Origin of the sequence: Citrobacter freundii complex sp. CFNIH2 (assembly GCF_002880615.1) — a bacterium.
GTDB lineage: Bacteria > Pseudomonadota > Gammaproteobacteria > Enterobacterales > Enterobacteriaceae > Citrobacter_A > Citrobacter_A amalonaticus_F.
Window position 1 is genome coordinate 966,024 of the sequence record NZ_CP025757.1, and the last position, 56,697, is coordinate 1,022,720.

Annotated in this window: 56 protein-coding genes and 1 tRNA gene (1 of these 57 cut by a window edge); 33 read left to right on the top strand and 24 right to left on the bottom strand. The window is 53.1% G+C overall.

The genetic code is table 11. The features are described 5' to 3' along the window. Window positions 1-80: 80 nt before the first annotated feature. Window positions 81-659 carry a CoA pyrophosphatase gene (locus WM46_RS04985; RefSeq protein WP_102601610.1) on the bottom strand — a complete coding sequence of 193 codons (579 nt, stop codon included), beginning with the start codon at window positions 657-659 and terminating at the stop codon, window positions 81-83. Window positions 660-662: 3 nt separating this feature from the next. Next, a complete protein-coding gene (gene pabB / locus WM46_RS04990) occupies window positions 663-2,024 on the bottom strand; it encodes an aminodeoxychorismate synthase component 1 (RefSeq protein ID WP_102601611.1) in 1,362 nt (453 codons plus the stop codon). 73 nt (window positions 2,025-2,097) lie between these two features. Between pabB and WM46_RS04995 the strand changes: the two genes are divergently transcribed. Then, entirely contained in the window at window positions 2,098-2,277 is a 180-nt protein-coding gene (locus WM46_RS04995; RefSeq protein WP_061077782.1) for a YoaH family protein, read from the top strand. 7 nt (window positions 2,278-2,284) lie between these two features. Here WM46_RS04995 and WM46_RS05000 read toward each other — a convergent pair whose 3' ends face one another. Continuing rightward, the gene (locus WM46_RS05000; RefSeq protein ID WP_043000414.1) at window positions 2,285-2,629 is read right to left on the bottom strand and encodes a RidA family protein; all 345 of its coding nucleotides are present in this window, start codon (window positions 2,627-2,629) and stop codon (window positions 2,285-2,287) included. A 129-nt stretch (window positions 2,630-2,758) separates the two neighbouring features. Between WM46_RS05000 and WM46_RS05005 the strand changes: the two genes are divergently transcribed. The 5 genes from WM46_RS05005 to rnd all read left to right on the top strand — a co-directional run bounded on the left by WM46_RS05005 (window position 2,759) and on the right by rnd (window position 9,312). Continuing rightward, window positions 2,759-4,669, top strand: coding sequence for an ATP-dependent DNA helicase (locus WM46_RS05005; RefSeq protein ID WP_061077781.1), 1,911 nt, complete (start codon window positions 2,759-2,761; stop codon window positions 4,667-4,669). 57 nt (window positions 4,670-4,726) lie between these two features. After that, window positions 4,727-5,422: a tRNA (adenosine(37)-N6)-threonylcarbamoyltransferase complex dimerization subunit type 1 TsaB gene (tsaB, locus tag WM46_RS05010; protein WP_044257648.1), complete on the top strand. Its 696-nt coding sequence runs from the start codon at window positions 4,727-4,729 to the stop codon at window positions 5,420-5,422. A 59-nt stretch (window positions 5,423-5,481) separates the two neighbouring features. Next, the gene (locus WM46_RS05015) at window positions 5,482-6,063 is read left to right on the top strand and encodes a Slp family lipoprotein (RefSeq protein ID WP_061077779.1); all 582 of its coding nucleotides are present in this window, start codon (window positions 5,482-5,484) and stop codon (window positions 6,061-6,063) included. A 204-nt stretch (window positions 6,064-6,267) separates the two neighbouring features. After that, a complete protein-coding gene (gene fadD, locus WM46_RS05020) occupies window positions 6,268-7,953 on the top strand; it encodes a long-chain-fatty-acid--CoA ligase FadD (RefSeq protein WP_187394447.1) in 1,686 nt (561 codons plus the stop codon). 231 nt (window positions 7,954-8,184) lie between these two features. Beyond that, window positions 8,185-9,312, top strand: coding sequence for a ribonuclease D (rnd, locus tag WM46_RS05025; protein WP_081093705.1), 1,128 nt, complete (start codon window positions 8,185-8,187; stop codon window positions 9,310-9,312). Window positions 9,313-9,356: 44 nt separating this feature from the next. Here the strand turns inward: rnd and WM46_RS05030 are convergent, their stop codons facing one another. After that, window positions 9,357-10,442 (bottom strand): tartrate dehydrogenase, encoded by a 1,086-nt coding sequence (locus WM46_RS05030; protein WP_102601613.1) that lies wholly within the window; start codon window positions 10,440-10,442, stop codon window positions 9,357-9,359. A 103-nt stretch (window positions 10,443-10,545) separates the two neighbouring features. Between WM46_RS05030 and WM46_RS05035 the strand changes: the two genes are divergently transcribed. The 7 genes from WM46_RS05035 to WM46_RS05065 all read left to right on the top strand — a co-directional run bounded on the left by WM46_RS05035 (window position 10,546) and on the right by WM46_RS05065 (window position 17,350). Beyond that, window positions 10,546-11,463: a LysR family transcriptional regulator gene (locus WM46_RS05035; RefSeq protein ID WP_102601614.1), complete on the top strand. Its 918-nt coding sequence runs from the start codon at window positions 10,546-10,548 to the stop codon at window positions 11,461-11,463. A 96-nt stretch (window positions 11,464-11,559) separates the two neighbouring features. Continuing rightward, on the top strand, window positions 11,560-12,198 hold the full coding sequence (gene leuE, locus WM46_RS05040; RefSeq protein ID WP_102601615.1) for a leucine efflux protein LeuE: 639 nt from the start codon (window positions 11,560-11,562) through the stop codon (window positions 12,196-12,198). Window positions 12,199-12,327: 129 nt separating this feature from the next. Then, a complete protein-coding gene (locus WM46_RS05045) occupies window positions 12,328-14,304 on the top strand; it encodes an acyltransferase family protein (protein WP_102601616.1) in 1,977 nt (658 codons plus the stop codon). 167 nt (window positions 14,305-14,471) lie between these two features. After that, complete coding sequence (gene yeaR / locus WM46_RS05050; RefSeq protein WP_043000424.1) at window positions 14,472-14,834, top strand: DUF1971 domain-containing protein YeaR; 363 nt, start codon at window positions 14,472-14,474, stop codon at window positions 14,832-14,834. Between the two features lie 2 nt (window positions 14,835-14,836). Beyond that, window positions 14,837-15,019, top strand: coding sequence for a DUF1869 domain-containing protein (locus WM46_RS05055; protein WP_012132688.1), 183 nt, complete (start codon window positions 14,837-14,839; stop codon window positions 15,017-15,019). 253 nt (window positions 15,020-15,272) lie between these two features. After that, window positions 15,273-15,692: a translesion error-prone DNA polymerase V autoproteolytic subunit gene (locus tag WM46_RS05060; RefSeq protein WP_102601617.1), complete on the top strand. Its 420-nt coding sequence runs from the start codon at window positions 15,273-15,275 to the stop codon at window positions 15,690-15,692. Window positions 15,693-16,084: 392 nt separating this feature from the next. Further along, complete coding sequence (locus tag WM46_RS05065; RefSeq protein ID WP_102601618.1) at window positions 16,085-17,350, top strand: Y-family DNA polymerase; 1,266 nt, start codon at window positions 16,085-16,087, stop codon at window positions 17,348-17,350. Between the two features lie 64 nt (window positions 17,351-17,414). Here WM46_RS05065 and WM46_RS05070 read toward each other — a convergent pair whose 3' ends face one another. After that, on the bottom strand, window positions 17,415-18,251 hold the full coding sequence (locus tag WM46_RS05070; protein ID WP_102601619.1) for an MBL fold metallo-hydrolase: 837 nt from the start codon (window positions 18,249-18,251) through the stop codon (window positions 17,415-17,417). A 228-nt stretch (window positions 18,252-18,479) separates the two neighbouring features. On the opposite strand from WM46_RS05070, the gene WM46_RS05075 reads away from it, so the two are divergent. The 4 genes from WM46_RS05075 to WM46_RS05090 all read left to right on the top strand — a co-directional run bounded on the left by WM46_RS05075 (window position 18,480) and on the right by WM46_RS05090 (window position 20,814). Next, on the top strand, window positions 18,480-18,869 hold the full coding sequence (locus WM46_RS05075) for a RidA family protein (protein WP_102601620.1): 390 nt from the start codon (window positions 18,480-18,482) through the stop codon (window positions 18,867-18,869). A gap of 32 nt (window positions 18,870-18,901) precedes the next feature. Beyond that, window positions 18,902-19,882, top strand: coding sequence for a threo-3-hydroxy-L-aspartate ammonia-lyase (locus WM46_RS05080; protein WP_102601621.1), 981 nt, complete (start codon window positions 18,902-18,904; stop codon window positions 19,880-19,882). 52 nt (window positions 19,883-19,934) lie between these two features. Further along, entirely contained in the window at window positions 19,935-20,564 is a 630-nt protein-coding gene (locus tag WM46_RS05085; protein ID WP_061077768.1) for a transcriptional regulator, read from the top strand. 175 nt (window positions 20,565-20,739) lie between these two features. After that, a tRNA-OTHER gene (locus tag WM46_RS05090) sits at window positions 20,740-20,814 on the top strand. Between the two features lie 59 nt (window positions 20,815-20,873). On the opposite strand, the gene blaSED is transcribed toward WM46_RS05090, so the two are convergent. Beyond that, window positions 20,874-21,758 (bottom strand): SED family class A beta-lactamase, encoded by an 885-nt coding sequence (gene blaSED / locus WM46_RS05095; RefSeq protein WP_102601622.1) that lies wholly within the window; start codon window positions 21,756-21,758, stop codon window positions 20,874-20,876. 192 nt (window positions 21,759-21,950) lie between these two features. Here blaSED and WM46_RS05100 point away from each other — a divergent pair, with 192 nt between their 5' ends. Beyond that, window positions 21,951-22,811 carry a LysR family transcriptional regulator gene (locus WM46_RS05100; RefSeq protein ID WP_102601623.1) on the top strand — a complete coding sequence of 287 codons (861 nt, stop codon included), beginning with the start codon at window positions 21,951-21,953 and terminating at the stop codon, window positions 22,809-22,811. A 29-nt stretch (window positions 22,812-22,840) separates the two neighbouring features. On the opposite strand, the gene uspF is transcribed toward WM46_RS05100, so the two are convergent. After that, complete coding sequence (uspF, locus tag WM46_RS05105; protein WP_061077765.1) at window positions 22,841-23,269, bottom strand: universal stress protein UspF; 429 nt, start codon at window positions 23,267-23,269, stop codon at window positions 22,841-22,843. Window positions 23,270-23,434: 165 nt separating this feature from the next. On the opposite strand from uspF, the gene zinT reads away from it, so the two are divergent. Both zinT and WM46_RS05115 read left to right on the top strand, forming a co-directional pair. Beyond that, window positions 23,435-24,085, top strand: a complete 651-nt coding sequence (gene zinT / locus WM46_RS05110) for a metal-binding protein ZinT (protein ID WP_102601624.1) — start codon at window positions 23,435-23,437, stop codon at window positions 24,083-24,085. 86 nt (window positions 24,086-24,171) lie between these two features. Beyond that, window positions 24,172-24,972 carry an aminoglycoside adenylyltransferase family protein gene (locus WM46_RS05115; protein ID WP_102601625.1) on the top strand — a complete coding sequence of 267 codons (801 nt, stop codon included), beginning with the start codon at window positions 24,172-24,174 and terminating at the stop codon, window positions 24,970-24,972. 104 nt (window positions 24,973-25,076) lie between these two features. On the opposite strand, the gene minE is transcribed toward WM46_RS05115, so the two are convergent. The 3 genes from minE to minC are packed head-to-tail and all read right to left on the bottom strand — an operon-like array spanning window position 25,077 to window position 26,890. After that, window positions 25,077-25,343, bottom strand: a complete 267-nt coding sequence (minE, locus tag WM46_RS05120; RefSeq protein WP_043000436.1) for a cell division topological specificity factor MinE — start codon at window positions 25,341-25,343, stop codon at window positions 25,077-25,079. Between the two features lie 3 nt (window positions 25,344-25,346). Then, window positions 25,347-26,159 carry a septum site-determining protein MinD gene (gene minD, locus WM46_RS05125; RefSeq protein WP_043000437.1) on the bottom strand — a complete coding sequence of 271 codons (813 nt, stop codon included), beginning with the start codon at window positions 26,157-26,159 and terminating at the stop codon, window positions 25,347-25,349. A gap of 23 nt (window positions 26,160-26,182) precedes the next feature. After that, complete coding sequence (gene minC / locus WM46_RS05130) at window positions 26,183-26,890, bottom strand: septum site-determining protein MinC (protein WP_102601626.1); 708 nt, start codon at window positions 26,888-26,890, stop codon at window positions 26,183-26,185. A 126-nt stretch (window positions 26,891-27,016) separates the two neighbouring features. Between minC and WM46_RS05135 the strand changes: the two genes are divergently transcribed. The 3 genes from WM46_RS05135 (at window position 27,017) to WM46_RS05145 (ending at window position 28,577) form a co-directional block, all read left to right on the top strand. Next, window positions 27,017-27,310, top strand: coding sequence for a YcgL domain-containing protein (locus WM46_RS05135; RefSeq protein WP_043000439.1), 294 nt, complete (start codon window positions 27,017-27,019; stop codon window positions 27,308-27,310). Window positions 27,311-27,378: 68 nt separating this feature from the next. Continuing rightward, window positions 27,379-28,038 carry a fumarylacetoacetate hydrolase family protein gene (locus tag WM46_RS05140; RefSeq protein WP_102601627.1) on the top strand — a complete coding sequence of 220 codons (660 nt, stop codon included), beginning with the start codon at window positions 27,379-27,381 and terminating at the stop codon, window positions 28,036-28,038. Window positions 28,039-28,130: 92 nt separating this feature from the next. Then, window positions 28,131-28,577: a YcgN family cysteine cluster protein gene (locus tag WM46_RS05145; RefSeq protein WP_222859963.1), complete on the top strand. Its 447-nt coding sequence runs from the start codon at window positions 28,131-28,133 to the stop codon at window positions 28,575-28,577. 23 nt (window positions 28,578-28,600) lie between these two features. Here the strand turns inward: WM46_RS05145 and WM46_RS05150 are convergent, their stop codons facing one another. The 3 genes from WM46_RS05150 to nhaB all read right to left on the bottom strand — a co-directional run bounded on the left by WM46_RS05150 (window position 28,601) and on the right by nhaB (window position 31,271). After that, complete coding sequence (locus WM46_RS05150) at window positions 28,601-28,942, bottom strand: DUF1971 domain-containing protein (RefSeq protein WP_102601629.1); 342 nt, start codon at window positions 28,940-28,942, stop codon at window positions 28,601-28,603. Window positions 28,943-29,054: 112 nt separating this feature from the next. After that, entirely contained in the window at window positions 29,055-29,585 is a 531-nt protein-coding gene (dsbB, locus tag WM46_RS05155) for a disulfide bond formation protein DsbB (RefSeq protein WP_061077760.1), read from the bottom strand. Window positions 29,586-29,726: 141 nt separating this feature from the next. Then, window positions 29,727-31,271 (bottom strand): Na(+)/H(+) antiporter NhaB, encoded by a 1,545-nt coding sequence (gene nhaB, locus WM46_RS05160; protein ID WP_102601630.1) that lies wholly within the window; start codon window positions 31,269-31,271, stop codon window positions 29,727-29,729. A gap of 222 nt (window positions 31,272-31,493) precedes the next feature. Here nhaB and fadR point away from each other — a divergent pair, with 222 nt between their 5' ends. Then, window positions 31,494-32,213, top strand: coding sequence for a fatty acid metabolism transcriptional regulator FadR (gene fadR, locus WM46_RS05165; protein WP_042318544.1), 720 nt, complete (start codon window positions 31,494-31,496; stop codon window positions 32,211-32,213). Window positions 32,214-32,248: 35 nt separating this feature from the next. Here the strand turns inward: fadR and WM46_RS05170 are convergent, their stop codons facing one another. Beyond that, the gene (locus WM46_RS05170; protein WP_061077757.1) at window positions 32,249-33,781 is read right to left on the bottom strand and encodes a SpoVR family protein; all 1,533 of its coding nucleotides are present in this window, start codon (window positions 33,779-33,781) and stop codon (window positions 32,249-32,251) included. 328 nt (window positions 33,782-34,109) lie between these two features. Here WM46_RS05170 and WM46_RS05175 point away from each other — a divergent pair, with 328 nt between their 5' ends. Continuing rightward, window positions 34,110-35,408 (top strand): D-amino acid dehydrogenase, encoded by a 1,299-nt coding sequence (locus WM46_RS05175; RefSeq protein WP_044257663.1) that lies wholly within the window; start codon window positions 34,110-34,112, stop codon window positions 35,406-35,408. A gap of 12 nt (window positions 35,409-35,420) precedes the next feature. After that, complete coding sequence (gene dadX / locus WM46_RS05180; protein ID WP_102601631.1) at window positions 35,421-36,491, top strand: catabolic alanine racemase DadX; 1,071 nt, start codon at window positions 35,421-35,423, stop codon at window positions 36,489-36,491. A 106-nt stretch (window positions 36,492-36,597) separates the two neighbouring features. Here dadX and WM46_RS05185 read toward each other — a convergent pair whose 3' ends face one another. Together WM46_RS05185 and ldcA are read right to left on the bottom strand one after the other, a co-directional pair. Beyond that, the gene (locus tag WM46_RS05185) at window positions 36,598-38,331 is read right to left on the bottom strand and encodes a potassium/proton antiporter (RefSeq protein WP_061077755.1); all 1,734 of its coding nucleotides are present in this window, start codon (window positions 38,329-38,331) and stop codon (window positions 36,598-36,600) included. Between the two features lie 98 nt (window positions 38,332-38,429). Beyond that, window positions 38,430-39,344, bottom strand: coding sequence for a muramoyltetrapeptide carboxypeptidase (gene ldcA / locus WM46_RS05190; protein ID WP_102601632.1), 915 nt, complete (start codon window positions 39,342-39,344; stop codon window positions 38,430-38,432). Window positions 39,345-39,482: 138 nt separating this feature from the next. On the opposite strand from ldcA, the gene emtA reads away from it, so the two are divergent. Continuing rightward, window positions 39,483-40,094: a membrane-bound lytic murein transglycosylase EmtA gene (gene emtA, locus WM46_RS05195; RefSeq protein ID WP_061077753.1), complete on the top strand. Its 612-nt coding sequence runs from the start codon at window positions 39,483-39,485 to the stop codon at window positions 40,092-40,094. Here the strand turns inward: emtA and WM46_RS05200 are convergent, their stop codons facing one another. Then, a complete protein-coding gene (locus tag WM46_RS05200) occupies window positions 40,095-40,829 on the bottom strand; it encodes a flagellar brake protein (protein WP_102601633.1) in 735 nt (244 codons plus the stop codon). Window positions 40,830-41,032: 203 nt separating this feature from the next. Here WM46_RS05200 and WM46_RS05205 point away from each other — a divergent pair, with 203 nt between their 5' ends. Both WM46_RS05205 and WM46_RS05210 read left to right on the top strand, forming a co-directional pair. Continuing rightward, window positions 41,033-41,287 carry a GlsB/YeaQ/YmgE family stress response membrane protein gene (locus WM46_RS05205; RefSeq protein ID WP_061077751.1) on the top strand — a complete coding sequence of 85 codons (255 nt, stop codon included), beginning with the start codon at window positions 41,033-41,035 and terminating at the stop codon, window positions 41,285-41,287. A 119-nt stretch (window positions 41,288-41,406) separates the two neighbouring features. After that, window positions 41,407-43,518, top strand: a complete 2,112-nt coding sequence (locus WM46_RS05210) for a TonB-dependent siderophore receptor (RefSeq protein ID WP_102601634.1) — start codon at window positions 41,407-41,409, stop codon at window positions 43,516-43,518. Window positions 43,519-43,571: 53 nt separating this feature from the next. Here the strand turns inward: WM46_RS05210 and WM46_RS05215 are convergent, their stop codons facing one another. The 4 genes from WM46_RS05215 to dhaK form a co-directional block, all read right to left on the bottom strand. Next, complete coding sequence (locus WM46_RS05215; RefSeq protein ID WP_102601635.1) at window positions 43,572-45,278, bottom strand: alpha,alpha-trehalase; 1,707 nt, start codon at window positions 45,276-45,278, stop codon at window positions 43,572-43,574. A gap of 102 nt (window positions 45,279-45,380) precedes the next feature. Further along, the gene (gene dhaM / locus WM46_RS05220; protein WP_102601636.1) at window positions 45,381-46,814 is read right to left on the bottom strand and encodes a dihydroxyacetone kinase phosphoryl donor subunit DhaM; all 1,434 of its coding nucleotides are present in this window, start codon (window positions 46,812-46,814) and stop codon (window positions 45,381-45,383) included. 10 nt (window positions 46,815-46,824) lie between these two features. Next, window positions 46,825-47,457, bottom strand: a complete 633-nt coding sequence (gene dhaL / locus WM46_RS05225) for a dihydroxyacetone kinase subunit DhaL (protein ID WP_102601637.1) — start codon at window positions 47,455-47,457, stop codon at window positions 46,825-46,827. A 10-nt stretch (window positions 47,458-47,467) separates the two neighbouring features. After that, window positions 47,468-48,538, bottom strand: coding sequence for a dihydroxyacetone kinase subunit DhaK (gene dhaK / locus WM46_RS05230; RefSeq protein ID WP_061077747.1), 1,071 nt, complete (start codon window positions 48,536-48,538; stop codon window positions 47,468-47,470). Between the two features lie 240 nt (window positions 48,539-48,778). Here dhaK and dhaR point away from each other — a divergent pair, with 240 nt between their 5' ends. Then, entirely contained in the window at window positions 48,779-50,683 is a 1,905-nt protein-coding gene (dhaR, locus tag WM46_RS05235) for a dihydroxyacetone kinase operon transcriptional regulator DhaR (protein ID WP_102603775.1), read from the top strand. 49 nt (window positions 50,684-50,732) lie between these two features. Here dhaR and WM46_RS05240 read toward each other — a convergent pair whose 3' ends face one another. Continuing rightward, entirely contained in the window at window positions 50,733-52,202 is a 1,470-nt protein-coding gene (locus WM46_RS05240) for a hypothetical protein (RefSeq protein ID WP_102601638.1), read from the bottom strand. 210 nt (window positions 52,203-52,412) lie between these two features. Here WM46_RS05240 and WM46_RS05245 point away from each other — a divergent pair, with 210 nt between their 5' ends. Next, window positions 52,413-52,637, top strand: coding sequence for a hypothetical protein (locus tag WM46_RS05245; protein ID WP_061077745.1), 225 nt, complete (start codon window positions 52,413-52,415; stop codon window positions 52,635-52,637). Window positions 52,638-52,904: 267 nt separating this feature from the next. Here WM46_RS05245 and WM46_RS05250 read toward each other — a convergent pair whose 3' ends face one another. Continuing rightward, on the bottom strand, window positions 52,905-53,621 hold the full coding sequence (locus tag WM46_RS05250; protein ID WP_102601639.1) for a YebC/PmpR family DNA-binding transcriptional regulator: 717 nt from the start codon (window positions 53,619-53,621) through the stop codon (window positions 52,905-52,907). 488 nt (window positions 53,622-54,109) lie between these two features. Further along, window positions 54,110-54,763, bottom strand: a complete 654-nt coding sequence (locus WM46_RS05255) for a LysE family translocator (RefSeq protein WP_102601640.1) — start codon at window positions 54,761-54,763, stop codon at window positions 54,110-54,112. 142 nt (window positions 54,764-54,905) lie between these two features. On the opposite strand from WM46_RS05255, the gene WM46_RS05260 reads away from it, so the two are divergent. After that, on the top strand, window positions 54,906-56,075 hold the full coding sequence (locus WM46_RS05260; RefSeq protein WP_102601641.1) for an IS30-like element ISCfr4 family transposase: 1,170 nt from the start codon (window positions 54,906-54,908) through the stop codon (window positions 56,073-56,075). A gap of 22 nt (window positions 56,076-56,097) precedes the next feature. Beyond that, a protein-coding gene (locus WM46_RS05265; protein WP_102601642.1) for an IS3 family transposase occupies window positions 56,098-56,697 on the top strand; the annotation gives its coding sequence in 2 pieces (ribosomal slippage) (window positions 56,098-56,335 and window positions 56,335-56,697; 1,149 coding nt in all) (it continues 548 nt past the right edge of the window).

The window sequence follows — 56,697 nt, forward strand, 5'->3', positions numbered from 1 at the left end:
AACTAATGAGTAACCGCGTTTTTACTAATGTTGTGACGGGAGTTTCAGGTTGTGTCTTCTGCGCGTAAAGATAAGTATAGTCAGGGCTTCACACCAATTTGTAGCGCCAGTTCACGAATAATTCCGGCGGTCATGCCCCAGACGAAATAATGCTCATACCAGGAAAGCCATACGCGATGCGAATCACCGCGACGCCAGACATCCAGCGGGTGATAGCGGCCTAACTGCAATGCCTGCGCCAGCGGCATTTCAAAGACAGCGGAAACCTCGTCTTCGCTGGCGCGGTAAGGCAGATTGGGCGGAATAATGCCAACCACCGGCGTGACCTGGAAGCCGGTCACGCTGTCAACCGGCGGCAGAACGCCGATCACGTCAACAGCTTCTGGCGGGATCGCCACTTCTTCTTCGGCTTCACGCAACGCGGCGGCGATCAGCGAGGCGTCGGTGCTGTCAACCGCGCCGCCGGGGAAAGCCACCTGCCCGGCGTGTTTGCGTAAATGCACTGAGCGCTGGGTCAACAGCAGCCCTGGCTGGGGGCGGCGAACCACGGGAATGAGCACGGCGGCCTGGCGCAGGTTCAGCGACTCGCGATTAATCTGTGGGCGCAAAAGTTGGAAGCGCGATAAAAAATCATCCAGCGTCAGGCTCTTGTTCTCCACGTCTCAGTTCTCCAGTTGTTGCAGGATACGATTCACTTTATCAAAGGTTTCCTGATATTCCGCCTGCTCCTCGCTATCGGCGACAATACCGCCGCCAGCGGAACAGTACAGTTGACCGTCCACGGCGGTCAGGGTGCGGATAGTAATGCTGGTATCCATATTGCCGCAGACGCTCAGGTAACCGATGCTGCCGCACCAGGCGTTACGGCGATGAGGCTCCAGTTCATCAATAATTTCCATCGCGCGCACTTTCGGTGCCCCGGTAATTGAGCCGCCAGGAAACGCGGCGCGGAGCAGGTCGCTGGCATGCCGCGTGGGAGGTAACCGCGCGGTCACGGTGCTGACCAGATGATGCACCGCCGGGAAGGGCTCGACCACGAACAGCTCCGGCACTTTCACCGAGCCCGGTACCGCCACGCGACCAATGTCGTTGCGCATCAGATCGACAATCATTAAATTTTCCGCCCGATCCTTCGCAGAGTTCGCCAGTTTCTGCGCCTGCTCCCGGTCTGCCTCTTCTTGCGGCAATCGCGGCAAGGTGCCTTTAATGGGACGGGTCTGAATGTCGCCGTCAGCCAGAAGAATGAACCGTTCTGGCGACAGGCTCAGAATGACACCGTCATCCAGGCGTAAAAACGCGCTGAACGGGGCGCGGTTCGCCTGATTGAGCCGCTCGAAGGCCAGCCACTCATCGCCCTGATAAGACGCCTGAAAACGCTGGGCCAGATTGACCTGATAGCAGTCGCCGCTGTGCAGATACGCCTGTACCTGGCGGAATTTCTCGCCATATTGCTCACGCGTCATATTCGAGCGCCAGCCGGCGGTTAACCTGAATGGCACACGCGCAGGGGGCTGCTGACTTTCCAGCCAGGCGAGCCTGGCCCGGGCGTCCGTGTGGCTGAGCAGGCTCACGGTCTGGCGCTGGTGGTCGACAATCAGCGCCCAGTCGTAGAGGCCTATCGCCATGTCCGCCAGCGCGATATCCTGCCGGGCATGGCTGGGCAAGGATTCGAAGCGGCGTCCCAGATCGTAGCCAAATAACCCCAGTGCGCCACCCTGAAACGGTAAATCGGCGTTCACAGGCGGCTGGAGATTCAGCGCGGTCAGCGCGCTTTGTAGCACGGCCAGCGGATCGTCATGAGTAAGACGACAGCCCTGCGCATCGCAAATCTGCGTGGTTTCACCGTGCGTTTTCACGGTGCAAAGCGGGTCGGCGACCACGATGTCAAAGCGGCTATGCGGGTGATCCGCGTGACCGGAATGCAGCAGCATCGCCCATGGCTGATGGCTTATTGGCGCGAAATACTGTTCGGCGGCGTCCTGACGCCAGGGGAGCGTGATAATAGCGGGAGATAACGTCTTCATTGATCCTGACTGTACTGGCTATGTTCCGGGTTGCATGAAATAATTAGCGCAGACAATTTAGCAGGAGTTAACGATGTTTGCAGGTTTACCTTCACTCAGTCACGAGCAGCAACAGAAAGCGGTTGAGCGTATTCAGGAACTGATGTCACAGGGAATGAGCAGCGGTCAGGCGATTACGCTGGTAGCTGAAGAGCTGCGCGCCACCCATACCGGCGAGCGGATTGTGGCGCGTTTTGAAGACGAAGACGAGTAGCCCCGGCTTACACCGCGGCGACGATTTTAATCTCAACTTTGTATTTCGGGTTCATTAATCCAGCCTGAACCGTGCAGCGTACCGGTGCGTGACCGGCCACAACCCAGGCGTCCCAGGCTTTGTTCATCGCCGCGAAATCATGCTTATCGGCAAGGAAAATGGTGGCATCAAGAATGCGTGACTTGTTGCTGCCTTGCTGTTCCAGCGCGGCGTCAATCTGTGCCAGTGTGTTGGCGGTCTGCTCGAAGGCATCGGCATCAAGGTTTGCCGGTACGCCAGTGTAGTAGAGCGTATTGTTGTGGATCACCACGTCAGACCAACGATCTTCGGCATCGATACGGATGATAGTCATAAAGCCTTCCTCTTTTACGTTCTGCATAAAATGGCAAGACTGCCATATTGTCAGGGCGGCGTCACCTCTTCAACTGGCGTAAGCCGCTGCGGCCTGACATAATCCCTGTTCAAATCAACAGGGGGTAGTGTGACGGACGATTTTGCACCAGAAGGTCAACTGGCTAAAGCGATACCGGGTTTCAAACCGCGCGAGCCACAGCGGCAGATGGCGATGGCCGTCGCTCAGTCCATCCAAAAATCACAGCCTCTGGTGGTAGAAGCCGGAACGGGGACGGGGAAAACCTACGCCTATCTGGCACCGGCGCTGCGCGCAAAAAAGAAAGTGATTATCTCGACCGGTTCGAAGGCATTGCAGGATCAGCTCTACAGCCGCGATCTCCCGACGGTCGCTAACGCGCTGAAGTACACCGGAAGGCTGGCTCTGTTGAAAGGACGTTCAAACTATTTATGCCTGGAGCGCCTCGAACAACAGGCGCTGGCAGGCGGCGATCTGCCCGTTCAGACCTTAAGCGATGTGATCCTGCTGCGCTCGTGGTCGAATCAGACCGAAGATGGCGACATCAGTACCTGTGTCAGCGTAGCCGAGGATTCTCAGGCCTGGCCGCTGGTCACCAGCACCAACGACAACTGCCTCGGCAGCGACTGCCCGTTGTATAAAGACTGCTTTGTGGTGAAAGCGCGTAAAAAGGCGATGGACGCGGACGTGGTGGTGGTGAACCATCACCTGTTTCTGGCCGATATGGTGGTCAAAGAGAGCGGTTTCGGTGAGTTGATCCCGGAGGCGGAGGTGATGATTTTCGATGAAGCACATCAGCTACCGGACATCGCCAGCCAGTATTTTGGTCAGTCGCTCTCCAGTCGTCAGCTGATGGATCTGGCGAAGGACATCACCATTGCCTATCGTACCGAGCTGAAAGACACCCAGCAGTTACAGAAATGCGCCGACCGTCTGGCGCAAAGCGCGCAGGATTTCCGCTTGCAACTGGGTGAGCCGGGATATCGCGGCAACCTGCGTGAACTGCTGGCCGACCAGCGGGTGCAGCGCGCGTTTTTACTGCTCGATGATACGCTGGAACTGTGTTACGACGTGGCGAAATTGTCCCTCGGACGTTCGGCGTTGCTTGATGCCGCGTTTGAGCGCGCTACGCTGTATCGCGCACGTCTCAAACGGTTGAAAGAGATCAACCAGCCCGGTTATAGCTACTGGTACGAATGTACCTCGCGCAATTTCACCCTCGCGCTGACCCCGTTGACGGTGGCGGACAAGTTCAAAGAGGTGATGGCGCAGAAGCCAGGAAGCTGGATTTTCACCTCTGCAACGCTGTCGGTAAACGACGACCTGCATCACTTTACGGCGCGTCTGGGGATTGAAGAGGCGGAATCAATGCTGTTGCCGAGTCCGTTTGATTACACTCGCCAGGCCCTGCTCTGCGTGCCGCGCAATCTGCCTCAAACCAATCAGCCGGGCGCGGCGCGACAGCTGGCGGCAATGTTAAGACCGATCATCGAAGCGAACAACGGGCGCTGCTTTATGCTCTGTACCTCGCATGCGATGATGCGCGATCTGGCGGAGCAGTTCCGCGCTACCATGACGCTTCCGGTGCTGTTGCAGGGGGAAACCAGCAAAGGCCAACTGCTGCAACAGTTCGTCAGCGCGGGCAACGCCTTGCTGGTGGCGACCAGCAGTTTCTGGGAAGGGGTGGACGTGCGCGGCGATACGCTGTCGTTGGTGATCATCGACAAACTGCCGTTTACGTCGCCGGACGATCCGCTGCTGAAGGCGCGAATGGAAGACTGCCGTTTACGTGGCGGCGATCCGTTTGATGAGGTGCAACTGCCCGACGCGGTGATTACGCTGAAACAGGGCGTCGGCCGCTTGATCCGTGATGCCGATGACCGTGGTGTGTTGGTGATTTGTGACAACCGACTGGTGATGCGACCTTACGGCGCGACGTTTCTTGCCAGCCTGCCGCCGGCGCCGCGCACCCGGGATATCGCCCGTGCCGTGCGATTCCTCGCAATACCATCCTCCGAGTAATTTGTTACGGAGTATGGTAAGATGCGGGCCATTTTATTGATCTAAGCACGAAGACTCATGCGAATTCTGGCTATCGATACCGCCACAGAAGCCTGTTCTGTGGCGCTGTGGAACGACGGTACTCACTCTGCTCATTTTGAGCTTTGCCCACGAGAACATACTCAACGCATCCTGCCGATGGTGCAGGATATCCTTGCCGCTAACGGCACCTCTCTGACTGAACTCAATGCGTTGGCCTACGGGCGCGGGCCGGGCAGTTTCACCGGTGTGCGCATCGGGATTGGCATTGCCCAGGGGCTGGCGTTAGGTGCCGACCTGCCGATGATCGGCGTCTCCACGCTGGCGACGATGGCACAGGGCGCATGGCGTAAAACCGGCGCGACTCGTGTCCTGGCGGCCATTGATGCGCGAATGGGCGAGGTATACTGGGCCGAGTATCAGCGTGATGAAAAGGGCGTCTGGCACGGTGAAGAAACCGAAGCCGTGTTGAAACCTGAGCAGGTAACCGAGCGCTTACAACAGCTTTCCGGCGAATGGGTGACCGTCGGGACGGGCTGGCCTGCCTGGCCTGAACTTGGCAAAGAGAGCGGACTGGCGCTGCGCGACGGTGACGTCCTGCTGCCCGCGGCGGAAGATATGCTGCCGATCGCCTGCCAGATGTTGGCTGACGGCAAAACCGTGGCGGTCGAGCACGCTGAACCGGTTTATTTACGTAACAACGTGGCCTGGAAGAAACTTCCCGGAAAAGAATGAATCTCAGTAGTATGACCAGTAAAACGCCGGGTCAGTGCGCTGAGAAAAGGAGTCGCAGTATGGCGGTTCAAAAACAAGTTGTAAAAGGCCTGCTCGCGGGGGCCATCGCGCTCATGCTGAGCGGGTGCGTTACGGTTCCGGATGCGATCAAGGGCTCCAGTCCCACGCCGCAGGACGATCTCGTGCGGGTGATGAATGCCCCGCAGTTGTACGTGGGTCAGGAAGCGCGCTTTGGCGGCAAAGTGGTGGATATTCAAAACCAGCAGGGGAAAACCCGTCTGGAAATTGCGACCGTTTCACTCGATAGCGGGGCGCGCCCCATTCTGGGCGAACCATCCCGCGGGCGGATTTACGCTAATGTGAATGGTTTCCTCGATCCGGTTGATTTCCGGGGGCAACTGGTGACCGTCGTTGGGCCGATTACGGGTACCGTCGAAGGCAAAGTGGGTAGCACGCCGTACAAATTCATGACCATGGACGTGACGGGCTACAAACGCTGGCGGCTTGCCCAGCAGGTGGTGATGCCACCACAACCGATCGACCCGTGGTTCTACGGCGGGAGAGGCTGGCCATATGGCTATGGCGGTTGGGGATGGTATAACCCAGGTCCTGCACAGGTTCAAACGATTGTCACAGAGTAACGCGTTGTATTATCAGTAAAAGAAACAGCGGCTGGTCCGCTGTTTCTGTTTTATTAACGTCATAACAAAAATAAATAGTGACGCGCTTCGCAACCTTTCAGTTGAGTGATTAATAAACTGGTACGCTGAGTTAATATTATGTTAACGACTTGTTTATTATCTGGGGTTGAGATGACGACGAACGCTCATTTTAGAGGTGATGCAGTGAAGAAGGTTTGGTTAAACCGTTATCCCGCAGATGTGCCTGCGGAGATCAATCCTGACCGTTATCAATCCCTGGTGGAACTGTTTGAACATGCTGTCGCGCGTTATGCCGATCAGCCCGCGTTTATGAACATGGGGGAGGTGATGACCTTCCGCAAGCTGGAGGAGCGCAGCCGCGCCTTCTCAGCTTACCTGCAACAGGGACTGGGGCTGCAAAAGGGCGATCGCGTCGCGCTGATGATGCCGAATCTGCTGCAATATCCGGTGGCGCTGTTTGGCATTTTGCGTGCCGGGATGATCGTAGTGAACGTCAACCCGCTTTATACCCCGCGTGAACTGGAGCATCAGTTAAACGACAGCGGGGCGGCGGCGATTGTGATTGTCTCCAACTTCGCCCATACCCTGGAAAAAGTGGTTGATAAAACCAGCGTTAAGCACGTTATTCTGACCCGTATGGGCGACCAGCTCTCCACGGCCAAAGGTACGCTGGTGAACTTCGTGGTGAAGTACATCAAACGACTGGTGCCGAAATATCATCTGCCGGATGCGATCTCTTTTCGCAGCGCGCTGCATGCTGGTTACCGTATGCAGTATGTTAAACCGAAAGTGGTTTCTGCGGATCTGGCGTTTTTACAGTACACCGGCGGAACGACCGGGGTGGCGAAAGGGGCGATGCTGACGCACCGCAATATGCTGGCCAACCTGGAGCAGGTGAAGGCCACTTATGGGCCGCTTTTGCATCCGGGTAAAGAACTGGTGGTGACTGCGCTGCCGCTGTACCACATTTTTGCCCTGACCATGAACTGCCTGCTGTTTATCGAGCTGGGCGGGCAGAACCTGCTGATCACCAACCCGCGCGACATTCCGGGGCTGGTAAAAGAGCTGGCGAAGTATCCGTTTACCGCCATGACCGGCGTGAACACCTTGTTTAACGCCTTGCTGAACAATAAAGAGTTCCAGCAGCTGGATTTCTCTTCGTTGCATCTTTCTGCGGGCGGCGGCATGCCAGTACAACAGGCGGTGGCTGAACGATGGGTGAAGCTGACCGGACAGTATCTGCTCGAAGGGTATGGCCTGACCGAATGCGCGCCGCTGGTCAGCGTTAACCCGCACGATATTGATTACCACAGCGGTAGCATCGGCCTGCCGGTGCCATCAACCGAAGCCAAACTGGTGGACGATGACGACAACGAAGTGTCGCCGGATCAGCCGGGTGAACTGTGCGTGAAAGGGCCGCAGGTAATGCTGGGCTACTGGCAGCGTCCTGATGCGACGGATGAGATCATCAAAGACGGCTGGCTGCACACCGGTGATATCGCAATCATGGACGATGAAGGCTTCCTGCGCATTGTCGATCGCAAGAAAGATATGATTCTGGTCTCCGGCTTTAACGTTTATCCGAATGAGATCGAAGATGTGGTGATGCAGCATCCGGGCGTGCTGGAAGTGGCTGCCGTCGGCGTTCCGTCCGGCAGCAGCGGCGAAGCGGTGAAGATTTTTGTGGTGAAAAAAGAGGCTTCGCTCACCGAGGAGGCGCTGGTCACTTTCTGCCGCCGTCAGCTCACGGGCTATAAAGTCCCGAAACTGGTTGAATTCCGCGATGAACTGCCGAAATCAAACGTCGGCAAAATTTTACGTCGAGAATTACGTGACGAAGCCCGTGCCAAAGTGGACAATAAGGGCTGAGCGTTAAGCAACACGTCAAACGCCGGGTGAATCCGGCGTGAGAGTGATCGCAAACCTTATGCCGATACCGGACAAGCAGAGATCACCTCATTAAAAACCAGGAAAATCAATTTATTGATTTTCGGCTGATAACCACAAAGAAGGAAAAACCACGTTTTTTCCCTCTTTGTCAGCAATCTGACGCCGGGTGAATCCGGCGTTTTTTTTGGCGTAAACCGAAGAGAATGCAATTTGAATTACCAAATGATCACCACTGACGACGCGCTGGCGACCCTGTGCGAAGCGGTCCGTGCGTTTCCTGCGATTGCCCTGGATACCGAATTTGTTCGTACCCGTACCTATTATCCGCAACTGGGCCTGATCCAGCTGTTTGACGGCGAACATGTCGCACTGATCGATCCGCATGGCATTAGCGACTGGTCGCCGCTGAAAGCGATTCTGCGCGATACCGCCATCACCAAGTTTTTGCACGCGGGTAGTGAAGATCTGGAAGTCTTTCTGAATGCGTTTGGCGAACTGCCGCAGCCGCTGATTGACACACAAATCCTGGCGGCATTTTGCGGCCGTCCACTGTCGTGGGGTTTTGCATCGATGGTGGAAGAGTACACCGGCGTGGCGCTGGATAAGAGCGAGTCGCGTACCGACTGGCTGGCGCGCCCGCTGACTGAGCGCCAGTGCGAATACGCGGCAGCAGACGTCTGGTATCTGTTACCGATTGCCGGGAAGCTGATGGCGGAAACCGAGGCGGCGGGTTGGTTGCCTGCCGCGCTGGATGAGTGTCGTCTGATGCAAACCCGTCGTCAGGAGATCCTGGCGCCTGAAGACGCCTGGCGTGACATCACCAACGCCTGGCAGCTACGGACGCGCCAACTGGCCTGTCTGCAACTGCTTGCCGACTGGCGTCTGCGTAAAGCGCGTGAGCGCGATCTGGCCGTTAACTTCGTGGTTCGCGAAGAGCACCTGTGGTCCGTGGCGCGCTATATGCCCGGCAGCATGGGCGAACTCGACAGCCTGGGGCTTTCTGGCAGTGAAATTCGCTTCCACGGCAAGACGCTGCTCTCGCTGGTTGCCAAAGCGCAGGCGTTGCCGGAAGAGGCGCTGCCGGAACCGCTGCTGAATCTGATGGATATGCCGGGCTATCGCAAAGCGTTTAAGGCGATTAAGGCGCTGGTGACGGAAGTGAGTACGGAACATCACGTCAGCGCAGAGCTGCTGGCGTCACGTCGTCAGATTAACCAGTTGCTCAACTGGCACTGGAAGTTAAAGCCGCAGAGCACGGAGCCCGAATTGATTTCCGGCTGGCGAGCGGCGTTGATGGCGACGAAGCTCAACGCGCTACTGCAGGAATACCCGCAGTAAGCGGCGGTTGCCGGATGTCATCAGCGGCATCCGGCACGATCGCCTTACGAATCTAACGCGTCACAAATGGCCTCACCGACCTGCTGGGTCGATGCGCTGCCTTTCAGATCCGGCGTTTTAGGGCCAGTGGCAATCACCTGCTCAATCGCGGCCAGAATCCCGTCATGCGCGGCGGTGTACTTCGCCTCTCCTGCACCGAGGAAATCGAGCATCATTGCCCCTGCCCAGATGGTCGCAATTGGATTGGCGATATTCTTGCCGTAAATATCCGGTGCGGAACCATGTACCGGTTCGAACAACGACGGGAAGGTTCGCTCAGGGTTCAGGTTAGCCGAGGGGGCAATGCCGATGGTACCGGTACATGCCGGGCCGAGATCGGAAAGAATATCGCCAAACAGATTCGAGGCGACCACCACATCGAAGCGCTCCGGCTGCATCACAAAACGGGCGCAAAGAATATCAATGTGCTGCTTGTCCCAGCGGATATCGGGATAGTGCTGCGCCATAGCCTCTACGCGTGTATCCCAGAATGGCATACTGATTGCCAGACCATTGGATTTGGTCGCCGACGTCAGCGTCTTACGCGGGCGGCTTTGGGCTAATTCAAACGCATAGCGCAGAATACGATCCACGCCCCGACGGGTGAAAACGGACTCCTGGATGACCACCTCATGCTCAGTGCCCGGGTTAATATGTCCGCCCAGCGAAGAGTATTCCCCTTCAGTGTTTTCACGTACGACGTAGAAATCAATGTCGCCCGGCTTCTTACCGGCCAGCGGGCAGGGCACGCCGGGGAAGAGGCGGACCGGGCGCAGATTCACATACTGATCGAATTCCCGACGGAATTTCAGCAGCGACCCCCACAGGGAAATATGGTCCGGAACCGTCTCCGGCCAGCCGACGGCGCCAAAGTAAATGGCGTCAAAGGAGGATAACTGTTCGCGCCAGTCATCCGGCATCATTTTCCCGTGTTCAAGGTAATAATCGCAGCTGGCCCATTCGAACGTCTCAACGCTGAGCGACAGATCCCAACGTCTGGCGGCAGCCTGTAAAACGCGAATGCCTTCTGGCAGCACTTCCTTACCGATGCCATCACCGGGAATGGCGGCAATACGACAGGTTTTTTTCATACCGGTTCTCACTTGTAGGGTAGCAAAATTGACTTCCTCCTTATCCTATAATTGACTGATCCACAGTTAATCTCTCCAACTGGTGAAACATAAAACACAGATCATGAATAATCCTCCTCTGCTGACTGATTTACGCGTCTTTATTCTGGTCGCCCGTCGGGCGGGATTCGCTGCCGTCGCCCAGGAGCTGGGCGTTTCACCGGCGTATGTCAGTAAACGCATTGCGCTGCTTGAGCAGAACCTGAATGTGGTTTTGCTGCACCGCACCACACGCCGGGTCACCATTACGGAAGAGGGAGAGCGCATCTATGAGTGGGCACAGCGTATTCTGCATGATGTCGATCAGATGATGGATGAACTCTCTGATGTCCGACAGGTTCCGCAAGGGATGCTGAGAATCATCAGTAGCTTTGGTTTTGGCCGACAGGTGGTGGCACCTGCGCTGTCCGCCCTGGCAAGACAATATCCGCAACTGGAGTTGCGCTTTGATGTGGAAGACCGGCTGGTGGATTTGGCCAATGAGGGTGTCGATCTCGATATCCGTATTGGCGATGACATTGCACCAAATTTGATCGCCCGCAAGCTGGGTACGAACTACCGAATCCTTTGTGCATCGCCGTCGTTCCTGGCACAGCACGGTACGCCAAAACAGCTTGCCGATCTCGCTACCTGTTCTTGCCTGGTGATCAAAGAGCGCGATCATCCCTTCGGGATCTGGCAATTGCAGAATAAAGAGGGGGAGCACGCCATTAAGGTGACCGGGCCGCTGTCATCGAATCATGGTGAGATTGTGCATCAATGGTGCCTGGACGGACAGGGGATTGCGCTGCGCTCCTGGTGGGATGTTTGCGATAACATCGCCAGCGGTCATCTGGTGCATGTCCTGCCGGAGTATTACCAACCGGCCAATATCTGGGCGGTGTATGTTTCACGGCTGGCGACATCGGCCAAAGTGCGTATTACGGTGGAATTCTTACGCCACTATTTTGCCGAGCGCTATCCGACGTTCTCACTAAAATAATGAGGCGGGTATAAGCGCTTCCCTTGGACTGGTGCATCCGTTAGCATATTGTTTCGCAGTTAAGCGAAAAAGTGGTTTCAGGAAGAAGAGGTTAACGTGTTTGCAGAGTATGGCGTACTGAATTATTGGACTTATCTGGTCGGGGCTATTTTTATTGTTCTGGTTCCGGGACCGAACACGATATTTGTGCTGAAAAACAGCGTCGGACGTGGAATGAAGGGCGGTTACCTTGCGGCAAGCGGCGTATTTATTGGTGACGCGGTGCTCATGTTTCTGGCGTATGCCGGGGTGGCGACGCTGATTAAAACGACACCAGTGCTGTTTAATATCGTCCGCTATCTCGGTGCCTTTTACCTGCTGTATCTGGGCGCAAAAATCCTCTATGCCACGCTTAAAGCAAAAAGCGGTGAGATGGCTGAAGACGCGGTCCCCTTTGGCGCTATTTTTAAACGTGCGCTGGTATTGAGCCTGACGAACCCAAAAGCCATTCTGTTTTATGTCTCCTTCTTTGTGCAGTTTATTGATGTGAATGCGCCGCACGCGGGACTGTCATTCTTCATTTTAGCGATCACGCTTGAAGTGGTGAGCTTCTGCTACCTGAGCTTCCTGATTATCTCGGGCGCCTTTGTCACGCAGTATATTCGTACTAAAAAGAAACTGGCGAAGGTCGGGAATTCGCTGATCGGCCTGATTTTTGTCGGTTTCGCCGCGCGACTGGCGACCCTACAGTCGTAAGCCAGGAGGCCCGCCTGGCAGCGGGCTTTTTATGGGGAAAACCACCATAAAACAGCGTGTCATTGGCGGTTCACTTTTCAATAATCTCATGTAAAATCCGCACTTTATATTTTATTCGCAGGATAATCGATGAAGTATCGTTCTGATATTGACGGCATAAGGGCGATTGCCGTATTGCTGGTGGTGTTATTTCACGCCGGATTTTCGCTATTTGCATCCGGTTTCATCGGGGTCGATATTTTCTTCGTTATTTCAGGCTTTCTCATCGCATCGATAATTAAAGATCGAATGGATGCGGGTCATTTCAGTTTTAGCGATTTTTATTTGCGCAGAATATGGCGATTGCAGCCAGCAATGCTGACGATGATGCTGCTGTGCGTTGTCATTGCGTCGGTATTCTGGTTGCCTGAAGATTATGCCTCTTTTCTCAAAAGCATAAAGCAGACGCTGCTGATTGTCTCCAACCGCTACTTTGGCGATGAAACCACCGCCTATGCTGCGCCTGATTCAAACGCCATGCTGTTGCTTCACACCTGGTCTTTATCCATCGAGTGGCAATGGTATGTCTTTTTCCCGGTCATCTATTACGTCATCCGTAAAAAAACGCACGAACGGGTGCTTAACTATCTGGCGCCATTGCTGACGATTGTAGGCATCTATATCGCCTGGCACTACTCAGGTGCGCATCCGACGAAAACGTATTATTTTTTCGCCTCCCGACTCTTTGAGTTCATGCTCGGTGTCTGTGCCTGTATTTATCTCCCGATGGCGCAAAAAATAAACAAGGTTGTGCTTAACAGCCTTTCACTGGTTGCGGTGGTGGCAATACTTTTTGTTAGCGTCAGAAGTGATGTCATTCTGGGTTATCCTAATGCTTACACTCTGATCGTTTGCGTCAGTACCGCGGTGTTAATTTTCACCGGTAGCCAGCAAAATATTCTGACCAATAAACTGTTGTCATTCCCGCCGCTGGTCTGGCTTGGCACGATCTCCTATTCGCTTTATCTCTTTCATTGGCCGATTTTCGCGACACTGCACTACATCGGCATTACCAGTGTCTATGCCCGAATGGCTGGTCTGGGTCTGGCTGTACTGCTGGCGATGGGGTCATATTATTTCATTGAGAAACCCTACCGGAAGCCCCGTCAGTCGTTGAAAAAAACGCTGATTCTGCTGGTGGTTATCCCACTGATTGTCATTATTACCCTGATGTCGGTTAGTAAGCGTTTTGACGGATTTAGCTATCTACGATTCGGCGAGTCGTTAAGTCATATCAACAATGTGCTCAAAGAGACGAAGATAAAGCAGCGTCAGGATTGTATGAATGAAAACGTCACAGGAACCGATATGGCCTGTGTGGTGGGGGATAAAACCGCTTCTGAGAAAGCACTTCTGATGGGCGATTCGCACTCTAATCAGTACTGGAATTTCTTCGACATCATGGGGAAAAATGCGCATGTTGCTGTTGATATGAAAGCGACTTCACTGTGCCTGGCAATTCCCCGTGTGTATCACGACGATCTCTATACTTATAAAGGCGACTATTACCGGGCTTGTCATGAGAACGTCAAAAAATACTATGAGGCGATCCGAAACCATAAGTATAAATATGTGATCATTTCTCAGGTCTGGGAAAACTATGCGGCATTCAGGGTCAGATCGCAGATTGGGGATTCCCCATCGCCCGCGGAATCTATCAATATTCTCACCCGGGCTACTGAACAGGCAATACAGGATATTCTTGATGCCGGGGCGCAGCCGGTACTGGTGAAAACGATGTTCCCGATGCCAAAGCATTTCCTGACCTGTTTTTATGAACATTTTAAAACGCGGGGAGAGTATGAGCATCAGACATGCAACCCGAATCCGCAGATTAATAACAGTGTCTGGACGGAACCGTTTTTTGCCACGCTACAGGCCCGCTTCCCATCGTTGATTATTGTCGATCCCAAAAGCGTGCAATGCCCTGATGGCATGTGCAGGACGGAAATTGAGGGCATACCGCTGTATCGTGACGTCGGTCATTTAAATGACTACGCCACGAAAACGTTGGGGGAGGCGTATCTGCAGCAATTTGGTAATCCGCTCAAAACGCCAGGCCGATAAAATAACAGGAGGAAAGTCTGGGGACAGGCTTTCCTCTGTCAGAAAAAATCAGTGATGAATGTCACTTGCCCCTTTTGGTGTATTTAAAATGCCGGTTATGAGGCGTAACCTTTCTGGAACAGCGGTTTACTTACAATCGCATCCTACCGACTGGAAGAGGGAAGGACATGCTTCAGATTCCACAAAATCATATCCACACACGTGCCACGCCGTTCTGGAACAAAGAAACTGCACCTGCCGGAATTTTCGAACGCCACCTTGATAAAGGAACCCGACCGGGGGTTTATCCCCGTCTGTCGGTGATGCAGGGGGCGGTCAAATATCTCGGATATGCGGATGAACACAGTCCAGAAGCCGAAACAGTGATGATCATCGAAGCGGGTCAGTTTGGTGTGTTCCCACCGGAAAAGTGGCACAACATCGAAGTGATGAGCGATGACACTTATTTCAATATCGACTTTTTCGTCGCGCCAGAGGTACTGATGGAAAGCGCGAATCAACGAAAAGTCATTCATACCGGGAAGAAATAATCATGGGCAAAGCAACCTATACCGTCACCGTGACGAATAACAGCAATGGCGTCTCTGTCGATTACGAAACCGAAGCGCCAATGACCTTACTGGTGCCTGACGTCGCCGCCGAAGTGGTGAAAGATCTCGTCAATACCGTGCGTTCCTACGATACGGAAAATGAGCACGACGTCTGCGGCTGGTAAGTCACGCGATGCAGAGAGGAAACCGGCTGTCAGCGCCGGTTTTTTTTCGCTTTCCGGAAATGCTCCCCTATACCGGCTCTAAAACGGCGGACGTCGTCCTCCAGCGCAAAAATTTACAAACCGTATATTTGCAGGATCAATAAAGGCTTACGCGCAATATGGCGACGCTTTGCGCAGCGGCGTTTTGCCAATGACTTGATCCCTGCCTGAGTTGAAATTACTGTATATAAAAACAGTATTCAAGGTGTGCATTATGACGTTGTACAGACCTGCGGAATGGCATGACGTCATTGCCATTCCACTTTTCAGCGATCGGGTTCCGTGCGGATTCCCCAGTCCGGCGGCCGATTACGTTGAGCAGAGTATCGATCTCAACAAGTTACTTGTTCAGCATCCCAGTTCGACTTATTTCGTCAGGGCTGCTGGCGACTCGATGATCGATGCGGGGATCGGCGACGGCGATCTGCTGGTGGTGGACAGTTCACGCACTGCCAGCCACGGAGATATCGTGATTGCGGCAGTGGAGAGGGAGTTCACGGTGAAGCGGTTGCAGTTGCGGCCCACCGTTCAGCTTAACCCCATGAACAGCGCCTATTCGCCCATCGTCATCGGCAGTGAGGATACCCTGGCGATTTTTGGCGTCGTGACATTTATTGTGAAGGCGGTGAACTGACGATTGCTGCGTATTGTTCGTCCCCCCTGACGTTGCAAACAATACACGCCGGGTTTCCTTGTGATTCCCCGGTGGTCTTAAGGGGTATACCAATGACAGGCAGGTTAATTGCTCATTAACCTGCCTGTTTTGTGAGCAGACATGCAAATTTCGGTTTGCGTCGTTAAGGAGAGGAACGGAGATGTCCGGCTGACGTAGGGATACGGCATGTGAACAAACCTGATTAACAACGTCATGTCACTCACCCACAGGGTTATGCACCGTTTCTGTGGATAACCGACGACGTTTTCAGGCAGAACAATCCACTAAGAAAAAGCGCCAGGATTTTGCTTGCAAGTTAAAAAATATCTTAAATAATACTGTATATAGATACAGTATTTATGAGGTGCGCCATGTTTGCGCTATGCGATGTAAATTCATTTTATGCGTCCTGTGAGACGGTGTTTCGGCCCGATCTGAAAGGCAAACCGGTTGTTGTGCTGTCGAATAACGATGGCTGTGTGATTTCCCGCAGTCCCGAAGCGAAACCGTGGGTGGTCATGGGGGCGCCCTATTTCAAGCAAAAAGAGGCGTTCCGGCGTCATGGGGTGGCGTGTTTCAGTTCGAATTATGAACTCTACGGCGACATGAGCCATCGGGTCATGTCGACGCTCGAAGCGCTATCACCACGCGTTGAAATTTACAGTATCGACGAGGCCTTTTGCGATCTGACGGGAGTCAGAAACTGTCGGGATCTCACGGATTTTGGCAAAGAGATCCGCGACACGGTCTTAAAGCGGACACATCTGACGCTCGGCGTGGGGATTGCACAGACAAAAACGCTGGCAAAACTGGCTAACCACGCGGCGAAGAAGTGGCCGCAGCAGACGGGTGGCGTCGTGGATCTGTCGAATCTCGAACGGCAGCGAAAACTGATGGCGGCCCTGCCGGTTGATGAGGTGTGGGGAGTTGGTCGTCGTATCAGTAAAAAGCTGACCGCGATGGGCATAGAAACGGTACTTGATCTGGCGGATACGCACATCGCGGTGATACGTAAGCACTTCAATGTCGTACTGGAAAGAACCGTGCGGGAGTTGCGCGGTGAACCTTGCCTGGCGCTTGAGGAGTTTGCGCCCGCGAAGCAGGAGATCGTTTTCAGTCGCTCATTTGGCGAACGCATTACGGAATACGAACAGATGCGCCAGGCGATTTGTGCTTACGCGACCCGCGCGGCAGAGAAACTCCGGAGTGAGCACCAGTATTGCCGGTTCATTTCGACATTTGTGAAAACGTCGCCGTTTGTGCCGAATGAAACCTGGTACGGCAATAGCGCGTCGGTGAAACTGCTGACACCGACACAGGACAGCCGGGATATCATTAGTGCCGCCACGCGATGCCTGGACGCTATCTGGAAAGAGGGACATCGTTATCAGAAGGCCGGGGTCATGCTCGGTGATTTTTTCAGTCAGGGCGTGGCGCAACTCAATCTGTTCGATGATAACGCACCGCGCCCCGGCAGCGAGAAGTTGATGGAAGTTCTGGATACGCTCAATGCCAGACAGGGCAGAGGAACGCTGTACTTTGTCGGGCAGGGTATTCAGCCACCATGGCAGTTGAGACGGCAGATGCTTTCTCCACGCTACACCACGCGTTTTTCCGATCTGCTGGTGGTCAGGTGATCGTCGCAGCAGGTATGAATAATCGGGAGGCAGAAAACACGGCCTCCCTTCACACAATCTGATGCTACATGGGGAAAGTCAACGTGAGTCCCACGCCCGTTTCTTTGAGATCCACATAACGAGACAGATGGATTTTTGCGGCAAGATCGGTGCAATGGCTCGGATAAAGCGTATTAGCCGATAATGCGCTGAGATATTTCCCGGTTTCCGAAAGTAATGATTCATCGGCATTAAGGAGATGAAAACCGCCTATAACGGAAGCGATTTTCGACTCTCCCGTGACTGATTTTGCGTGCTCGATAATATTACAAATCCCGGCATGGGAGCACCCGGTGACAATCACCAGTCCATCCTTTGTCTTAATTACCATTGCACTATCGTCCATCACGTAATCAGCCGTTAACTCACCTTCATGATTATGTGTGTGGCCTACCGGATTTTGCGCTTCAAAATGGTTAAGGCGGGGAATTTGCCCTAAAAAAGTGATGTCTTCGGATAATTTCAGGGGTTGCGTGGAACTGACGATATTAAAGAAGTAATCAAAACAAAGAGCATTATGGTTCATCCCAATGGGTTTTGACGCATAAAATTTAGGCGTAAAGGCGGCGGGATGGGCGATGATATCGACCTTCTTTGCCGGAGGTGATGGAAGTCTGTCGTAATGCTGGAATAAATGGTTTAACCCCCAGGTGTGATCGTTATGTCCATGTGATAATACAATTTTATCAATGTGTGTAAGATCGATACCCAGGATCTGTGCATTTTTTAAAAAAATATCAGAATAGCCAACATCAAAAAGAAGTTTTAAGCCTGAGCATTCAATGAAATAGCAAACGCCAGGTTCTCCGGTCAAATACCTGTCAATGTAAGTATTGTTATCTACCAGTATGGTTAATTTCATCACTCCGCATCCCATTCGGATTCAATATGTCGATTGACGCCATTATCGAACCTTTTGATTTTCTGAAGCAAATCATAACCGCGATCTCTGTCACATAAGCGAGGAGCGGAAACCGCAGACGTCAAAACAAGGGGTAGTCGCACAGTGCAATGTGGTGTATAAACGATTCATACAAAAAGTATGAATTAATACATAGTGTATTAAATGTGGAACACAGGAGAGGCGTACATGCACCCGGATATCACACTGAACGCAACGTCCCATGGGTTTCCTCCCGCCGGGCACTATTCGGCGAGCGTGACAGCAGGGGGATTTGTTTTTATCTCAGGGCAACTGCCAATCACCCGGAACGGTGAGAAAAAGGCGGGGGCGTCTTTTGAGGAACAGACCCGACACGTTCTGGAAAATGTCGATGCCTGTCTGAAAGGGGCCGGTGTATCCCGTCAGCATCTGGTTTCCGTACGTGTCTATGTGACAGATATCAACCAATGGCCGACGTTTAATGAAATTTACGCCGAATGGATTGGCGATTTCCGCCCATCTCGTGTCGTTGCTGGGGTGGCAGAACTGCATTATGGTTCTGCCTTAGAAGTAGAAGCTATCGCGCTGGCGCAATAAGCCCGACGCTTAACGCTATACAGGTGAAAAAAATGACTGAGACTACACGTCCGGAATACGCTGATGTTGCCGCTGCCGCCGAGCGTATTGAAGGATATGCAAACAAAACGCCGGTGATGACCTCCCGGACTGTCAATGCGGAATTTGGCGCTGACGTTTTCTTTAAATGTGAAAACCTCCAGCGTATGGGGGCCTTTAAGTTTCGTGGGGCGATGAATGCGTTACGCCAGTTTACGCCGGAACAACGAGCGGCTGGCGTGGTGACATTTTCTTCCGGAAACCATGCCCAGGCGATAGCGTTGTCAGCAAAATTGCTGGGTATTCCGGCGACAATTATCATGCCTCATGATGCGCCAGCCGCGAAAGTGGCGGCGACCAAAGGGTATGGTGGCAATGTCGTCATGTACGATCGCTATACGGAAGATCGTGAACAGATTGGCCGTGAACTGGCTGAGAAACACGGATTGACGCTCATTCCTCCGTACGATCATCCCCATGTTATCGCCGGTCAGGGCACCGCAACCAAAGAGTTGATTGAGGAGGTCGGCCCACTGGATGTGCTTTTTGTCTGTCTGGGAGGCGGTGGTTTGCTTTCAGGTTCAGCACTGGCAGCCCGGCAACTCTCCCCGGATTGCATTATTTATGGTGTAGAGCCTGAAGCCGGTAACGACGGACAGCAGTCTTTTCGAAGCGGTAAAATCGTTCACATCGATACGCCAAAAACGATTGCTGATGGTGCACAGACGCAACATCTGGGGCACTATACGTTCCCTCTGATTCAAAAATACGTCAATGATATTCTGACCGTTTCAGACGATGAACTCATTGCCTCGATGAGGTTTATGGCTGAGCGCATGAAAATCGTCGCAGAACCCACTGGCTGTCTTGGCTTTGCGGCGGCAAGGGCGAGAAAAGCAGAACTCAGCGGGAAAAAAGTCGGCATTATCATCAGCGGCGGCAATGTGGATATCGCGCGCTACGGTGAGTTTCTGGCCGGGAAATCCGTCTCGTGAGGCTGTAAACGGATAGCAATAATGACAACGGGCATCACTGTGGGAGACCGGCATGCCAAAAAACGACGAGAATTCGCTTCTCAGCCAACTTGACACTATCGCAAAGGGATTAAGCGAAACGTTTTCTCCTTTTTGCGAAGTGGTTGTTCATGACCTCAAGGATCCTGAGCATGCAATTATGTCGATACATAATAATTTATCCGGGCGTGAGGCGGGACAACCGGCTACAGAACTCGGGCTGGCAAGGATTGCGTCTCCGGATTTTCCTGAAATTATTGCGAACTACGGCAATCAGTTTGCTGATGGCCGTCCGGTAAAAAGTACGTCTATTGGCATTAAGGATGAAGAGGGCAACTACGTTGCCGCATTATGCCTTAATGTCGATATGACGCTTTTTCGGGGGATGCAGAGTGCGCTGGCGCGTTTTACCGAAACAGAGAGTTCACCGGTGCGTGAACATCTTGACCCCGGGAGTACTGAAGTCATTCGCCAGCGAATCGATGATTTCGCCGCGAAACGCGCCACCACGGCACGTGCGCTTAAAACGGAAGACAGAAAGGTTCTGATCCAACAGTTACGAAAAGAGGGATTGCTGAATGTGCGTAAATCCATGGATACGGTGGCGCAGCATTTAGGGGTATCACGGGCGACAGCCTACCTCTATGCGCGTCAGTCCGGGTGAATCCGCCGGTGTATATATCATCTCTTATATATTGCCCTGCCTGAATAATGAGCAAACGAACGGTAATAATAACAGAAAGTCATCCACACCTATTGCAGGGGTAATTTGAGTTATGTATTATGCCGCCCGGTTCTGGTAATGAGTAGATTCTCAATCAGAAATAACAACCGGCAGACCGCCATTAGCTCATCTGGAAGAGCGAACGACTTTTGTTGTAGGGAACGGGGTTCGAGGCCTCGATGGCGGCCCAAATTTGAAGGCTCAGACGTTTGTCTGAGCCTTTTTGCTTTCTTCGCTTACCCGCCGGGCTCAAAGTCCTTCCGTCACAATTTTTGCTGCGGCGGCCAGAATATCTTTACGCCCTTTGGCATCCTGCTGTGGCTGTGTAAAGTAGGTGACGAGGATCAGCGGCGCACGATCTTCGGGCCAGATCACCGCGATATCATTGGTTGTGCCATAATCACCGCCTCCGGTTTTATCGCCAACCACCCAGCTTTCCGGGAGTCCGGCACGAATGCTCTGGCCGCCGGTCGTATTGCCTTTCAACCATTCGACAAGCTGTGCACGCTGTGCGCCAGCCAGCGCATCGCCCAGCGTCAGTTTGTGCAGGCTTTTCGCCATCGCCAGCGGCGACGTGGTGTCGCGCTCATCGCCAGGGATGGCGGTGTTCAGTTCGGGTTCTTTCCGGTCCAGACGAAACGTGGTGTCGCCAATTGAGCGGGCAAAGGCCGTGACGCTACGGGTACCGCCCAGATGCTCAAGTAATTTATTCATTGCCGTATTATCGCTGTATTGCAGAGCGGCAGCGCTTAGCTCCGCTAATGTCATCTCTTTATCGACATATTTTTCCGTTACCGGATTCCAGTTCGTCAGATCGGCTTTTTTGATGACCATTTTCTGCTGCAAAATATCGTGTTGAGTTTCACTCTGTTTTAATACCGCAGCAGCGACCATCGCCTTACTGGTGCTGCACATCGCAAAGCGCTCATCACCGCGATAAAGGATTTGCGAACGATCGGCGGTATTAATCAGCGCAACGCCCAGTCGGCCACCTGATTGTTTTTCTAATGCTGCCAGCTTTTGTTGGACCTGTGCGGGATCTCCGTGCGTGCGAGCCAAAAGCGGTGAACTGGCAGTAAATAAAGCGAGCACGGCGGCAATAAGTACCGTCTGATGACCTCGTTTTTTAAACATAAATAACATCCTTGATAATCAGTAAATTGATCAATGCACGCGCTTTATTTTTTCCGTTCAAACAGACAAAAGAAGAAAGAGAATTAAAGGCGCATGATGTGTCTGCGATGCCAGAACTATCCGCTCTCCGCGCTTGCTTAACAAGCGAGAAGAATTTACCCTGGGATAAAGAAAATCTTATGAGTCTTTATTATGCGCTCTAATCTTCCGCTTAATGCACTACGGGCCTTTGAGGCTTCGGCTCGCCATTTGAGTTTTACTCGTGCGGCACTGGAACTTTGTGTCACGCAGGCCGCCGTCAGTCAGCAGGTACGTATCCTGGAAGATCGCCTGAACAGGGTGCTGTTTAAACGTCTGCCCAGAGGTCTGGAGATGACGGATGAGGCGCAGGCACTGTTTGCCGTCCTGACTGACGCCTTTGGCCAAATCGACACCATTTTTCGTCAGTTTGAGGGCGGGGAGTATCGTGAAGTGCTCACGGTCGCGGCGGTCGGCACCTTTGCCGTTGGCTGGTTACTGCCGCGCATTGAACAATTCCGACAGGCGCATCCGTTCGTTGAGTTACGTCTGCGCACAAATAACAACGTCGTGAATCTGGCGGCTGAGGGGCTGGATTTTGCCATCCGCTTTGGCAACGGCCTGTGGCCCGCCACCCATAACGACATGCTGTGCGAGGCTCCGCTGACTGTCCTGTGCACGCCAGAAACGGCCCAACGTCTCAGGCGGCCAGCCGATCTCTTGCAAGAGAATCTTCTGCGTTCATATCGGGTAGATGAGTGGGATAACTGGTTTGCTGCGGCAGGCGTGACGGCAGAGCGGATCAATGGTGCCGTTTTTGACTCCTCACGTCTGATGGTTGAAACGGTTATCCATACCGGCGGTGCGGCACTGGTTCCGGCAATGATGTTTGCCAGAGAACTGGCGGCCGGACAACTCGTTCGCCCCTTTGACATTGAGATCCGAATGGGCGGGTACTGGCTCACCCATCTGAAGTCGAAACCGATGACGCCCGCGATGGAAATCTTCCGCGACTGGATCGTGAAAATGGAGTAAACGGGAGCCTGCTGGCTCCCGTTTGCGGCTCAGCGAACCACCAGCACCGGACAGTGCGCGTGACGTACAACGGCGGCGGCGGTAGAACCTAACAGATACGTTGAAATACCGGGCTGGTGTGACGCGATGATCACCAGGTCAGCACTGACGGTATCCGCCAGCTTCAGGATCTGATCCTTCGGGGGGCCGTATACCACATGCGTCTGTACCCGTCCTTCAGGGATATCGAATTGCTTCACAATCTCGTCGAGTTTTTGTAATGCCTTCGTCTGCAGTCCATTTTTATCCGGGAGTTCGCCAGAGTAGGCGAGCCCCAGGGATGCATAAAAGGGGACTGAGGGAATGACTGACAAAAAATGGACTTTTGCCGTTTTGGCGTGGATTTTGACCTGAGGAATAAGTTGCCGGGTGAGATCGGCTTCTGAGATATCAATGGGCACCAGAACAGAACGATACATAGTCATTACCTCCTGTTTTTTGTCTCCGGTTTTAGTATATCGAATCTGGTTTTTGCATAAAAAGTGACCAGATCAAGTTTCCTTCATTTACGCGCAACGGTGTTGAATAAATTGTATTGTTATAATATAACATTGCATCTTATTCATCTGATTGAGGGTACGACGTTGGCGATTCATTGGAAAAAATTATCTGTCTCTCTGGGAATGTTGTGGTTTAGCAGTTATGCCTTCGCCCACGGCGATCACGCGCATGGTGTGCCGTTGACGGAGATGGAACAGAAAGCGGCGGAAGGCGAATTTGCGGATAGTAATGTTAAAGACAGGGCGCTTACCGACTGGGATGGCATGTGGCAATCCGTTTATCCTTATCTGGTCAGCGGTGAGCTGGATCCGGTTTTTAAACAGAAAGCGGCGAAGGGTAAGGGGAAAACGGCGGAAGAGGTGAAAGCCTATTACCGGAAAGGCTATGCGACGGAAGTCGATACCATTGGTATCGAGAATGGCGTGATGGAGTTTCATACCGGCAAGCAGGTGGCCTCCTGTCAGTATGACTATGCCGGGTACAAGATCCTGACCTACACCTCGGGTAAAAAAGGGGTGCGTTATCTGTTTGAATGCAAAGACGCAAACAGTAAAGCGCCGAAGTTTGTGCAGTTCAGCGATCATATTATTGCACCGCGGGCGTCGAGCCACTTCCATATTTTCATGGGCAATACCTCACAGCAGGCGCTACTGGAAGAGATGGATAACTGGCCAACCTACTATCCTTATCAACTCAAGGCGCAGGCCGTAGTGGACGAAATGCTGCACCACTAAATTCAGGCTTAGCCCGCTGCTTGTCGGCGGGCTTCCTGTCGCGCTAAGGTGACACCAGGCAGAAATGACATGATGACGGTGAGGCGATGACATTGAGGATTCCGGATACCCTTCGGGAACAACTGGAAAAGGCGAAAGCCATCATTGAACGGATCCTTGGAGAGGATCTGTTGGCCATTCACCTGTACGGATCTGCCGTTGAGGGTGGGTTAAAACCCCACAGCGATATTGATTTGCTGGTCACCATGCGTGGACCGCTGACGACGGCACAGCGAGAGGCGCTGATGCAGGAACTCTTGTCGGTGTCAGCCTGGCCTGGCACGTCGACGCTCTGGCGAGCGCTGGAGGTGACGGTTGTGGTGCAGACCGATGTGGTACCCTGGCGTTTTCCTCCCCGACGGGAAATGCAGTTTGGCGAGTGGTTGCGCGAGGATATTCAGGCGGGGAAATATGAACCCGCACAGCTGGATAGCGATCTGGCGATTTTATTGACGCAGGCGCGTAGTGCCAGCATGGCCTTAACTGGCGAGCGTGCGGATTTGCTTTTTGAGCCAGTGCCGGAAAACGACATTTGGGAGACGCTCCGTCAGACGCTGACGCTCTGGCAGGACAATAGTGATTTGCAAGGCGACGAGCGCAATATCGTGCTGACCCTGGCGCGCATCTGGTACAGCGTGGCGACAGGCGGTTTTACCGCGAAAGACAGCGCGGCAGACTGGTTAATGCCTTATCTCCCGGACGAACACGCTTCTCTACTTGCGACCGCGCGGCTCGACTATCTGGGACAGGAAAGCGTTGACTGGGCAGAGGTTATGCCCGCCGTCTCCCGCTTTGTCTGCTATGCAAAAGCGAAAATAGCCGGGCAGTTATCGCTCGTGGATAAGTGATGCCATATTTCAGGCATCGTGATTGCCGCCACAGAAGAATGGCAAATAATAAAAAAGGCAGATCGCTCTGCCTTTTTTTACCAGGAATTATCTGAGTAGAGCGTTTATTTCAACTCTTCAGCTTCCGGCAATGTAACGTTAAGTTCGAGAATGGAAATATCGCCGTCCTTTTGTTCAAGCTGAACGGTGACCATTTCCGGATCAATTTGTACATACTTACAAATGACCTCAAGAATATCTTTACGCAACTGCGGTAAATAATGCGGCTCGGCGTCACTACGACGACGCTCGGCAACGATAATCTGCAATCGCTCTTTCGCGATGTTCGCTGTACTCTTTTTCCGCGAGAGAAAAAAATCCAGTAATGCCATAACTTATCCTCCGAACAGGCGTTTGAGGAAACCTTTCTTCTCTTCGTCAATGAAGCGGAAAGGACGTTCTTCTCCCAACAGACGGTCTACCGTATCGGCATACGCTTTACCTGCGTCTGCATTGATGTCCAGAATGACCGGTTCGCCCTGGTTAGAGGCGCGCAGAACAGACTGATCTTCCGGGATAACTCCGACGAGTTTAATGCGCAGGATCTCCAGCACATCTTCCATACTGAGCATGTCGCCACGGTTAACACGACCCGGGTTGTAGCGCGTCAACAGCAGATGTTCTTTAATCGGATCTTCACCGTTTTCGGCGCGGCGAGATTTAGACGCCAGAATACCCAGGATACGGTCAGAGTCGCGTACCGAGGAGACTTCCGGGTTGGTGGTGATAATCGCTTCGTCGGCGAAATAGAGCGCCATCAGCGCGCCGGTTTCAATCCCCGCCGGGGAGTCGCAAACGATAAACTCGAAATCCATCGCTTTCAGATCGTCGAGAACTTTTGCAACGCCTTCACGCGTTAATGCGTCTTTATCGCGCGTCTGAGAGGCCGGAAGAATAAAGAGATTCTCAGTGCGCTTGTCCTTGATGAGCGCCTGATTGAGCGAAGCATCGCCCTGAATGACGTTGACGAAATCATAAACAACCCGACGCTCACACCCCATGATCAGATCGAGGTTACGCAGGCCGATATCAAAATCAATAACGACAGTTTTCTTTCCCTTCTGGGCCAAACCAGTAGCGATGGCCGCGCTGGAGGTGGTTTTGCCAACGCCCCCTTTACCCGAAGTAACTACAATAATGCGTGCCATAGAAATTCCTTGTTAAAAAGGGATCAATTCAACGGTTGAACTGTCAAAGCGTTATCTGCCAACTGCAGACGTGCCGCTTTGCCATAAAATTCTGCTGGGATTTTATCACTCAGCCAGTAAACACCTGCGATAGACACCAGTTCTGCCGTCAGATGGGTACAGAAAATTTGCGCATCCCGGTCGCCACTTGCCCCTGCCAGCGCGCGACCTCTCATCATGCCATAGACATGAATATTGCCATCGGCGATCAGCTCAGCGCCAGCACTGACGTGACTTGTAACAATCAGATCACATTGTGGTGCATAAATGCGTTGACCGGAACGAACGGGTATATCAATAAATCGCGTTTTTGTGACGGGAGTAGCGTTTTGCACTACAGCGGCGGGAGCAACGGGTTCTGCCGGGGCGGAACGCGCCACTTTCTCTTTACCTTCAGTGAGTAAAGGAAGGCCCATTTGGTCGATTTCGGCTTTGAGCCGGGCATCTTTACAACCGCTGACGCCAACAATACGCAATCCCGTCGACGCCACAACCTTCTGCAACTGCGGCCAGTTTACCGGCGCGTCAAGGCTACTGACATTCACTACCACAGGAGCATGTTTTAAAAAAGCCGGAGCCTGAGCGATTTTGTCTTCTAACGCCTGACGAATAACCTCGGGTTCTGCTTCATGTAAATGAACCACTGATAAGGTGAAGCTACTGCCTTTAAGTTCGATGGGCGTGTTTGACATCCTGGCCTTACTCAATTTGCTATTTATCATCCCCGATGTGGAGTGATATTCCGAAGTCCAGAAGGCATGTTATAGTCACTATTATATTGAGGCAAGTCGCCATCCGTTTAATTCAGAGTAAAATGTATGTTTTGTGTGATCTACAGAAGTGCTAAGCGTGACCAGACCTATTTGTATGTCGAAAAAAAAGACGATTTCTCACGTGTGCCTGAAGAACTGATGAAAGGATTTGGTCAACCACAGCTGGCAATGATATTGCCGTTAGACGGTAGCAAAAAGTTAGTCAATGCCTCGCTGGATAAAGTAAAACAAGCCTTAACGGAGCAGGGATATTATTTACAACTGCCTCCGCCGCCCGAAGATTTATTGAAGCAACATCGTTTCAACGCCTCACAAAACAATCCAGAAACCGATAAATAAACGGTACCCGGCGTCATGCCTGTCGGTGCCATTCCTGAAGTCAACGATGACAAATTAGGGGAAAATGAATGTATCAACATCATAACTGGCAGGGTGCGCTGCTTGACTACCCGGTAAGCAAAGTGGTGTGCGTGGGGAGCAACTACGCGAATCACATCAAGGAAATGGGCAGTGTCACGCCGGATGAGCCGGTGCTGTTTATCAAGCCGGAAACCGCCCTGTGCGATTTGCGCCAGCCGCTGGTCATTCCAACGGATATGGGCTCGGTGCACCATGAAGTCGAACTGGCGGTATTAATCGGCGCAACGCTGCGTCAGGCGACCGAAGAGCATGTGCGTAAGGCGATTGCCGGATATGGCGTAGCGCTCGATCTGACGTTACGTGATATTCAGGGCAAAATGAAGAAGGCCGGGCAGCCCTGGGAGAAGGCAAAAGGGTTCGATAATTCATGCCCGCTGTCCGGGTTCATTCCGGTTGCGGAATTTAATGGCGATCCGCAGGCGACGCCGCTGGGTCTGACGGTCAATGGCGAGGTTCGCCAGCAGGGGGCGACGGCGGATATGATCCACAAAATCGTCCCCTTAATCGCCTATATGAGCAAATTCTTTACTCTCAAAGCGGGTGACGTCGTGCTGACCGGCACCCCGGAAGGCGTCGGGCCGCTCGCCAGCGGCGACGAGCTGGTGGTCAATTTTAACGGTCACTCCCTGACGACCCGCGTCCTGTAACGCCTGCTTGCCGCCTTTTTAGGCGGCAAAACTTGCATCAACGTGCCAGACTGGTTATAAGGTGCAGCTTTATAGCAATGGCGGATACCCTGATGAGCGATTTACTTTTCTGGCAACGTAAAACCCTGGATGAAATGACCGATGCCGAATGGGAATCGTTATGTGACGGCTGCGGTCAGTGCTGCCTACATAAGCTGATGGATGAGGATACCGACGAGATCTATTTCACCAACGTCGCCTGCCGCCAGCTCAACATCAAAACCTGCCAGTGTCGCAATTACGAACGTCGGTTCGAGTACGAGCCTGACTGTATCAAGCTAACGCGTGATAATCTGCCCACCTTTGAATGGCTGCCGATGACCTGTGCCTATCGTCTGCTGGCGGAAGGGAAAGGATTGCCGGAATGGCACCCGCTGCTGACGGGGTCGAAAGCGGCAATGCACGGCGAGCGAATTTCGGTACGTCACATTGCGGTAAGAGAGTCAGAAGTGCATGACTGGCAGGACCATATCTTAAACAAACCGTCATGGGCGGACTAAGCCGCCCGGTCTGATTTCAGGCGTTACGCTTTTTTCGCCTGATACATTTCATCGCCCTGATGTTCGTCAGCAACCCAAAAGTTGATGTTGAACTGGGCGTCCTCGCTGAGTTCAACACGATGCCAGTACTGCGGCGGGCTGGTGGCGAACTGACCGGCGTTAATCACGACTTTGACTTCAGGCTCTTTGGCCTCTTCGTTAGCGAATCCGTAATAGGTTACCGTACCTTCCATCACACAAAGCTGACCGAAAACGCCTGCGGCGGTGTTGTGGTGGGAAAGCAGTGCTGCGGGAACATTATCTTTGGTGAAGAACGGGGTGGAGCGTTTGATTTTCCAGTTTGCCGGGATACGTAGGTGGGACATAGGACATCTCCTTGCCTGGCTCTATAAGATGTATTAAATATACACCTTATAGAGCTGCGTCAGCAATAACGTTAAGGCAAAAAAAAACGCTCCCGGCAGGGAGCGTCTGAGATTAACGACCGAACAGATCGCGTCTTTTCGGTTTAAGCGGCTGGACAAGCAGGACCACAACCGCGATGACCAGATAGGCCGCAAAAATGCCCAGTAACCATTGCGGCATTTCCAGCGATAAAAATTCCCATTGGCGCTCAGCGCAATCCCCGGAGGCGACAAACACCTGTGGTAACCATTTACCCAGCGGCAACCAGTCGGGAAAGCGAGCCACGAAGTCACAGGTCATGAACGGAGAAGGGTGTAACTGGATCATGGTGTGTTCCCAGGCCAACTGCACGCCGCGCCAGGCACTGTAGATCCAGATAATCAGCGCCACATAGCGCAATGGTGTTTTAGGCGCAATCGCGCCGACCAGTCCTGCACCCATGATGCCAAACAGTGCGCAGCGCTCATAGATGCACAGCACACACGGCTTAAGCAGCATAACATGCTGAAACCACAGCGCGACCAGTTCAAGCGCCAGGGCAGTAAAAGCCATCAATAACCAGGCGCCCCGACCCCGTGAGCACTGGTTTAAATATCGCAACATAATAATTTCCCTGCAACATGCGTAGACACGGCAGTGTAAACCAATTCGATTACCGCGCCACCAGGATAAACTTAAATATTGTGTAATCGGATAAATATCATGCAAAAAGGCAAACCGGGCAGTGAAATGCCCGGTAAGTTGTTATGAAAGTGTAGCTAACCAGCCGGTTTGCGTCATCCACTCGGTCATTGGGGTCAGGGTAAACTCGACGCACAGCAGACCGACCAGCGTCAGCACGAGGGTATACGGCAGCGCCATCCAGACCATCCGACCATAGGAGAGGCGAATCAGCGGCGCCAGCGCAGAGGTGAGCAGGAACAGGAATGCCGCCTGACCGTTTGGCGTCGCCACGGACGGCAGGTTCGTCCCGGTGTTGATCGCCACCGCGAGCAGTTCGTACTGTTGCAGAGAGATAGCGCCGCTTTCCATGGCCGCTTTGGCTTCGTTAATGTAGATCGTACCAACGAAGACATTATCGGAGATCGACGAGAGCAGGCCGTTGAAGAGATAGAACAGCGTCAGTTGCGCGTGTTCCGAGGCCTGCAACACATACTGGATAATCGGCGAGAAGAGGTGCTGGTCGATGATCACCGCCACAATCGAGAAAAAGACCGTCAGCAGCGCGGTGAAAGGCAGGGACTCGGTGAACGCCTTGCCAATAGCATGCTCATCGGTCACGCCGGTCAGCGAGGTGGCGAAGATAATGACGGACAGGCCGATCAGTCCCACTTCCGCGAGATGCAGCGCCAGGGCGATAACCAGCCAGACGCCGATAATGGCCTGAACGATCAGCTTTAATCGGTCCTGACGATTACGCTGCTGGCGGCTTTGATCGTCAAACTGTTGTAATACGTCACGTACTTTTTCCGGCAGCGTTTCGCCATAGCCAAACCAGCGCAGTTTCTCAACCAATACGCAGGTGAGCAGGCCGCAAATCAGTACCGGAACGGTAACTGGCGACATTCGCAGGAAGAAGTCGCCAAAATGCCAGCCAGCGGCTTTGGCGATAATCAGGTTCTGCGGTTCGCCCACCATCGTCATCACGCCGCCCAACGCGGTTCCCACCCCGGCATGCATCATCAGGCTGCGCAGGAAGCCACGGAACTGTTCGAGTACCGCTTTGTAGTGCTGATCGATATGGCTGTCATCAAGAATGTCATGATCATCACTACGGGAAGAGGCCACGCGGTGATAGATACCATAGAACCCGACGGCGACGCTGATCACGACCGCGACTACGGTCAGTGCGTCAAGGAAGGCGGAAAGGAAGGCCGCCGCGATACAAAATGCGAGTGACAGCAGCGTTTTGGAGCGAATGCTCAGCAGCAGGCGGGTAAAAATAAACAGCAGCAGCTGCTTCATAAAATAGATGCCCGCGACCATGAACATCAGCAGCAGTAAAACTTCCAGATTGTTTGCCACTTCTTCGCGAACATGCGCGGCGCTGGTCATCCCAATCATAACCGCTTCAATGGCCAACAAACCGCCCGGCAGCAGTGGATAACACTTCAGCGCCATCGCCAGCGTGAAGATGAATTCCGCCACCAGCAACCAGCCCGCAACAAACGGGTTGATGATGAAAATCAGTGGATTAACTATCAGGAAGGTCAGTAGTGCAAGCTTGTACCAGTCTGGCGACTGGCCTAAAAAGTTGCGCCAGAGCGCGCGGCCCCATGAGAGTTCCATTATGGTTTCCCTTACCTTATTTATTGAAATGATGTTTTTATGGTTAGCGACAAAGAGTAACGGTCAGTCTGAATGCAGGCAAGCCTTTAACCCCTGACAGCCAGCGTTATCAAGAAAATGAAGCCTTGATCCACTTTTTCTTCGTTGTGTCTGCTATCGGGCATGTAACCCGTCTGGTATGATGAGTGTAACTATGTTTTGCTGTGTAATGGAAATCTCACTATGGTCATTAAGGCGCAGAGCCCGGCGGGTTTCGCGGAAGAGTACATCATTGAAAGTATCTGGAATAACCGCTTCCCTCCTGGCACTATCTTGCCTGCAGAACGAGAACTCTCCGAACTGATCGGGGTGACACGTACCACTTTACGTGAAGTGCTGCAGCGTCTGGCGCGAGACGGTTGGTTGACCATTCAGCATGGCAAACCGACGAAGGTGAATAATTTCTGGGAAACCTCCGGACTGAATATTCTTGAAACGCTGGCGCGTCTCGATCACGAAAGCGTCCCGCAGTTGATCGACAATCTGCTGTCGGTCCGGACCAACATCTCCACCATCTTCATTCGCACCGCGTTTCGTCAGCATCCTGACAAAGCGCAGGAAGTGCTGGCGACCGCACAGGAAGTGGCCGATCACGCCGATGCGTTTGCCGATCTCGATTACAACATTTTCCGCGGTCTGGCATTTGCCTCCGGCAACCCGATTTATGGCCTGATCCTGAACGGCATGAAAGGGTTGTATACCCGCATTGGTCGTCACTATTTTGCCAATCCGGAAGCGCGCAGCCTGGCGCTGGGTTTCTACCATAAGTTGTCGCAGCTGTGCCTGCAGGGCGCGCACGATCAGGTGTACGAAACGGTGCGTCGTTACGGTCATGACAGCGGCGAGATCTGGCACCGGATGCAGAAAAACCTGCCTGGTGATTTAGCCATTCAGGGCCGCTAAAAAACGAACCCCCTCGCGATGAGGGGATTTTTGTTTTACAGGCTGTTCATTCTGGGTGGACAGCGCTCCAGCAGCTCCACGCTTCCGTCCTCGTTTTGCTGTTCCAGCATCACATCAAATCCCCACAGCCGATGCACATGCTTAAGCACCTCTTTGCGGCCTTTATCCAGCGGCGCGCGATTATGCGGAATATAGCGCAGGGTAAGGGAGCGATCGCCCCGCAGATCCACGTTCCAGACCTGAATATTCGGCTCTACGTTGCTCAGATTATATTGCGACGAGAGGCGGTTGCGGATTTCGCGGTAGCCCTCTTCGTTATGAATGGCAGAGATCTCCAGATAGTTATGCCGGTCGTCATCCAGCACCGTAAAGAGGCGAAAATCGCGCATCACTTTCGGTGACAGGAACTGGCTGATGAAGCTCTCATCTTTGAAATCACGCATGGCAAAATGCAGCGTTTCCAGCCAGTCGGAACCGGCGATATCCGGGAACCAGTACTTATCTTCTTCCGTCGGCGACTGGCAGATGCGTTTGATGTCCTGGAACATGGCGAAACCCAGCGCGTAAGGGTTTATGCCACTGTACCACGGGCTGTTATAAGGCGGCTGGAACACCACATTGGTATGGCTGTGTAAAAACTCCAGCATAAAACGTTCGGTGACTTTCCCCTCGTCATACAGATGGTTCAGAATCGTGTAATGCCAGAACGTGGCCCAGCCCTCGTTCATCACCTGGGTCTGCTTTTGCGGATAAAAATACTGACTGACTTTGCGCACGATGCGCAGGATCTCGCGTTGCCATGACTCCAGCAGCGGGGCATTTTTTTCCATAAAGTAGAGCAGATTCTCCTGCGGCTCAGAAGGATAGCGCCGCGCTTCGGCAATCGTCTTCTCTTCTTCTTTCTTCGGCAGGGTACGCCACAGCATGTTCACCTGGCTTTGCAGATACTCTTCACGACTTTGCTGGCGGGCCTTCTCCTCCTGGAGGGAGATTTTCTGCGGGCGTTTATAGCGATCAACGCCGTAGTTCATCAGCGCGTGGCAGGAGTCGAGCAATCGCTCAACCTCGTCCACGCCATATCGCTCTTCGCACTGGGTGATGTAATTACGCGCGAAGATCAGGTAATCAACAATGGAACTGGCATCGGTCCAACTGCGGAACAGATAGTTATTTTTGAAGAAGGAGTTATGTCCGTAACAGGCGTGAGCCATCACCAGCGCCTGCATGGTAATGGTGTTCTCCTCCATCAGGTATGCGATACACGGGTTGGAGTTGATCACAATCTCATAGGCCAGCCCTTGCTGACCGTGCTTATACAGTCGTTCGGTCTCGATGAATTTTTTGCCAAACGACCAGTGAGGATAGTTAATCGGCATCCCGACGCTGGAGTAAGCATCCATCATCTGCTCGGAGGTGATGACTTCAATCTGGTGTGGGTAGGTGTCCAGTCTGTAGAGTTTCGCCACCCGGTCTATCTCTGCCAGATAGACATCCAGCAGATCAAACGTCCAGTCGGGTCCATCGCTCAAGCGTGTGGTGTCCTTGTTCATGGAATCAATCGTAGCCATTCGCGCACCCTCATTGTTGGCGGCACTCTCTGTGTGGAGCACCTCATTTCAAGCATAGAACACCCGGTTAAAAACCGTGTCAGTGAAGAAATATTTTCTTTGCGATTTCCGCTGGTCGACTCGCCAGATTGTGGGGTGGTCGCGATATTTTATGCTGGATAAAAATAACCCACAGCAGGAGATACCAAAGCAGAGAGTTCACTGTTCTGCCTGCTATATGTGAGATGTGTCACCATAAAAAAGCCATATGTTGAATAATATTTTCATCTGGGTTATCAAGATGTAATTAGATGATTGTTCTTTTACTGTTACTGTTAACGGAGTGGCTATGCGAGTTGTCATACTGGGAAGTGGCGTCGTTGGCGTGACCAGCGCCTGGTATCTGAGTCAGGCTGGACATGATGTCACCGTCATCGATCGTGAACCGGGCCCGGCGCTGGAAACCAGCGCGGCGAACGCGGGGCAGATCTCTCCGGGCTATGCCGCGCCCTGGGCTGCGCCGGGTGTACCGCTGAAGGCAATCAAATGGATGTTCCAGCGCCATGCGCCGCTGGCCGTTCGTCTGGACGGCACACAGTTTCAGTTGAAGTGGATGTGGCAGATGCTGCGCAACTGCGACACCAGCCACTACATGGAAAACAAAGGGCGGATGGTGCGTCTGGCGGAATACAGCCGTGACTGCCTGAAAGCGCTACGTGCGTCGACCGGCATCCAGTATGAAGGGCGGCAGGGCGGGACGCTGCAACTGTTCCGTACCGCGCAGCAGTATGAGAACGCAACGCGCGACATCGCCGTGCTGGAAGATGCCGGTGTGCCGTATCAGTTGCTGGAAGCCAGCCGACTGGCGGAAGTCGAGCCGGCGCTGGCTGAAGTGGCGCACAAACTGACCGGAGGCTTGCGTCTGCCGAATGACGAAACCGGCGACTGCCAGCTCTTTACCCAGCGTCTGGCGCAGATGGCCGAACAGGCGGGCGTCAAATTCCGCTTCAACACGCCGGTGGATAAACTGCTTTGCGAAGGCGAACAGATTTACGGCGTGAAATGTGGTGATGAGATCGTTAAAGCCGATGCGTACGTCATGGCGATGGGTTCCTACTCCACGGCGATGCTGAAAGGGATTGTCGATATTCCGGTCTATCCGCTGAAAGGCTATTCGCTGACGATTCCGGTGGCGGAAGAGGACGGCGCGCCGGTTTCGACTATTCTTGATGAAACCTACAAAATCGCCATTACCCGTTTTGACCAGCGCATCCGCGTGGGCGGCATGGCGGAAATTGTCGGTTTCAATACCGAACTACTCCAGCCGCGTCGGGAAACGCTTGAGATGGTGGTGCGCGATCTTTACCCGCGCGGTGGGCATGTTGAACAGGCGACATTCTGGACCGGTCTGCGGCCGATGACGCCGGACGGTACGCCAGTCGTGGGGCGTACCCGCTTCAAAAATCTGTTATTAAATACCGGACACGGTACGCTGGGATGGACGATGGCCTGTGGTTCAGGGCAGTTACTGAGCGATATTCTGTCAGGTCGCACGCCTGCTATTCCGTATGACGATTTGAGCGTGGCGCGCTACCACGCAGGCTTTACGCCTTCACGTCCCCAACATCTGCACGGCGCACATAACTAAGAAGGACGCGAGATGACCCGCCCTATACTGGCCAGCCTTGACCTGCAGGCGATGAAACAAAACCTGAGCATTGTGCGTCAGGCCGCACCGGACGCCCGCGTCTGGTCAGTGGTGAAAGCCAATGCTTATGGACACGGCATAGAACGTATCTGGAGTGCGCTGGGCAACACCGACGGTTTTGCTCTTTTGAATCTGGAAGAGGCGGTCACCTTGCGTGAGCGCGGCTGGAAAGGGCCGATCCTGATGCTGGAAGGTTTTTTCCACGCCGACGATCTGGAACGGTACGATACCTGGCGTCTGACCACCTGCGTTCACAGCAACTGGCAGTTGAAAGCGATCCAGAATGCGAAGCTGAAAGCGCCGCTGGATGTTTATGTAAAGGTTAACAGCGGCATGAACCGCCTGGGATTCCAGCCGGAACGGCTGCAAACCGTCTGGCAGCAGTTGCGGGCGATGCCGAACGTCGGTGAAATGACGCTGATGTCGCACTTTGCCGACGCTGAGCACCCTGACGGGATCCACAATGCAATGGCGCGCATTGAGCAGGCAGCGGAAGGGCTGGATTGCCGCCGTTCGCTGTCAAACTCCGCGGCCACGCTGTGGCATCCCGATGCACATTTTGACTGGGTACGCCCGGGCATTATTCTCTATGGCGCTTCGCCGTCAGGTCAGTGGCGCGATATCGCCAATACCGGACTGAAGCCGGTGATGACGCTGAACAGTGAAATCATTGGCGTGCAGACGCTGAAAGCCGGAGATCGTGTCGGCTATGGCGGACGGTATACTGCCAGAGGCGAACAGCGCATTGGCATTGTGGCGGCGGGGTACGCGGATGGCTATCCGCGCCATGCGCCGAGCGGAACGCCGATGCTGGTGGACGGTGTCCGGACCACAACGGTGGGAACGGTGTCAATGGATATGCTGGCGGTGGATTTGACGCCATGCCCACAGGCGGGCATTGGAACGCCGGTGGAGCTGTGGGGTAAGGAGATCAAAATTGACGACGTGGCGAAATCAGCGGGAACGGTGGGCTATGAGCTGATGTGTTCGCTGGCGCTGCGCGTTCCTGTTGTGACGGTGTAACTTCTATAGAGTTGTCTGATGGCGCTGCGCTTATCAGGCCTGGTGAGTCAGCGCATTTTGTAGGCCGGGTAAGGCGTAGCCGTCACCCGGCAAAAAAACATCGACGTTACTCATCCTCATCTTCAGCCACGCGAACACCAACCTTCAGCACCGCATTATCTTCCTTCTCGGCCACGGTCCAGATCATGCCAGCAAATTCAACCTGGTCTCCGACAACCGGAGCGGCCCCCAACAGTTGCTGAACAATTTCGCCCAGCGTTTGCTGCTTATCGCGGTACTCCGTTCCGTCATCCAGACCATAAATCAGCGCCACGTCGGCATACTTGGCGCTGGCTTCCAGAATAAAGTCGCCGAAGAAGCGCTGATCCAGCGCCACCGGCGGTGACTGACTGAACAGTTTACCCAGCGCCGGGAGATCGCGTTCACGCCCGATGACGCACAGCACATCGCCTTCACGCAGACGGGTGCTGCCGGTGGGATGAAACAGCACATTGTCACGAAACAGCGCCGCTATGCGCGTTTCCTGAGGCATATGCAGATCGCGCAGCGCCGCGCCGACACACCATTTATCGGCGCTGAGCTGATAGACAAACTGCTCCCACGGATTGTCCGGATGAATATCCAGACCGACGCGTGAGACCGGCCAACCGACCGGTGGAACCACCACCCTGGCCTTTTTCGCCGCCCAGGAGAGCGAGGTTCCCTGGAAGACCAGTGATACCAGCACCACGAAGAAGGCGACGTTAAAGAACAGACGGGCATTTTCCAGACCCGCCATCATTGGAAAGACGGCAAGAATGATCGGTACCGCGCCGCGCAGTCCCACCCAGCTAATAAACACGCGTTCACGCAGATTAAAACCGCGGAACGGCAGCAGTCCGACAAAGACAGAGAGCGGTCGGGCGATGAAAATCATCCCGGCGGAAAGGATCAACGCTGGAACAGCAATCGGCAACAGGTCAGAAGGATTCACCAGCAGTCCGAGCACCAGGAACATGCCGATCTGCGCCAGCCAGGCCAGACCATCGAAGTTTTGCAGAATGCCAAAACGGTTGCGAATCGGGCGGTTGCCCAGCAAAAAACCGCACAGATAGACCGCCAGGATCCCGCTGCCTTCCAGCGCCGTGGTCAGGGCAAACACCAGAATCCCGCCGCTCAGGGCTAATAGCGGGTAGAGTCCGGCGGGCAGGGAGATACGATTAATCATCTGCTGTAGCAGATAGCCGCCACCCAGCCCAAGCAGGATGCCCAGACCAAACTGCTGAATAATGTGGACCGCGAACATCCAGCTCAAGCCGGTTTCGTGCTGCTGAATCATCTCGATCAGCGTAATGGTCAGAAATACCGCCATCGGATCATTACTGCCGGATTCAATTTCCAGCGTCGCGCCGACACGCTCATTCAGCCCTTTGCCGCCAAGCAGGGAAAAAACCGCCGCCGCATCCGTTGAACCGACAATGGCGCCAATCAACAGCCCCTGAATCAGATCGAGATTAAACAGCCAGGCGGCGATCATACCGGTTAACCCGGAGGTGATCAGGACGCCAACGGTCGCCAGAGAAAGGGCCGGGCCCAGCGCGACGCGAAACGAACTGGCCTGCGTTCGCATCCCGCCATCAAGCAGAATAATCGCCAACGCAAGGTTACTGACCATATAGGCAAAGGGATAATTATCGAACGGGATACCGCCGACGCCATCGACGCCCGCCAGCATGCCAATTGCCAGGAAGATAACCAGAATCGGAATGCCAAGGCGTGATGAAAATGAACTGAGTAAGATACTGCTGGTAACGAGGACGGACCCCAAAATGAAAAGACTGATTATTGCCGCGGCGTCCAACGTTCGGTTACTCCTCAATTAGCCATTTTTTTTCAGCATTGACATTACCATATTAACGGCTGCAACCGGGCGTTACTTAGCCCTGCAGCCGTTTTTTTTTATGATTTCAGAAAGGGATGACCCGAGACCGTCAGTTGCGTACCGTTTTGACTGTTTTGCAACACGGCATGTGCGCCTAACGCCAGCGTAACGGTTCGCGACTCATGACCAAAATCGAGCCCGGTGATCAGGGGAACAGAGAGGCGTTCACGTAAAAACGCATACACCGTGCTGAGATCGTAACCGGCATCGTAATCATTCGGGGCGCTGCCGCTAAAACTGCCCAGCACAATGGCGCTCTGGCGATTTAAAATACCGGCGTTAAGCATTTGCAACAGCATGCGCTCAACGCGAAAAGGGTGCTCATTAATGTCTTCCAGCACCAGAATGCCGCTTTCAATTTTGGGCATCCATGGGGTGCCGATGAGCGAAATCAGCATCGCCAGATTACCGCCCCACAGCGTTCCTTCCGTGTGACAGGCCGGACCATCGCCTTGCCATTCCACTGTGTACTGCGCCTGACGTAATGCCTGCCAGAAATGGGTCTGCGTGAAGGTATTCAGCTCCGGCGCGCCAACGTTCGCCGCCAGCATCGGGCCACTGAAAGTGATGACATTGCCCTGCGCCAGCAGACCGCACTGGATCGCCGTAAAATCACTGTGCCCGCAAATGAGCAGCGGATCCCGCTGTTGCCGGGCCGCAAGGGCCTGCCAGTCAATGTGCTCCAGTAGACGGCTCGCCCCATAGCCGCCGCGCACCGGCATGACGATAGTGTCCGGCGCGGTGAGATGCGCAAGGCCGTTCACGTCCGCCAGACGCTCCGAATCCGTACCCGCAAAGCGTTGATGGCGACGACTGACCACCGCCGTATTATCGACCTGATGCCCGGCCTCCTTAAGGCGCTGGATACCAAGCAAAGCCGCGTGCTGATTGATGCAATAGCCCGAGGGGGCAATTAAGTGAAACCGGGACATGGCAATTCCTTGCTACAACAGAAACCAAATGTATATCATGCCGCCTATAGTAGAACGTTTTGCCGGAGGGTGCTTTGCTAATCCGGTTTATAACGGTGGTTTTAGTAACGAAGCGTTCCGGCGATAAGGACAGAAGACGTGAAATTGAGATGGTTTGCTTTTTTTATTGTGTTGCTTGCAGGCTGTAGTTCAAAACAAGATTATAAAAATCCTCCGTGGAACGCGGAAGTGCCGGTGAAACGAGCCATGCAATGGATGCCGATCAGCGAAAAAGCCGGTGCGGCGTGGGGCGTTAGCCCACAATTGATTACGGCGATTATCGCCATTGAGTCGGGCGGGAATCCCAATGCGGTCAGTAAATCGAATGCGATAGGGCTGATGCAGCTGAAAGCGTCAACCTCCGGGCGTGATGTTTATCGCCGGATGGGCTGGAGTGGCGAGCCTTCGACCAGTGAACTGAAAAACCCGGAACGGAATATCTCAATGGGCGCTGCCTACCTGAGTATTCTGGAGACCGGCCCGCTCGCCGGCATTGAGGATCCGCAGGTGATGCAGTACGCGCTGGTGGTCTCCTACGCCAACGGCGCAGGCGCGCTGCTACGCACGTTCTCCTCTGACCGGAAAAAGGCAATTAACAAAATCAACGATCTCAGCGCCGATGAATTTGTTGAACACGTCGCGGATAACCATCCTGCGCCCCAGGCGCCGCGCTACATCTATAAATTGCAGCGCGCGCTGGATGCGATGTAATTAGTCGCGCACTTTGTTCGATTTCTCTCTCGCCTCACGCTCGAGGGAAAAGATAATCCGCTGAAGTTCCCGCTCCACCGCCGGGCCGACGTTGAGAAAACGAAAGCTCAGGCGGGGAGTGGAAATGGTCTCGTTTTTCCCGTCAATCACTTTGCGTTCGGTTACGGAAATCAGTTGTGCGTCAAAGTGAAACATCCCCCATTCCCCCATATCCAACGCAATCTGCGAAAAACGCATCCCCTCGGTGAGACCTGACGGTTTCGGGCCTTCCAGCAGCGCGCCCATTCCGCCGAGGGAAAGATCGTACAGACGAAAACGTAGGGTGCTGTTATCCGGCATCTGAGCCGTACAACCGTAGGGAGGATGGAGCGGCGCGCAGATGCGGAAGTATTCCCGTCGTTGCACAAACCACAGCGCCGGAGGGAGCGGGGTGATAAAGGCCGGAAGCTGCTGATACTCACCGCTCTGCAACTGCTCAAGGGTAAACTCGACCTTCGCGCCCTGGGTTTCGGCGGTAAAGGTAATATTGCGCGCTTTTTGCACGGCGAGGTTTTCTTTTTGCTGACTGCCAAAGTCCATCACCAGTCTTTCGGCCGAGACGTCAAGGATCTTGCTGATAAATTGTCCGCCGGACCAGGAGACGCGCAACGGTACCTGGTTGCTGTTTAAGTCGCGAAGAACGCCCAACACCGCCAACGGATTTTGCTTCAGGAACTGCTCATTGTAATGACTCACGCGGAATGACTCCTGGATGCCTGACAGTCTATCGAACGGTTATCGGCAAGACGCAGGAGAACTTAATACAAACGCGTGATTTTTTTTACCAAAGACAAATAATTCAGTCTCGCGGAAACAACGAGGATCAAGGGGTTGCCTATACTTAACGGACAAGCGCAAGAATCTGTTGCGTGTGGTTTCCCTGAAAAGAGGGTCTGAACATGGGAATTATTGCCTGGATTGTATTTGGTTTGATTGCCGGTGTTATCGCCAAATTGATCATGCCGGGACGTGACGGCGGCGGATTCATCCTGACCTGTATTCTCGGTATCGTTGGTGCCGTAGTGGGCGGATGGCTGGCGACCATGTTTGGTATTGGCGGCACGATCAGTGGTTTTAACCTCCACAGTTTCCTGGTCGCTGTGGTGGGCGCCATTGTGGTGCTGGTGGTATTCCGGCTTGTACGCCGCGATTAACAATACGGCTCCTGCGGGAGCCGTGTTTTTATCGACATTCCCCTTCAATTCCTCTCTTGATTTACCCATTGAAATGAGAATAATTAGCATTCCAATTTAAGCTGATAATTATTCTCACTATGACAACTTCTTGCTTTCGACTTTGCGCGCTTTCTGGCTGTATTTCACTGGCTCTGACCACATTGTCCTATGCGGCGGACACCAACGAATCGATCATTGTCGTTTCAGCGACAGGTCAGGAGAGCCTGCTGCCTGCCTGGACTAACAGTGCCACCAAATCTGCTGTCCCGGAAAGTAAAACGCCACAGGTGATTAATACCATCGATAATCACGAGATCACGTTGCGGCATGCGAATTCCGTCAACGAGATCCTGCGCTATGCGCCTGGGGTATCGACAGAAGTGCGCGGCAATACCTCCTATATGAGCGAGTACAAGATTCGCGGTTTCTCTGTCGATCAGGAGTACTACAACGGCTTGCAGTTGCCGTACAACGTCACTGGTAATACCAAAGCACGTATCGACCCGCTGCTGGTGGAAAGCGTCGATATTCTGAAAGGGCCCGCCTCTGTGCTGTATGGCAACGGTTCGCCGGGGGGGATGGTGAATATACAGGGCAAAAAACCGCAGGCTGAGCAAAAAACGGAGATAGGCTTTAATACCGGTACGCGAAATCTGAAAGAAGGCTATCTGGATTCCACCGGCAAAATCAGCGACAGCGACTGGAATTACCGTCTGCTGGGCAAGGCGACAGAGGGCGACGATCAACCGCACACCACCCGTTATGAAGACTATCTTTTGGCGCCTTCCGTCACCTGGCAACCAGACAGAAAAACGCGCCTGACGCTGGATGCGCTGGTGCAAAATACACCGTCGTTGTCGCCATCGAACCCGTTACCGATTGCCTATTTGCGCTCGGGTTATGCCGATCGTCGTGATTACGCCGGTGATGAGTGGAGTGGCTTTAAGCAGCGTCAGTGGATGGTGGGTTATCATTTCGAACATGAATTTGACAGCGGTTGGGGATTCAGTCAGCAGGCGCGCTATTTTGATGTCGATACGCACCAGCGCAGCGTCTATTCAACCGGTAATGGCACAAACCCGGTCTGGATGCTGGACCGCTTTGCTTATACCACCGATGAAGATCTGAAGAGTTTCAACATCGACAACCAGGTGACGAAGACGGTCACGCTGGGCGACTGGCAGCACCATCTGCTGGCCGGTTTTGATTATCAGAAACTCGACAGCCATTACTTCTACCGTTACGCCAGCGCCACGCCGGGAATCGACATGCGCGACCCGGATTTCCATCAGGTGCATACCGCCGATCTGGGGTTGTACACCGCACAGAAAAACCGCCTTTCTTATCAGCAAAATGGCTACTACCTGCAGGATCAGGTGGCATTTGGCGGCTTAAATCTGTTGGCCAGCCTGCGTTATGACGATTACCGGTCAACGACGACCGATGCGCTGCAAAATGATGAGAAAACCTGGATCTCACAGGACCGGGTGACCAAACGTTTTGGCGCGCTTTATGCCTTTGAAAACGGTATTTCACCGTTTATCAGTTATTCCGAAGGTTTCAAACCGATTTCACCACAGGGCACGCTGACGTCGAAAGAGGTGAAGCCGACAACCAGCAAACAGCTGGAAGGCGGGGTGAAATACCTGCTGGCCGATTACGCGACCACGCTGACGGCATCGGTGTTTAACATCCGTCAGAAGAATGTTCTTTCCGCCACGCCAACCTGGGATTATCGGCAGACCGGGGAGATCGAATCAAAAGGCGCGGAACTGTCGGTGATTAGCCGACCAGGTGACAACGTCACCTTGATTGCCAACTACGCCTACACCCATGCGATCAATACTGAAGACGAAACATACGAAGGCAAACGCCCGACACAAGTGCCGGAGAATGCGTTTAATCTGTGGGGCGATTACACCTTCGATGCGACCGTACTGCGCGGGCTAACAATGGGCGCTGGGGCGCGCTATACCGGACCGATGGAAATCGCGCCGGATAACAAGAGTGGTAAGCTGGGAGGAACAACGCAGTACGATCTCGCCGTGTCATATCAGTTAGGTGAGGTGCTGCCTTCATTGCGCGGCGTGACGTTAAAAGCCAGCGCGCAGAATATCACCAATAAAGAAACCTTCAGTTGCTACGACAGCACCAACTGCTGGATTGGTCGTGACCGCACGGTTCAGGTCGGGGCAAGCTACCGTTTCTGATCGCGTGAAGCGAAAACCGGCCTGGTATTTCCAGGCCGGTCAGGCGTCGGCTATTACGGCGTTGCCTGTTTTTGTGTCGGTTCGGTGGAGGTCTGGCTAGTTACAGGACGCTTTTCCGGCACGCTGTCGCACGGATTTTCCTTCGGACAGATCAGGTCGAGCATTTTCAGCGTGACGCCGTTGCTCCAGCCAAAACCATCCTGTAACGGATACTCACCGCCGCCACCGCCGGTTCCGGTGCTGCTGACGTCATATTTTTCCACCAGCTTTTGCTCGCGATCGTATGTGTGCTGCACGTTGGTCAGAAATCGCCAGCTTACCTCCATTGCTACGTCATTCTGCCCGTAGTTCTGTAAGCCCTCGGTGGCGACCCATTGCAGCGGCGCCCAGCCGTTTGGCGCATCCCATTGCTGTCCGCTTTTCACCGAGGTGGTGGCAAGACCGCCCGGCTGCAACAGATGCGCGCGAGTGGCCGCGGCCATTTTACTGGCGCGATCTTTCGAGGCCGCGTTGACATACAGCGGGAACAGGGCGGCAGCGGTCAGTTGATTACGCACCTGCTTGCTCTTCAGATCGTAATCCGCATACCAGCCTTCTTTGTCATTCCACAGGTAGTGTTCAATCGCTTTCTGTCGGGCGTTTGCCAGCGTGTCGTACTGGCTGGCTTTTGCTTCATCCCCCGCGGCTTTGCTGGCGCGCGCGAGGATTTTTTCCATCTTGTACAGCAGCGCGTTAAGATCGACCGGAACGATGCTGGTGGTCCGTAGCGTGCCGAGCTGTTGTGGGTTATCCATCCAGCGCGAACTGAAATCCCAGCCGGATGCCGCCGCAGCGCGCAGATCGCGATAAATGTCGGTGGCCGGACGGTTTGGATTGCTTTTTGCCGTGGCGATATCCTCAACCCACGATTCCGGTCGCGGCGTATCCCGCTCATCCCAGTAGCGGTTCAAAATGGTGCCGTCATCCAGTTTCACCACCCGTTTATTCTGTTGACCGGCCTGCAGCGTTTCTACGCCTTCCATCCAGTAGGTGTACTCTTTTTGCAGTTGCGGCAGGTACTTTTTCAGCGCATCGTCGCCGTCATGCTGCGCCAGCAGTTCCACCATCAGGGAGAAGAAGGGCGGCTGGGAGCGGCTCAGATAGTAGGTGCGGTTGCCGTTGGGGATATGACCGAAGGCATCAATCTCCCAGGCAAAGTTCGCCACCATATCGGCAATTTTGTCCCAGTGATCGCTTTCGGCAAGTCCCAGCATGGTGAAGTAGCTGTCCCAGTAATAAACTTCCCGGAAGCGCCCGCCGGGCACCACGTAAGGTTCAGGCAGCGGCAGCAACGAATCCCATTTTCCCGCGCTTTCGGTAGAGCGGGTCAATACTGGCCACAGTCCGTCGATATGTTCACGCAGCGATTGTCCTTCCGGCGGAACATATTTTTCTCCCTCTTTTGGCAACGTGAAGTTGACGCTCACAAAGTGGCGTAAATCGAAACTGGACTGATTTTTTTGCATCCGGTAATCCGCGAGGATCATCAGCGGATCGCTGTTAGGCACGGCATCGGCAAAGGTTTTTTGGTCGGGGAACAGTCTGGCATTCTGCACATCGTTAAACAGCGGGCCGAGCAAAATATCCGGCGGTTGCGGCGGGGTAACCGGCATCTCTTCTGCGTGCACTGACAGTGAAGAGAAGGACAGAAGGGTGCCGGAAACCGCTAATTTTATGACCCATGACAGCGAACCAGACGTGCAAAAAGCAGGGGTATGCATTGATTCATCTCCTTAGTGCGTACCGAACAACGGTATCTACCATGAGAAAATCGTAGTCCAGGATCGCCCCCGGCGCGTTGTTACCCCTCCTTTTTTGCGACGTTACAGGGTTTTCCTTTCCCTGACGACGCGATTTTCCGCCACATTAACGGACAGCCGCTCGCCCGTCTGCACATCGTCAAGCGCGTCGCCCTGTTGGCATATCCAGGCGATGCCCATCTCGCGGGCGATCAAGGCGCCATGCGCGAGAGGACTGCCTTCCCGCAGACAAATACCTTTCACTACGTTCGGGTCGAGTTCCGGCACCGTTGAAGGAAACAGATTGTCGGCGACCAGGATGGCTGGTGCGGTGAAATCAGGTAACGTCAGCGGGCTTTGCAACAAATGACGTAGCGTACGATGCAGGAGATCGTCGATATCGATATAGCGAGCCTGCAGATAGGCATCATCCAGTTGCCGATATTGCATGCTGAGGTTGCTCAGCACCTGCTGCCAGGCATATTCCGCGGTACAGTGTTCGCTACGCAGGATCCCGCAGGCGGTATCAAACAGCTCCGGATCGTCCAGCAACATATGATGACCGGAGAAAATGGCCGCCAGATCACCAGGCCAGTTTTCTTCCATGCGGGTGAGCAGCGTCATCAGATCGAGCAGCGTGAGATCCAGCGCGTTACGCAGTCGTGCCTGTTCTGCAACGGGGCTGAGATCGGACGCTTGTCGAACCGGCGGCAGCGTTGGCGTATAACAGAACGCGCTGCCCGTGATCGCCTCCGTCGATGATGCGGTAACCGCCGCATCGTCCAGCGATTCACCGAAGTTCTCCGCAGCCAGTTGGCTAAACGCGGCCAGCGCGTCATCCGCCTGCGCTCCGCTTGCCAGCAGACGGACCGTGTCATTACAGCGAACCTGCAACAGCGATATCTGATTAAGGCTATCCGGCGTGACGCACTTGCCGTTTTTTTCCAGTAGCAGATCCGCGTCAAAGGCCGACAGCGTTGCCACAAGCCGGGACGCCGGACGAATGTGCAAACCGTTGGGGTTTTTGATCACCACGGACACCGATTTTGCCGCCGCGTCCGGTTCGCTAAAGACCGGAGTCATGCGGGTCTCAGAAGCCGAAGAGGGTAAACCCAGTTGTTCGCGCTTGGCCTCAAGGGCGTTCGTCGCATCGGCGATGACCTTTTCGATATCCGCGCCCGCGGCGGCGCTCACCGTTGCCGCCAGCGTCCCTTCAACCAGCGGTGCGGCGCACAACCGCACTTTACCGGCAATGGTCGGGTCGAGAAGATCCAGCGCCGTTTCTGCACTGAGCAGGGCGCTGCCGATGTCCATCATCACCAGCACGTGATCGGTATCAGCAACAGACTCGATCGCCTCCATCACCTTGATGGGGTCGGTCCCGATGGGGTTTTGCGGATCGTCGATACCGGCGGCAATGGCTATTTTACAGTCGCCGCCCATTAACATCTGTTGCGCCAGTTCGCCCACCCCCTCACCGAGGCGGGCGCTATGAGAGACTATCACCAGGTTTACCATCTTACTGTCCTTACTCTTTTGCTGCGGCTGCCAGCATCTGGATCATAAACATCACCGAGGTTGCGCCCGGATCCTGATGCCCGATGCTGCGCTCGCCCAGATAGCTGGCGCGACCTTTGCGGGCCTGCATCGTAATTGTGCTTTGTGCGGCGGCTTCAGCCTGAGCGGCAGCGGTGTCGAGCGCGGCAATAACGGAGAGGTTCTGCTCGCTTGACTGGCGCAATGACTCCGCCACCGGCACCCAGACATCGCACATCGTTTTATCACCCGGCTCGGCTTTACCCCGGCTAATCACGCCATCAGCGCCTTCACGCATCATTTGATAAAGTTCATTAAGCGACAAACTCTGATGCGCCTGAGTGACCTGCGCGGCGCGGATAAAAAAGGTGCCGAACAGCGGGCCGCTGGCTCCCCCGACGTTTGACAGCAGCGTCATCCCGGTATTTTTTAAAATAAACCCGATATCTTTATCCGCAATGGCCGGTAATTTTTCGACCACTTTGCTAAAGCCGCGATGCATATTCAAACCGTGGTCGGCATCGCCTATCTCGCGATCCAGCCCGGTGAGATAATCACTCTCTTTGCTGAAAATCTCTCCGCAGCGATAAAGCCAACTCACAATTTGCGCTCTGTTCAGTGACATGACTCTCTCCTTAGTTGCCCCAGTTCAGGCCTGGGGTATGAACCGGTGCGTCCCAGAGTGCCAGCGTCTCGTCATCCACTTTTAACAGGGTGATGGAAAAGCCGGTCATATCCAGTGACGTACAGTACGAACCAATCAAATTACGTTCGATGACGATACCCGCCTGCTGGCAGCGTTCGTCGAGACGGTTATAGACGCCATACAGTTCAGAAAGCGGCGTGGCGCCGAGGTTATTGACCAGCGCGATGACGCGATCGCCACGCTGCAAAGGCTGTTTACCTTGCTTATCGTCCTGCCAGACGCCCTGAGCGGGATCCCAATGTCGCAGTGTGCGGTTATAGGTGCCGTTTTCCAGCAGGGTATCGAACATTTCGTCAACGGTCTGATCGAGGGAGACGAAAGCGCGACGGTCGATGCCGGGCTCGCCGTGGATCCCTACGCCGAACTCCATTTCATTGTCGGCAAGGGTGAAAGAGGGCTGACCAGCGGCCGGAACCGTACAGGCAGCGAGGGCGATACCGATCGAATGGCCGTGATTATTGAGTTTACGGCCAAGTTCCGCACAGGCTTCCAGGGAATCGCCGCGTTCTGCCGCCGCCCCGACCAGTTTTTCAATCAGTACGGTGTTGGCGACGCCGCGTCGTCCGGCGGTATAGAGGCTGTCTTTGACGGCCACGTCATCATCCACCACCACGGTAGTGACTTTCACGCCACTTTCGTGCAGCAGTTCAGTGGCGGTTTCGAAGTTAAGAATATCGCCGGTGTAGTTTTTCACGATCAGCAGCACGCCTTCACCGCCGTCAATCTGCATGGCGCATTCAAACATTTTGTCGGGAGTTGGAGAGGTAAAAATTTCGCCGGGGCAGGCGCCAGACAGCATGCCCTGACCAATATAGCCGCAGTGCATCGGTTCATGTCCGCTGCCGCCGCCGGATAGCAGCGCGACTTTGCCCTGAACGGGGGCATCTGCACGGGTCACATATACCGGATCCTGATGCAGGGTCAGCGACGGGTGCGCTTTTGCGAGGCCAGCCAGTTGTTCACTCAGTACGTCTTCCACACGGTTAATCAGCTTTTTCATTTTCTTGCTCCGGGTCTTAGGCTCCAGGGGATCGATGGTGTTCAACGCCACGGCGACCGCTCGCTGCCGATACCGTAATTGTGCCCCAGCGCGCGAAAAAGAAAATTCATCAATGTTATGTTCCAAAAGAGAACATTTATTTTGATGAATGTTCCATAACGGAACGCAAAAGCGCGAAATACGGCAGAATTGCGAGCGACCGCACCCTGAAATGAGGGAAAACAGACAGTGAACAACAGCGTGAACATCAGCGATGAATCGAATACCCCTGAATTTATTCGCGACTCGTGGCTACGCTGCGGCAAAATGATGCAGCGTGATTTCTGGGCGCAGCCGCACCGGGCACAGGGACTGACGTTTGACTCGATTTGTCGGCGTAAGACGGCGATGCTCACGCTTGGACAGGCGGCGCTGGAGGACGCATGGGAATACATGGCGCCACGAAAGTGTGCGCTGTTTATTCTGGATGAGAGTGCGTGTGTACTGAGCCGCTGTGGCGATCCAAAGACGCTACGGCAACTGGCGGAGCTCGGTTTTGTCGACGGCACCTATTGTGCCGAAAGCATCATTGGCAGTTGCGCGCTGTCGCTGGCCTCTGTGTTAGGGCAACCGGTGAAAACGCAGCCCGATCACCATTTTAAACAGGCGCTCGGCGCGTGGAGTTTTTGCTCAACGCCTGTTTTCGACAACCATGGCCGCCTCTTAGGATCCATTGCGCTGGGCTGTCCGGCAGATCACGCCTCGCCCGCCGATCTGCCATTAACCCTGGCGATTGCGCGTGAGGTGGGAAACTCGCTGCTCACCGACAGCCTGCTTGCCGAATCGAACCGTCATCTCAATCAGCTGTACGGTTTGCTGGAGAGCATGGATGACGGCGTGATGACCTGGAACGCGCAGGGAAGTCTGCAATTCATCAATGCTCAGGCAGCACGGTTACTGCATCTTGATGTGACGGCTGCCCATGGCAAAAACCTCAGTGAACTCCTGACGCTGCCCAGCGTGCTGGTGCGCGCGATCCGCCATCAGCGTCCGCTGCATCATGTTGAGGCAACATTTGAAAGCCAGCATCAGTTCGTTGATACCGTGATTACCCTCAAACCGATTGTCGAAGCGCAGGGCACTAGTTTTATTCTGCTGCTGCATCCGGTGGAGAAGATGCGTCAGTTGATGACCAGTCAATTGGGTAAAGTGAGCCATACCTTTGCGCAGATGGCGCAGGACGATCCGCAGACCCAGCGTATCGTTCATTTTGGTCGTCAGGCGGCACGGGGCAGCTTCCCGGTGTTGTTATGCGGCGAAGAGGGCGTGGGCAAAGAGTTGCTGAGTCAGGCGATTCATAATGCCAGCGAACGGGCAGAAGGCCCGTATATTGCGGTGAACTGTCAGTTGTACGCCGATCAGGTACGGGATTTTATCGCCAGTACGGCGGATGACGACAGTGAAGGGCGGTTGAGCCGCCTGGAACTGGCGCACGGCGGTACGCTGTATCTGGAAAAAATTGAGTATCTGGCGCCAGAACTGCAATCGGCGCTATTACAGGTGATCAAACAAGGGGTGATCACTCGCCTGGACGCGCGGCGGGTGGTGCCCGCTGATGTGAAAGTGATTGCCGCTACCACGGTGGATCTGGCGCGACTGGTGGAACAAAACCGTTTTAGCCGCCAGCTCTATTACGCGTTGCACGCCTTTGAAATAATGATTCCACCGCTGCGACAGCGGCGTAACAGCATTCCATCGCTGGTAAATCACCGCCTGCGTCGGCTGGAAAAACGCTTTTCGACCCGGCTGTTTATGGATGACGATGTGTTGACTCCGCTGATTGCCTGCGACTGGCCGGGTAATGACTTCGAGCTCAACAGTGTCATTGAGAATACGGCGCTGAGAAGTGAGAACGGGCGTATTCACCTGAACCATCTGCCGGAATATCTCTTTAACGAGCACCGGACCTCAGAACCCGCGACCGATCGTTTCTCTGCCAGCGTCGCTTTCAGCGATATTGAGAAAGACGCCATTATTCACGCGGCAAGGGTGACCGGCGGGCGGATTCAGGAGATGGCCAGCCTGCTGAAAATTGGCCGTACCACCTTGTGGCGAAAAATGAAGCAATACAATATTAACGCCGCGCATTTTAAGTTGAGCCCCTGATAAGCCGGATTGTTGCAAAGAATTTTAAGTGATTCCCGTCAGGCGTCGGTTAAAACCAGACAATAACAAAACTGCCATTTTCCCGGCGTCGAATCGAGGCCGTTTTGCCTTTACGAGTCAGTTCAGCGATACGCTGTCTGGCTACGTCACTATCCTCTTCATGCAGTTGGCTGAGCAGAATTTCAGGCGTATCCATGAGCTTTCTCATTTGCACAGGATTCAAGCGTTTCTGCATCTGAAGACGCCCGAGCTGAAATTGGTCAATGTGCTTTTGTATTTCCAGACTGACTTCATCGTAGCTGTTTTTAATCATGGAGGCGGTCGGCAGCCTGATGTCGTGTCGGTGTTTTTTATCACGGTTCTTGCGTAAAACGGCGGTTTCTATTTTTTCGGCGACTTTCTCCGCCAGGATCTCCAGTCTCTGGCCAGAGCGCTTTTTCCAGCTGCACCAGGAGAGTTTGCACGATTTCTCCTGGTGCCATTCAAGATAAGCTTCTTGTAGAAGCGCCAGCCCATGAACATATTTAATTCCCTGAGCCAGGTTATCAATTTTTATCAGGCGCGCACTCTGGAGCAGTCGAAGATCCGCAAAGTCGGGTTCGTTAAGTTTTGATGCCGATGAGGCCCGCGTAAATGCGATCTGGTCACAGGCTAACTGTTTTTCCGCCTCAAGATTCGCGTTATGTCCCCGGCTTAACTGATAGCGGACATGTTCCACGATTTCATCGATATGCGCTTGTGTCATGTCCGGATAAAGAAGTACGGAAAGATTAAGTTCGGTTTTGATTTCAACATCACTTTGAGGTGAGAAATCGTCCTGGATTTTCAGTGTGATGATGTCATCCATTATTTCCTTGGGGACATCAGGAGAAAAGGGGGCGACATGACGGTACCAGGCATTTTCAGGTATCGCAACGTGCTCCGTAGCGTAATGAAAAGACATGGGCAAATAGCTGTCATAAGACCGGATATGGTCGGTAACGGATACGGGGGATGTAATTTGAGTAATGTACCCGCCGTCAAAAAAATCGTCCCACACTCTGTCAAAACCACTCTTTTCCTCCCATCGTAGTAGCTCACGATAGAGGGAAATATAGTCATACCAGTGAATTAACAACGCGGGGGGATAGCGATAGGGAATTCTGGACTGAAAGGTTTTACGGCTATTAAAGATGCCGTTAACCCCTTTCTTTAGCTGAGCACTCAATTTATCGTCTGGCTCGTCTATTGACCGCTTAAGGTAGTCTACGCCGTTTTGCAGCCGGGTTTTGAGTTCAGCCATCGGTGGGCGGATGATCACACAGTCAAAAATTTCTTCTTTGAACCGATTGAGGGTTTCGCTATCCGTGTAGTCACCTAGAAAGTGGAATGTCCGCGAGATATCCGCGTAAATCTCGATGATACGGGTGAACTCCTCCGGGTACTGTTTAATCACCGCCAGCTTATAGACCTCTTTTGCCAGAAGATCCCGGATGGCAGTGAGCGCATTCTTTCTGTTGTCTTCCAGTATTTTTCCCATTTGATACTCACCCTGTTCTCGCAGCCCTAAACCGCAAAATGTAGCGTAAGTGATTATGCAATAACAGGAGCCACATTGCCGATCAAATGAGGATTTATTGCAAGAAATGGGTGGGTATATTTGCCTCCGGAAAACGCAAAACACCCAGGCCTGAGGTCCGAAAGTGTCGCTGCGTTTTAAACGTGAACGAGTAAAAAGAGGTAATAATCAATGAGTAACAATACGAACATCCACGTCTTTACCGATGAGACGCTGGCCGATCATGACTTTGAAATTGCGGTAAAAGTGAATCAGGCAACCACAAAGCATGTGGCGAGACAAATGGTGCGGATGACCGCACCGCAGCAGATGCGTGTTCAGTCACATCGGGGCATCGAGGAGTTGATGTTTGATGAGCAAACGCTGGACGCAATTCTGGCGCATATTCCCCGCTGACTTGCGGAAAGCTCGGTTTGCGATGTACTGAAATTCTCCGTGGATCTATGTCGTCCGGACTAACGTTGGAAGTTGCTGCAAAGGGTACCCATGACGGGTGCCCTTTGCGCGATGTGCAGTCTGGTACAAGGGAGGCGGGTCTGTTATGAACGGTGAGTTCAACGGGTCGATGGACACTCTCCCTAAAACCTGGCTAAATATGTTTTTTTATAACAACGTTATAAGATTAAAAAATCTGCCGTAATGACAGATTTCTTTCATTCTTAATTAGAGGTTTGCAACGTTGTGATATACTTTTTGAACATCATCGTCATCTTCAAGGGCATTAACAAGCCCTTCAAAGATTTCTAAATCTTCTGGTGAAAGTTCAACTTCTGATTGAGCAATCATTTCTAATTCTGTTGTTGAGAATTCAGTAATCCCTGCTGCTTTTAGCGCTGAAATTCCTTTGTGAAGGTCTGTAGGTTCAGTATAAATAACGATGTTTCCTTCTTCTTCGGTTACATCACGCACATCAACTTCAGCATCCAGCAAAATTTCAAAAATACGGTCAGGGTCTGTTCCTTTAAATACAATCACGCCAGTGTTGTCAAACATATAGCTGACAGAACCTGCCGCGCCGATATTGCCGCCTTTTTTATTGAAAATTGTGCGGACATTAGCAATCGTACGGTTAACATTCGAAGTCAACGTTTCAGCGATAACCATTGCACCATTGGGCCCAAAGCCTTCATAACGCCCTGGCACGAACGTTTCATCTCCGCCACCTTTGGCTTTATCAATGGCTTTATCAATAACGTGTTTTGGGACTTGTGCTTGTTTAGCACGTTCAATAACGAACTTTAAAGATGAGTTTGATTCTGGATCTGGTTCACCTTGTTTAGCAGCAGCATAGATTTCTACACCGAATTTTGCATATACGTTAGATGTTGCACCGTCTTTAGCCGTTTTTTTAGCAACAATATTGGCCCATTTACGTCCCACTGGAATGGTCTCCTCGAAAATTTATTTACATTACTGGCAGGTTAATAACCTGCATATTTTTACTGCCATATTATATCATGACATGTAAATCCTCGTCTATGAGAAATAAAAATATCCCATTTTAGGGAGTGTTACTTTAATATTATCAATTGTTAATATTATGGGTAAGCTATATCCGAAATATCTTCTGGTTCTTTTTTATTCTTAATGGTTGAACCGCAGCAATAATAGATAAGACAAGAAAAACAAAAGTGCTGTTCCAGGACGAATACCTTTTTAAAGGCTTTCGATACCGCATTAACTAAATAGCTATCAAGAATGCTGGATCTGGCATAGCGTAGGCCGCAGGCGAGATCGGATTCTGGAGGTTGTCATTTCACAGGGTATTCATGTTATACGCCTGCTTCCGACATGAAGCGTGCCGGAGGCAGCGCCGCGAGGTCTGCTTTGAGCGAGAAGCGGACCTGGGTTTACCGATTCGGAAAAACTTAATTGGCAGATTTCGATACGACACCAGACCCGCTAAACAACATGCGGATACCGAGGCCTATCATGACAACGCCAGTAAATCGTTCCTGCCATTTGATAAAGCCTGGGTGTTTACTTAGCCAGTTTCCAAATGTTCCTGATGCCATCGCGACTGACCCCAGGGAAACAATTCCTGCCAGTTTCTGGATACTACCCAGAACGAGAAATTGCAACCAAACAGGACCCGCTGCGGGATCGACAAACTGAGGAAGAAAAGCAAACATGAACAGCAGGGATTTTGGGTTAGTCAGGCTGTTCAGGGCGCCTTCCTTAACGGCATTCCAGTCAGAAATTTTTGCTGTTTTCCGCAGCCGCGTATCAGTGCCTGAAGTCGCAATCATTTTTATGCCCAGCCACATCAGATAAGCCGCACCAGCCCACCTTAACAGATCTAGCGCAACCGGCCAGGCATGAACAACGGTTACCAGCCCCAGGACAAGAAAAGAAACTTGCACAAAGCCTGCTACAAATACATTACCCAGTACCGTAAGCAGTGCAATACGTCTTCCCTGACCGACTCCTCTGGCGATAGTTAGCATCATGTCTGGCCCCGGAGAAATCTCCAGAAGCGTCAGCGCGAGAAGAAAAGTTATAAACGTTTCGATGGAAGGCATCTTGGTAGAGTCCGGAACAATATTTCCGCTACGTTACCTCAGTCCGATTCGAGCCGAAAGCGGAATATACTGCAGCGTCCGCTCCTGGCTGTGAGTTCAACGGGTCGATGCAACACTATCCTTAATCAAGGGGGACGTTGCCATGAAACGAAGAACTCGGATTAACTACACGCCAGAGCAGAAGGCGATTATCTGGGACAGATATAAGCAAGGTGATTCCCTGCATGATATCGCCAGAATGTTCGACAGATTTCATTCTTCCATTATGCCCACTATCCACCAGACAGGCGGCTACCGTCCTCCCGTGCGAAAGCGGCACCGATTAGCGCTTTCGCTTGATGAAAGAGAGGAGATATCCAGAGGGCTGGTAGCAAAACTCAGTATCAGGGACATCGCCGCCAAATTATCAAGAGCGCCCTCAACGATTAGCCGCGAGATCAGGAGGCACGGTGGTGCAAAACAATACCGTGCAGCAAAAGCCGATGCTACTGCATGGGAAAATGCGCGGAGACCAAAACCTTGCAAGCTAATTGAAAGCCCCGCATTGTGTAAAATCATTGCAGAGAAGATGCATCAGGACTGGTCACCGGAACAGATCGCCGGTTGGCTGAAACGCTGTTATCCGGATAATCAGGAAATGCATGTGTCACACGAAACGATTTATAAAACGCTTTTTATACAAACCCGGGGAGCATTAAAAAAAGAGCTGCAGCAATGCCTCAGAAGCGGAAGAGCAGTGCGTAGATCCAGAACGTCATCGCTTAAAGGGAAAGGATTAGGGTCAATCCCGAACACTATACCTATCAGCGAAAGGCCACCAGAGGCGGCTGACAGAGCCATTCCCGGTCACTGGGAAGGTGACTTGATTCAGGGCTCGAAAAACTCCTATATCATCACCCTCGTAGAACGTCATTCCCGTTTTGTTATGCTGGCGAAGATCAGAGACAACAAGACCATAACGGTTATATCTGCACTCATCAGACAAGCCCGGGAATTACCTGCTGAGCTTTATAAAACATTAACCTGGGATCGTGGCGCTGAAATGACCAGCCACACACGATTTACTGTAGCGACAGACATTCAGATTTATTTTTGTGATCCTCAATCTCCCTGGCAACGTGGCTCAAATGAAAATACGAACAGATTGCTCAGACAATATTTTCCAAAAGGAACTGACTTATCGGTTCACAGCCAGCAAAGACTTAACAGTGTTGCCAGACAACTCAACGAAAGGCCGAGAAAAACGCTAGACTATGAATCACCCGCAGAACTGAATCGCCACTGGTTTAACAGACACCTCAGAGTCATTTAAGATGGCTTAAAGAGAGGTGCCCATGAGCGGTAAGCGTTATCCCGAAGAGTTTAAAATTGAAGCAGTCAAACAGGTTGTTGATCGCGGTTATTCTGTTGCCAGCGTTGCAACACGTCTTGATATCACCACCCACAGCCTTTACGCCTGGATAAAGAAGTACGGTCCGGATTCTTCCACTAATAAAGAACAGTCAGATGCTCAGGCCGAGATCCGCCGTCTCCAGAAAGAGCTGAAGCGGGTTACCGATGAACGGGACATATTAAAAAAAGCCGCGGCGTACTTCGCAAAGCTGTCCGACTGAGGTACGCCTTTATCCGTGACAACACCTGTTGCTGGCCTGTTCGCCTGCTCTGTCGGGTGCTGGATGTACATCCCAGTGGTTTTTACGCCTGGCTTCAGCAGCCGCATTCACAACGCCACCAGGCAGACCTGAGACTGACAGGGCAGATTAAACAGTTCTGGCTGGAATCGGGATGCGTCTATGGTTATCGCAAAATCCATCTGGATCTGCGGGACAGCGGGCAACAGTGCGGAGTGAACAGAGTCTGGCGACTGATGAAACGTGTCGGGATAAAGGCTCAGGTCGGATACCGGAGCCCGCGGGCACGTAAAGGCGAGGCCA

What these genes read in the sequence shown, in the direction of transcription:
- pabB (WP_102601611.1), bottom strand. Translation starts at nt 2,024, where the DNA reads ATGAAGACGTTATCTCCCGCTATTATCACGCTCCCCTGGCGTCAGGAC.
- WM46_RS04995 (WP_061077782.1), top strand. Translation starts at nt 2,098, where the DNA reads ATGTTTGCAGGTTTACCTTCACTCAGTCACGAGCAGCAACAGAAAGCG.
- WM46_RS05000 (WP_043000414.1), bottom strand. Translation starts at nt 2,629, where the DNA reads ATGACTATCATCCGTATCGATGCCGAAGATCGTTGGTCTGACGTGGTG.
- tsaB (WP_044257648.1), top strand. Translation starts at nt 4,727, where the DNA reads ATGCGAATTCTGGCTATCGATACCGCCACAGAAGCCTGTTCTGTGGCG.
- WM46_RS05015 (WP_061077779.1), top strand. Translation starts at nt 5,482, where the DNA reads ATGGCGGTTCAAAAACAAGTTGTAAAAGGCCTGCTCGCGGGGGCCATC.
- WM46_RS05030 (WP_102601613.1), bottom strand. Translation starts at nt 10,442, where the DNA reads ATGAAAAAAACCTGTCGTATTGCCGCCATTCCCGGTGATGGCATCGGT.
- WM46_RS05035 (WP_102601614.1), top strand. Translation starts at nt 10,546, where the DNA reads ATGAATAATCCTCCTCTGCTGACTGATTTACGCGTCTTTATTCTGGTC.
- WM46_RS05045 (WP_102601616.1), top strand. Translation starts at nt 12,328, where the DNA reads ATGAAGTATCGTTCTGATATTGACGGCATAAGGGCGATTGCCGTATTG.
- yeaR (WP_043000424.1), top strand. Translation starts at nt 14,472, where the DNA reads ATGCTTCAGATTCCACAAAATCATATCCACACACGTGCCACGCCGTTC.
- WM46_RS05055 (WP_012132688.1), top strand. Translation starts at nt 14,837, where the DNA reads ATGGGCAAAGCAACCTATACCGTCACCGTGACGAATAACAGCAATGGC.
- WM46_RS05060 (WP_102601617.1), top strand. Translation starts at nt 15,273, where the DNA reads ATGACGTTGTACAGACCTGCGGAATGGCATGACGTCATTGCCATTCCA.
- WM46_RS05065 (WP_102601618.1), top strand. Translation starts at nt 16,085, where the DNA reads ATGTTTGCGCTATGCGATGTAAATTCATTTTATGCGTCCTGTGAGACG.
- WM46_RS05070 (WP_102601619.1), bottom strand. Translation starts at nt 18,251, where the DNA reads ATGAAATTAACCATACTGGTAGATAACAATACTTACATTGACAGGTAT.
- WM46_RS05075 (WP_102601620.1), top strand. Translation starts at nt 18,480, where the DNA reads ATGCACCCGGATATCACACTGAACGCAACGTCCCATGGGTTTCCTCCC.
- WM46_RS05080 (WP_102601621.1), top strand. Translation starts at nt 18,902, where the DNA reads ATGACTGAGACTACACGTCCGGAATACGCTGATGTTGCCGCTGCCGCC.
- WM46_RS05085 (WP_061077768.1), top strand. Translation starts at nt 19,935, where the DNA reads ATGCCAAAAAACGACGAGAATTCGCTTCTCAGCCAACTTGACACTATC.
- blaSED (WP_102601622.1), bottom strand. Translation starts at nt 21,758, where the DNA reads ATGTTTAAAAAACGAGGTCATCAGACGGTACTTATTGCCGCCGTGCTC.
- WM46_RS05100 (WP_102601623.1), top strand. Translation starts at nt 21,951, where the DNA reads ATGCGCTCTAATCTTCCGCTTAATGCACTACGGGCCTTTGAGGCTTCG.
- uspF (WP_061077765.1), bottom strand. Translation starts at nt 23,269, where the DNA reads ATGTATCGTTCTGTTCTGGTGCCCATTGATATCTCAGAAGCCGATCTC.
- WM46_RS05115 (WP_102601625.1), top strand. Translation starts at nt 24,172, where the DNA reads ATGACATTGAGGATTCCGGATACCCTTCGGGAACAACTGGAAAAGGCG.
- minE (WP_043000436.1), bottom strand. Translation starts at nt 25,343, where the DNA reads ATGGCATTACTGGATTTTTTTCTCTCGCGGAAAAAGAGTACAGCGAAC.
- minD (WP_043000437.1), bottom strand. Translation starts at nt 26,159, where the DNA reads ATGGCACGCATTATTGTAGTTACTTCGGGTAAAGGGGGCGTTGGCAAA.
- minC (WP_102601626.1), bottom strand. Translation starts at nt 26,890, where the DNA reads ATGTCAAACACGCCCATCGAACTTAAAGGCAGTAGCTTCACCTTATCA.
- WM46_RS05135 (WP_043000439.1), top strand. Translation starts at nt 27,017, where the DNA reads ATGTTTTGTGTGATCTACAGAAGTGCTAAGCGTGACCAGACCTATTTG.
- WM46_RS05140 (WP_102601627.1), top strand. Translation starts at nt 27,379, where the DNA reads ATGTATCAACATCATAACTGGCAGGGTGCGCTGCTTGACTACCCGGTA.
- WM46_RS05145 (WP_222859963.1), top strand. Translation starts at nt 28,131, where the DNA reads ATGAGCGATTTACTTTTCTGGCAACGTAAAACCCTGGATGAAATGACC.
- WM46_RS05150 (WP_102601629.1), bottom strand. Translation starts at nt 28,942, where the DNA reads ATGTCCCACCTACGTATCCCGGCAAACTGGAAAATCAAACGCTCCACC.
- dsbB (WP_061077760.1), bottom strand. Translation starts at nt 29,585, where the DNA reads ATGTTGCGATATTTAAACCAGTGCTCACGGGGTCGGGGCGCCTGGTTA.
- nhaB (WP_102601630.1), bottom strand. Translation starts at nt 31,271, where the DNA reads ATGGAACTCTCATGGGGCCGCGCGCTCTGGCGCAACTTTTTAGGCCAG.
- fadR (WP_042318544.1), top strand. Translation starts at nt 31,494, where the DNA reads ATGGTCATTAAGGCGCAGAGCCCGGCGGGTTTCGCGGAAGAGTACATC.
- WM46_RS05170 (WP_061077757.1), bottom strand. Translation starts at nt 33,781, where the DNA reads ATGGCTACGATTGATTCCATGAACAAGGACACCACACGCTTGAGCGAT.
- WM46_RS05175 (WP_044257663.1), top strand. Translation starts at nt 34,110, where the DNA reads ATGCGAGTTGTCATACTGGGAAGTGGCGTCGTTGGCGTGACCAGCGCC.
- dadX (WP_102601631.1), top strand. Translation starts at nt 35,421, where the DNA reads ATGACCCGCCCTATACTGGCCAGCCTTGACCTGCAGGCGATGAAACAA.
- ldcA (WP_102601632.1), bottom strand. Translation starts at nt 39,344, where the DNA reads ATGTCCCGGTTTCACTTAATTGCCCCCTCGGGCTATTGCATCAATCAG.
- WM46_RS05205 (WP_061077751.1), top strand. Translation starts at nt 41,033, where the DNA reads ATGGGAATTATTGCCTGGATTGTATTTGGTTTGATTGCCGGTGTTATC.
- WM46_RS05210 (WP_102601634.1), top strand. Translation starts at nt 41,407, where the DNA reads ATGACAACTTCTTGCTTTCGACTTTGCGCGCTTTCTGGCTGTATTTCA.
- WM46_RS05215 (WP_102601635.1), bottom strand. Translation starts at nt 45,278, where the DNA reads ATGCATACCCCTGCTTTTTGCACGTCTGGTTCGCTGTCATGGGTCATA.
- dhaM (WP_102601636.1), bottom strand. Translation starts at nt 46,814, where the DNA reads ATGGTAAACCTGGTGATAGTCTCTCATAGCGCCCGCCTCGGTGAGGGG.
- dhaL (WP_102601637.1), bottom strand. Translation starts at nt 47,457, where the DNA reads ATGTCACTGAACAGAGCGCAAATTGTGAGTTGGCTTTATCGCTGCGGA.
- dhaK (WP_061077747.1), bottom strand. Translation starts at nt 48,538, where the DNA reads ATGAAAAAGCTGATTAACCGTGTGGAAGACGTACTGAGTGAACAACTG.
- WM46_RS05240 (WP_102601638.1), bottom strand. Translation starts at nt 52,202, where the DNA reads ATGGGAAAAATACTGGAAGACAACAGAAAGAATGCGCTCACTGCCATC.
- WM46_RS05245 (WP_061077745.1), top strand. Translation starts at nt 52,413, where the DNA reads ATGAGTAACAATACGAACATCCACGTCTTTACCGATGAGACGCTGGCC.
- WM46_RS05255 (WP_102601640.1), bottom strand. Translation starts at nt 54,763, where the DNA reads ATGCCTTCCATCGAAACGTTTATAACTTTTCTTCTCGCGCTGACGCTT.
- WM46_RS05260 (WP_102601641.1), top strand. Translation starts at nt 54,906, where the DNA reads ATGAAACGAAGAACTCGGATTAACTACACGCCAGAGCAGAAGGCGATT.